Origin of the sequence: Citrobacter meridianamericanus (assembly GCF_041320245.1) — a bacterium.
Classification (GTDB): Bacteria; Pseudomonadota; Gammaproteobacteria; order Enterobacterales; family Enterobacteriaceae; genus Citrobacter; species Citrobacter meridianamericanus.
Genome location: NZ_CP101037.1, coordinates 169,113 through 226,783 on the forward strand (window position 1 = coordinate 169,113; position 57,671 = coordinate 226,783).

Genomic DNA, 57,671 nt, shown 5'->3' on the forward strand with positions numbered 1-57,671 from the left:
CACCTCGGCCAGCTCCTCGCGCTGTGGCGCTCCTTGGTAGCCGGCATCGGCTGAGACAAATTGCTCCTCTCCATGAAGCAGATTACCCAGCTGATTGAGGTCATGCTCGTTGGCCGCGGTGGTGACTAGGCTGTGGGTCAGGCCACTCTTGGCATCGACACCAATGTGGGCCTTCATGCCAAAGTGCCACTGATTGCCTTTCTTGGTCTGATGCATCTCCGGATCGCGTTGCTGCTCTTTGTTCTTGGTCGAGCTGGGTGCCTCAATGATGGTGGCATCGACCAAGGTGCCTTGAGTCATCATGACGCCTGCTTCGGCCAGCCAGCGATTGATGGTCTTGAACAATTGGCGGGCCAGTTGATGCTGCTCCAGCAGGTGGCGGAAATTCATGATGGTGGTGCGGTCCGGCAGGGCGCTATCCAGGGATAATCGGGCAAACAGGCGCATGGAGGCGATTTCGTACAGGGCATCTTCCATGGCACCGTCGCTCAGGTTGTACCAATGCTGCATGCAGTGAATACGCAGCATGGTCTCCAGCGGATAGGGCCGTCGGCCATTGCCCGCCTTGGGATAAAACGGCTCGATGACAGCGGTCATATTCTGCCATGGCAGAATCTGCTCCATGCGGGAGAGGAAAATCTCTTTTCGGGTCTGACGGCGCTTAGTGCTGAATTCACTATCGGCGAAGGTGAGTTGATGGCTCATGATGTCCCTCTGGGATGCGCTCCGGATGAATATGATGATCTCATATCAGGAACTTGTTCGCACCTTCCCTAATAACTTGGTGGCAAAAAGTTGTGGTTTTTGATTAACTAAAATTGATGTTCTCAATACTGCTCAAGAATTCTTTCTTTACACCCGGAGTAAAAGGTATACGTTCAATGTATTTATAAAGCGTCGCAAAGGTTTTGGTTTCAATGTTTCGTGAAATAACATCATCAATCGGGTCTTCGAACATATTAATAAAAACATCAATATGCTGCTCTCCGCTTTCTGAAGCTAAAGAGAGAATACAGACCACTTCAATGTAGCGGTTATCCTGCTCTGCAATGAACAACCAGTGCCCTTCGTTAAAGGCTGGTGCAGCACTGAAGCGTTTTACAACAATTTCTGAAAGAGCATATCCTGCCTGATCCAACAGATTAATAAAGTTGAGTTGAGTTGAAACCACGTCTAACGCTTTCATAAAACCTCCTTTTCATCTGTACTTATTATACTGTTACCCATCCCCCCAGCTAATAACCTCCCAGCAAACTTTCAAAAAAAATACCACCTTTAATTAGAATTGAACACATCCTTTTTAAATAACAAAAAGGATTATGAAACCCACAATGTTTGTGATGTGCCACCAAGGAAAAGTAACTTTTATGTGCTCATAAATCTTATTTCGTATTCACTTTCCTTTGTCTTTCGGTCGTAGATTATCAGGGGAAGCATAAGAAGAATATGTGAGGTTTAAGCAAATGCGGTGATCGGGCATTATAATTTGGTGAGGCTATTATAAGTGGATAAAGATAGTCGTAGGTATAGGATCAGGTTAAATTGCATTTTCCCGGTTGCCTTCCCTGGCCTACCGGTTTCAGCTCAGATACTAAGACCAGCGGTAATACTTAAAATATTCCTCATTTGCAGCTATAAACTCCCTCAAACCGTTCATTAATCCCTTCTCAAACGCTGTCACGATAAACCGGTAACCGTCCAGTGTTTCAATGTAGTAAATACCGCCTGGTGTAATTCCAACATGCAACACCTCGGCTGTCATCATAAACTGGCCTTCCGGAAAATCATGCGAAAGGTAAATGAAACCAGTAGTGGCCGATGCGGGTGTGGCATTCACTAAGACCCCGTTAAACTGCTGCCCGTGCCTCGCCGGTACAAGCTCACTTCCCCTGGTTGACTTATCAAGCAGCCTCTTAACATCTTTTTCTTCTTTTAACGAGGTATAGACCCGCACATCACTGTCATCACCTGGGCGAGAGCCGGTGCCAACATGAGCAAGACGACGGTAAGCACTGCGCATATTAACGTGGCAGGATGCCCCTGCTCTACCCTGAAGCCTTACGCCAAAGTCTTCGCAAAGTAACAAAATCTGACGTAGCTGGTTTTCATGCACGGACGCTGAGAGTGAAAGATTGAAACAGGAAAAGGTCAGTTCTAAAACCTTTTCGCGTTTGTCATTGAAATGAGCTTCCAGCCTGATGACTGGCTTTTCCGACATTGCAAAAGCTTTGTCCGTTACTCTGTACCGGCATTCATCTCCGAAACATTCTTTAACAACGCTGGCTATGACCGTGTCGTGTTCTCCATCTTCCGGAGCTGGCACAAAGATTTCAAATTGTGCCGGTGTATCCGGCTCAAGCAGAACGGGATAGAGACGCGGAGAATTAAGCAAAGCGCATTCAGAATTAATGAGCTTAACCCAGGCGCTTTTGTCGTCCGGATCCTTAAGCTGCTGTCCAAGGTTATCGCAAAAGTCAACTATCTGACGGGTATGCTCATCCGTGACTGCACAGATCAGGTTAAGACCATGCGTGGCCATACGCAGTTCCCGGGTTCGGGACTGGGAATTGATCGACCAGGGGTTAAGTGAAAGCGAAATAGGGCTTATGGAAGGGACGACCGTCTCATTCTGCAAATCTGTAAGCTGGCAGTTCGCAGTAGGCTTCGGGGAAAGGGTACTAAATATGTAACTTGCCTGTTGTTTAGTACTGGCCTGGATATAAAACATCGCGTCCATGCTTGTATCCCGGGATGAAATTGAAAATAGCTTCATTTTTAACCTTAATGGATGAGCGATTTATAGTCATGTGCAGACAAATGAACATTATGTGCGCCATCATTCCATTCAAAGAATAATCGATACTTAGAGTTTACTCGAATGGAGGAATAACGGTTTGACGTCATTCTTAAGCGTTCATAACGCAAGCTGTTGGATAATAACTCCCGCTCACTCTGGACATTATCCAGCGTTTCAAGTCGACACAGAATCGCGTTAATAATTTCAGAAGGAATACCTGCCGTTGTTTTTCCATTACGGAAGAACTTTTCAAGCCGTCTGTCTTTAAATGAATGGATCATAGTTCCTCCGTAATAATTGACCTTAAAATTAAATTAAAAGGGCTTTGAATTAATGAATACCTAAAATGCGGGCGGCAACTGCCAGCTGCTTATCACTTAACTGACGCTGGTGGGTTAAAGAAGACTTAAGGCTTTCCAGAAAATTATTACTACTGGATTGTTGGGTGATTGCATCAACCATTTTTTGATGAGACCTGCACCATGCTGTGAACGCAGAACTGTGGGCGCTTTCAGTCCTTAAACGCTCGTCTTGCAGGGATGCTGACACTTTGCGGGCAGCTTGCGCATTAATGCGGTACAGCGCATTCAGCGTGTAAGCAGTACGGGTCGTTTCGAGGCTGTAACCCGTGGCTTTACAAGCCATACAGCGACTTCTATAAAAATGCTTACGCTCTCCCCGCCCATTGCATTTATCGCAAACAATACGAAAAGTATATTCCGCAGTACCTTTTACAGAATCAACACAGCGGATTTTTGCGCTGGAGATTTCAATTCCACTGCGATCATAATATTTGGTCATAATGTGATTCCTCCGGTTAGTTCTGGAGTAATCATGACAGAATGAATCTACTGGCTAATAACCTGAGAGTAAATATTTTAAAAAAACATTGAGAGAGGGGCTGCAAATTTATACACGAAGGATTCAAATATAATTTGTTTAAAAAATTAAGAGCATTCTGAAGTAAAATTGCATCAAAAAGCATTCATGGATAAATCATGTACTGGTGCCAGCGATTTAAACGAGGACATTGTTCCGGTGTAATTACACAGTTTAGCATCATAGATTATAACCAAAAGGAAGGAGTCCTTCCCGTCTCGGGAATATTACTTTCCCGTTTGCAGTTTAAGAGACACTTAATGAGAAAGTAATAATTAAGTCATGCTCAACTCTACATTTTACATTGAGGATGGCGTAACAGGGTACGGCATACTACCGTACCCTTGTGTAGGGTTTATGTTTGAGGGAATTCTATAGTAAATGTGGCCGTGCCAGATTGACCACTTACAGCGGGAGTAACGGGATATGTGCGCTCTTCACCATTACCAAGATCCAGTGACAGCGATTTAGTTTCACCAGGCTGGACCGTAACTCCGGCAACCGTAACGCCGAACTGGGCGTTTTTCTGAACAGTCAGGGTTCCGTTTAACTGTCCGGTAATGATAGAACCGTCCTGACGACGCAACACACTGGTTCGGATGATGGCCAGCGGCGTGTTGTCCGTTGCTTTCAGTGCTACGGCTGTGGCCAGCGTCTTGAGATTATCCAGCATAATCAGGTTAGCTGGCTGGTAGGTAAAATTAAGCGTTTTAGTGGTCCGGTTACCTGATTCGTCAATAGCCAGAGCCTCCAGATGATACATCTGTCCCGATTCGTCAGTATTGGGGAAGATTCTGGGGTATTCAGGAATAAAGACATCCTTGGATAGCGGCGTGAATGCAAGGGTGACCTTTTCAGAGTTAGGTCCACCAGCGAGCTGAAGCGATATCAGGGAAGCATCCCCAGAGGCATCAGTAACGCTTATGCGTAGGTTCTCAAGCCCTTTAACCAGTTTTCCTTCTGCGTCTGCGCCATTAAAGCTGAACGCAATAACCGGAAGCGTTGAGTCAATTTTCAGCGGTGCATTAAGCGTTTTGGTTCCTGTGTTTCCAACAAGATCCGTGGCAGACACGCTAACAACCGTATAATCCCCGTCCGGTAGACCAGCGTATGAGAAAGTGGCGTTTTTGGTTTTATAATCGCTTTCACTGACAGTCACAGGCTTCAGGGTGAAAGTTTCCCCCCGGGCATTTTTAAGGGTGGCTTCGAAAACTTTGGTATCCCAGTAGCTGATGTTCCAGGCGTTGACGCGATCATTATCGGTGGCCGTCATAGTGATTGTCTTGGAGGCCTTGTTTACCTGAGCGACATTAACCACCGGTGGGTTGTTATCCCAGATAACCGTAAAATTACCAGCAAGCGCATCGAATATGCTGTCACCATCTTTTCCCGAGTAAAGATGCAGATACTCAAATCCTTTGTCACTGGTGTAGTTGAAGTTAACCGTCATCTCGCATGAACTTTGTCCGACAGGAATAGTGCAGAACCAGGCTGCATTTTTTACCGTTCTGAACTTTTGCACGTATGGTCGGGGTTCTGCGGTTACCTTTATGCGGCTAATGGTGGCGGTTTTAACGCTGATTGAGGCCTGAGTTAACCACTCACTGGTATCACTCCGGTACATCTCTTTAGCCACTATCTTCGGGGCTATTTCCATCGCCGGGGCTGGAGTGAAGTTGAGGGAGTTATGATGAATTCGTCTTACTCCTCCCGCCAGAGTCTGAAATTCATGATAAGTATCCCCCACATTTGGATATATGTATTTGAAAGTATAGATATTATAAGTGCTATCGGACGTCTGGAAATTCGAGTCCGCCCAGCCATATTTGGAACCGTTAACAGCAGTAAAGTCACTTTTCTTCCTTAATACCCGTACGGAAATAGGGTTCTGGAAGACGGTCATGCCAGACTGATAGGAGACCCATGATCCGGTAGTGGCGTCCTGCACCTGGATGATATCGTCAGGCTTAACCCGATCAATTACGCTTCGGCGGCTTAGTTCGCTCCTGTTTCCCGCTTTGTCATAAAGGTAGATCCCCACTTTATATTCAGAGCGGTTTTCCGGTGCCAGGGCATTGCTGCTTGCGTCGGCGACTTGAACGGTTACGCTACCTTCCACTGTATTAATTTCCGCTGGCTTTTTACGCTCCACTCCAGCGGCATCGGTTATGAAATATTCAGCATTAGCAAGCCCGGAACCTTTATCACTCAGTCCATTAAAGACCAGTGCCTGGACGCTGGCGTACTGCATACCGGCTGGTACTGAAGTGAAGATCGCTTCGCTGCCAAAGTTCCACCCATTTCTCGTATAACTTATGGTACCCGTTGCCGGAGGCGTTCGGTCAATTGCAAGCGGGTAATCCTGCCGGGAGACCTCCTTCCCTTGCAAGTCGGTAATCACCTCTCTGAGGGTGAAGCTATCTTCTCCCATCGCTGGTACGGTCAGAGTCTTGCCGTAATAATCAAAGCCTGTCGAAGATGTGGTACGGTCATCAACGGTAACCAGGCTGCTTTTCGTGCTCCAGATGAGGCTCCCGTCACTTTTCAGCAGACTGAGCGTAATATAACGGTCCAGACCGGAAATAACGGCAACGTCAAAGCTCGTTACCGGATTAATCCATACGGATGCAGGCGATACGGTCTTTTTAACGTTCAGGGTATCTTTAAAGCTGAATTCTGCGATTTCAGCGGAAGCTCCTGCGCTGAAACCTGCAAATGCAATAAGCAGGGCTAGTTTGATTTTCATGGGTTGTCTCCTGATCAGGTTCCCCATGATACTTTTTCAGTGTTCGTGATCTTTTCGGGAAAATAGCTATTTTTGATGTTTTTCTTTTCTGCCCGGCGGGACTTTTTTGTTTACGTGAATGCAACAAAACCAGAAAAGTTACTTTTTGATAGGGTAAAATTAGGTTTCCCTAATTTCCAGAAGCAAGCGAAAGCAGAACTAGCTTAATAGCCATTAAGAACGCCATACCTATTGATAAATAACGCTCCTTACATTTAATGATTTGAGCATTTAAAAATGAATTAGCGAAAGAATTTTGGTTTGCTTTTTATTGCATGAGTAAAACAGTATTAATAATCCGGAGCCATTAGAACGTACTCTAAAGACTCCGGTATACAGATATCTTGCCAGTAAAAATGGCCTTACTCCTCATCATCCCCCAGCGCTTTTTTGATGGCGCGGCGGCGGGCTGCATCACCTACACGATATCCGACTGAATATACGTCATTCAACCGGCGCAGAATAAGATTTATTTCCTCATCCTGAATGTAGGCAGGTAAACACAGAACCACGTCGCCATCTTCATCATAGACTCGAACAACTTCCTTCTGCCCATCTCGCTCGCGAATAATCTGGACATGCTGAACCCTGGTGTATTCTGGGTTTACGCTCATTTTAAGTATCTCTCTGTAATTGTTGTTACCAGTTAGCTATAAGCCGGATAATTCTGGTATTCAGTGTTCTGCACAGCAATCGCCTGCTCGTGGATCATTGACACTGCCAGGCGGGCTTTAACTCGCTTGCTGGTGAGAAAACGCTTCACTTCTTTAAGTTCGCTGCCAGCCGACAGCATATTGAAGACATGCTGTTTGAGACTGTTGTTATTTTTGGCCACTTGTTTCTCCATCATCTTTGTACATGGTTATTTCAGGCTGGCCTGCCAGATCACACACGTTATCCATATGCTTTTGGACCCAGTCTGTTAGACCCAGACCTTCGGCCTTTGCCTGATTGACGTAACGCAGTTTACGTTCAGGGGTAACCCGCATCTGTAGTTGTGCCGTCGCTGGAACCGCCTCTTTCAGGGCGTTAAGGCCCCTCTGATCACGGGCCTGAATTGATGGTTTACCGCTAGGCATCTGATGTATCGCTCTCCCGGCGAGCGGTGGACAGCTCTATTTCTTTTGCGATAGCTTTATCTATGGCATCCAGCTGCATGGCAAACTTGATTTCAAGCGAACAGCGTAATGCCTTCAGGGCGCGTTCTTTGGTGCTGTATTGTGGTATGCCGTTCTGGCTACCATTCATGCCTCGCATGCGGCGGGAGGTTGCATCGACAACCTCTCCCTCTTCCCGTGTGCCGTGAACCGTAGTTCCGCTCCATGTCGGATAAACAGTGCCAGTGGCGGTGTTGAAGCTCCAGCCGTTTTGGTATTCCCCCGAGACCTCTGGTACGGGCATATCGCGTTCAACGCCATAGTCAGACCAGCGTAAAGCGCGGTTTATTCTGGCCTGTGCCACCAGCTCATCATACGCGGCTTGTTCTTTTTTATTCATCGCCATTTAGGGCAATCTCCTTAGAGGGGAATTAGGTGTTATATCGGTACGTAAGTGCTTTTCAGGCCTAATCTCTGACAAGGCCTGATGTGCCAGACTGCCGTTGCATTCACCGTTTTATGGCGGTTGACAGAGCCTCATTAAGAGCCGCAATTAGCTCAGGCGAAGTCGGCTCCAGATTTTTGGAAGCGTTCAGCAGCTCCTGAAGTGAAGAGATTTCCTTTGGCTCCACCTGGTTTGTTTCAGGTGCCGTTTTTTGCACTTCATCCAGTGTACGCTGTGCACCGTTATCCAGCACCAGCACCCCCCCGGCACGAATTTCTGAAATGGTGCGCAACGTATACATCAATTTATCCCAGACACGGCTACCAACCTCGAACCCGGAATCAGCTACTTTTTCTTCATTATGCTTTTGAAAAATTTCTTCTAACCAAGTGGTGAAGCGCTTTCCAAAAGTATTGGCGGCTAAAGAAGTGCAGGAATAAACCTGTTCAACCTGTTTTGTTCCATTTTTATCAGTGAATGTAATGAGACCGATTCGGCCACTGTTAACAGTGTAAAAGCGAGGTTGAAAGCCAGCTTTGAGAAGGTTTTCAATAGCTGAAAAAAAATCTTTTTTGAGCATCGGTTTCAAAATGGTTTTCCTTTTATGCCCGGTGCCGCCGGGGCGGTGGCGTTAAATATACGCCATGTAAGTAAATTAATTTATACCCATTTGATTGTCAATACAAACAAAAAAACAAACCATGTTTATTATTTTATCAACGATGCTATTTTAAAGTCCGTCTAAAATAAAAAACCAAAAAGTTAAATTTGAAGCCGTCCTTCCTAAATTCATTTCTTGCGCATATTAGCACCCTGCTTTAAGTAAATAATTTTTGAAAAAGTTGTCTGGAGGTTATTAGCTCGTGCATCTGGATTGGTAATATAAAGCCAACACAGAAAAGGAAAACAAAATGTATAAATTAGTATCTCCTCGTGAACTGACTGAGATTATTACCGGTTTACTGCTTAAACCTGAACTCCTTGGTGAGCTGGACTCACCAGAAAAGCATCGGATGTTTATGGCAGATTTAGGCCGCGTGGTGGCCGAACATTGTGGAGGTCTGGTAAACAGCGTCGTCTTGCCAGGAACAGAAGTTACAGTGTCGGATGGGTTACCGCTTAATGGCCAGCCGGTACGTTATCTCGGAATCAAAGAGAACATCCCTCACCTCCTTGTAGAGCCTGATGCTTCCTTACCTTCGCTCGCTAAAAACGTCTGGATGTATGCAGATCCTGAAGGCTGGAAAGAACATTTTGGAGCTGAGGAAGACTGCCTTACTCCTGAAATGATGCAGCTGTTCCGTAAAGGTATCCAGGCTCTTCAGAAAGAGCATGACACCCCTGAAATTAGCCTCACACTTCAGGACTGGCGCCTGGAGGAGGAAACACTGCCAGAAGAGGACAGTCAGGCCTATCAGGTCAGCGTTACCGGCCAACATAACATCCACTGTGAAGTTGTTAACAAGGAAGGTAACCCCTGTTTTGGTGTCATGTTCGAAATCGATCAGGGTGTGCCTGCCTTACACATCAACACCGGCGGGGATATGTTGCTCCACATTCATTGCGCCCATAACGGACTCGTTCTGACCCCTGATGCAAGCGGTCAGCGATTTGATAAGGCTCCCGTTGACCGCTTCTCTTATAACAGCCCATCCCTGCTGTTGTCTGCCGACTAACCAAGGCCAAATCTGAATTGTCCCGTTTAAGTAACCAACCCGCTGCCGCCAGGCGGGTAAATCCTCTTAATGGAGTTTTAATGCAAATCTCAACTGAAGTTCTGAACGTCTTATCTCGCTGCCGTGCTGAAGGGAACTTTCTTTTCCTGGCCGACCAGCTCGACCGCAGCATTTATGTTAAGACAAACAAAGTGCTCGAAGCCGCCGGTGGCAAATGGAACCGAAAAGAGCAGGCACATATTTTTACGGCGGATGCAGCTGAGCGTATCGAGCAAATCATTCTGACAGGTTCGGTTGACATCCCACGAGATCTGTTCAATTTCTTCCCTACACCTGAGAATTTAGTCACAGATATGGTTCTACGCGCTGAACCAGCTGCCGGGGAGCGTGTACTGGAGCCAGAGTTTGGTGATGGCCGCATTCTGAAAGCCTTAAAACTGGCGGCTCCGGATGCATTGATTACCGGGATCGAATTGAACGATGAGCGATTCCTTGCAGTGAAGAACGATAGTGTCCTTAGCACAGGAGTCGAGCTGGTGCATACCGACTTTCTTGGGTACCAGCCCGATGAAACTTTTGATGTTATCGTTATGAATCCACCATTCCTTAAACGCTCTGACGTTAAACATGTCATGCATGCCATCGCAATGCTCGCTAAGCGAGGTCGCTTACAGGCCATTCTGTCAGCTGGGGTATTGTTCCGGGAAGACACACTGACAAAAGCGCTCAGGGAGCGAGTCAAACAACTTGGCGGACAAATTTCGCCTCTTCCGGATGATACATTTAGGGAGTCCGGAACAAAGGTCAAAACAGCCCGCCTTGAAATTGATCTTCGCCGCTAACTGACAAGCAACCGGAAAGAAATCTTAATACGAGTAGCCGGTTAAAGTTACCTGACCGGCTTAACTGACTAAATCAATAAAGAGTGAACAGAAATGACGCATACTGCCGTTTCTCAGGCTAATAGTGCTTTGCAGCTACCCACGGTGGAGCATGTCTACGCTCTTCTGAAAGCAAATTGTAAACCTGACCGCTTTGACGGGCGTGACGGACCCGTGTGGGGCCAGGAATACTCGTGGAATCTGGCAAAAGATCGCTTACAGGATCTGGAGAAATACGGTAAGGCATATGTCTCCCGTCATGAAGACCGTATGGGGGAAGGATTTAGTTTTGGTCCTGACCTGTTAATTATTCGCTAACGCTCCTAATGCCTGATGATATGGTAAGCACAACTGGAAAAATATGTTTTCAAAGCCTATGACCACTTTCACACCAGAACGTATTGAACAAATTTTGGAATTTGCCGAGGGTAGTAACCCAAGCGAAGCAATGAGTCTCAGAGCTGACGAAGTTGCTGTACTGGCACGTATTGGAAAGGCAGTTATGTCGATTGCGCCTGTTTATCAGTGCGAGTTTTGCCACCATGACGCAACCGGGCAACTTCAGTGGCACTGGGAAGATGTGAACAAAGCTTTTTATGATAAATACGATCCAGACAGACGCGGAAGACGTCGAATCCTCTATACCGCCCCGCCGATGCCTTTAGTTTCGGCTGACCTGCTTAACATGGCTTCATCTGCTATTGAAGACTTGCTCACTAACAAAGACAGAAGTGGTGCGGGAATGTGGAATGACATTCCAGAACAGCTACGACGCGCAGCAGAACTGGTAATGGATAATAGCCGGGCCGCTGAAACAGAAGCGATGCTGATGCGTCTTTATGTAGAATGTGACACAGGTGAGCGCAGGGGCAACGGCACTCAATCTGGCGTAGCAATGCCTTCTTGGCAAACCGTTGAAGAGGCACGTGTGTTGCTAGGGGTGAAATGATGCAGTTCTCGCCAGGGCAGTTTGTAATTCACAACAAGAAGCGCCTTGCGGAACGAAGGTAGACGTACTGACTGAGGTTCACTCCCCTCTCGACTGGTGGCGTAATGCCGCCAGGTTTTGATTCATATATGCCGTCCGTTAACGCATTTATATCTGACATACCTAATTTATCCTGATTCTTTTTTACATAAAGTAAAAGCATCACTTAATGCGATATGTGGATGCCGATAGTTTCAGGCTAATGTTATAAGTTTTGCAATCGTTGCCAGTTTGGACACCACAGAAATGTCAGATGTAATTCCAAAAAGAAAGATTTCCGTCCTGAACGCACAATAAGGTTTGTCGAAAGGCAAATTATAGATTTGTAATTTCGAGCACCATATGGAGAAGTTTTTTATACTTTTACGAACATAGTGACCTTTAGGAAAAGCTTAAAATAACACCAAACCTAAAGGGGAATAAGAATGAAACATCTCGCTTTTATTACTGCTGTAGCCGGACTCGGTATGTCTGTTCAGGCCCCAGCTCAGATATATGAATCGGCCTTTAAAGACACGAACGGTATTGAGATCCACGCCCCGTCTTCTCGTCTTATGCTTAATCCGGCATCACCGGTAACTTTGACACTTATTTCAGGTCTTGATCGTTTCGTTAATGTCAAAGTCACGAAAGACACTGGAACTGTCATTCTTAATACTACGACTACACGGACGGGTGTATCAGACCGACTAACAGCTGCTGACGGTAGTGAGTTCTACGGCAAAAAAGTAACTTTGCCTGCTTTGGGTGAAGGCAAATTTGTCGTTCAGATAAACGTGTTAGATCTCAATCAGAAGCCTGTAGCGACCTATAACTATAACTGGCTAATTGATGTCACCCCTCCAGCGGCAAATGCTCTTACCGCTAATACTGGTTCTGGCTCTACCGCTGGTGACGTGTGGAAGCTTGGATTAGAGGCAACGGGGCAGTATGACTTCACCTCTTCGGGCGTAAGTGATGCAAATGGTATTGATAAGGGCCTAATATATATTTACAGGCAGGACGGTAGCCTCTACAGCACTACACAGATGCAGTATGACGTATCCGGCCAAAAGATGTACCACACTTACTCTAAGAATTCAGTTAAGGGAACCGGAATACCAGACAGCAACCTGGATGAAGACTTTACTGCAAAAGTTGTTATCTTCGATAACGCAGGTAATAGCCGAACGCTGCCAACTCAAAAATTTCGCTACGACAACACGCTGGGTGAGATGACACTGTGGGCCGTTCATGATCCAAATACGTCTTCCAGCGTCGTACCCGGGGTTTCTAATTATCCGGCTTACAAAGCCGGTATGGTCGTTAACGAAAACCCTATTCGATTAGTCTACCGGATCCCAAAATCTAACTACCGTGCTTATTCAGAAGGTGGGCTTCAGTTCATCAATCAATATTCCGCCCCCAAAGAGATAGCTGTAGACAGCACTTATGCTTATGTTGAAATGACTCTTCCCTATGGCTCAATTAATGGGGATATGGCTCGTATGGCGAACTTTGGCCAGTGGGGAGGGTATTATCCGTCATACAGCCTCGTTCTAAACCCATCTGCAAACCAAACGCCTGCATTTGCGGGTACCTGGGTAGATTTCCTCGATGACAAGGGGAACTGGGTTAAGTGGAAGGATTTTGAGAGTGTGGCTTCATCACGACTGCCAATTAAAATTTCCCGACTTCGTTTTAACGTTGAAGCCCGGCCCTTTGCACAAGAGATCGGCGGTAAGGCGACCTGCACCATTCCGGCAGGAAAAACCTCGTGTGAAGCGCCTGAGACGTTTGATATGGCCTTGGGTACCCAGGGCTACAATAGGATCCTTTACTTCGTTCGCAGCATCAGCAATCCCATTTTGCGGTCTGAGCAATGGATTATGACACGCTGGAACAATAAACAACTGCCGGTAATAAACTCGATATCATATGACGAGACTAACAAGCAGCTGGATGTACTGGCGTCACTTGAAGGCGATGGTAACTGGTTCGACTCGGTCTCATTGAGGGAATTTTATCTTTCCGATAAGAACACCGGTACCCGGATGTCACCCACAGGCGTAATCAAATCTCGTATCTCAGGTAACTACACGATTGCTTATGATTTATCCCGTCAGTCTGAAGGAAAATACAACGTTGAGGTCAACATCAGGGACTTCTTCCAGAACCAGACCAATAAAACTTTCGGAGAAATTGCTCTGGATAACACTCCTCCGACAGTGGCCATAACATTCGACGGAAAGCCGGTAAAAGACGATACGGTAGTGTACGGCCTGGAGAACCTCAGGATCGCTCTGGCAGATAATCTGACAACCCCGAGGATAACCCGTCTTCAGCTCGTAGGTGGCCCCACAGCTGATAACGTTGAGCTTACGTGGTCACCGGCAGGCAAAGATACATACATGCCTGAGTATCCGAGGCTGTTCCCAAATTTCGAACCATCTGAAAATTATTCAATTAGCGTAACAGTTGCCGATAGTCAGTCGAATACCAAAACCTATACTCAGAAGTTCAGTTATCTACCGAATAACCTTGTGCAGTTACATAATCTACGCACATTATCGGTCAGTTCGCCTCTCAAAACGACAGATGGCGTACCCCTTGCGTACCTGTCCACTAACGTTCTGCGTAAGACAAATGGAGAAATTGCTAAAGGGGTCCAGAACGCAACGCTGACTGTGCGGAAGGATGCAGCCTTCGGTATTAAATTTAACGGGGCACAGGCGGCTCCAGGTGAGTCAGTTGAGGTGCAAATAGATATGGGCCAGGGGGATAATCTTCTGTTACCCGTTTATCCTTCCGAAAATGGGAAAGTTGGCACCTCAGAATTCATGATTCAGATCGACGAGTTGAAGTAACTACCCGGAGCCGACAGTAAAACTGACGGCTTCAATTTTACTGCCCTCCTTGACTCCGATCAGCCAGTACGTCTTCAGAGATTCGCAAGGAAGAACCGAAAGAAAAGTTACTTTAATCGTACGTTTCCAGCGATGCTTTTAAAAGACAATGCACACTCGTTGATTACGACAATGGGAGTGAGTGTCGAAACCCTTGAGTAAGGATACCCGGTAAATATACAGCCCCGGGGATCCTCTTCCTTCAACCGGGGATGACAACGGTAGTGAGTCCGGCAACTCACTCCCGTTGTCACTTCTCTGACATATCGTCATACGAGCTTACTCAAGTGCATCCACAAAGATGGGATCGTTTTGAATCTAAACTGGTACTGGTTAGCCAGTCACTTGCATCTATTCCCCCGTCGATACTTAAGTGACAATTGTAGTGATCTGCAATACTGGTGTCTCAGAAACACTGACGACGGTAGAGACTCAATACCCTAACCCCTGACAACAGGAGTGAGCTTAGAGGTGTTACGCTGCTGTCACTTAATGCTTGGGAATTGCCTGACTCACAACCATTGTCATCCGGAGCTACTGATTAACGTTGAACCGCTGGACTTTAATGACAGTGGTAGTGATGGATAGGCTCATTTCCATTGTCGTCATTTTATCGGACAAGCCTCTTCGTCCTACAGGTTTAAGCTGACAATGGTAGTGATTGGATGATCTCACTACTGTTGTCACTCAGTTCTTTGAGCGGACCCTTCCCTCGGTTGGTCGGCATTAACAACGGTAGTGACTCGATTGGCTCACTGCCATTGTCATCGTGTAAATGACGTACCTTATCAGCTCAGCTGAAAGCAATGACAACGGAAGTGACTCTAATTGCTCACTGCCATTGTCGTCGTGTCTATTGAGAGCCTTATCAGTGCACCTGAAAAGCAATGACAACGGTAGTGATTCTAATGGCTCACTACCGTTGTCACCGTGTGTATTGAGAGGATGGTCCACTTAACTGGACGTCTATGACAATGGTAGTGACTTTAATAGCTCACTACCATTGTCGGCGTGTGAATTGAGAGGATGATCAGCTCAGCTGTACGGCCATGACAATAGTAATGACTTAATGAGCTCACTACCGTTGTCACCCTGTTAATTAAGAGGCTCATCTGCTCTTCTGGAAGGCTATGACAACGGAAGTGACTTGCTGGGCTCAGTGCCATTGTCGCCGTATGAATTGAGAGGATCATCCGCTCTTCTGGATGGCAATGACAACGGTAATGACTTAATAGGCTCACTACCGTTGTCATCCTGTAAGTTAAGAGGTTGATCTGCTCAACGGGACGACTATGACAACGGTAGTGACTTGCTGGGCTCACTACCATTGTCACCCTGTGAATTGAGAGGTAGATCCGCTTAACCAGACGTCCATGACAACGGTAGTGACTTTCTGGGCTCAATACCGTTGTCACCCTGTGATTTAAGAGGTTGACCCGCTCTACTGGACGGCCATGACAACGGTAGTCACTTTCTGGGCTCACTACCGTTGTCGCCACATAGAATGAGAGGAGCATCAGCTCAGCTGAACGGCAATGACTACAGTAATGAGCTGGATGAAGCATAACCATTGACATCTGGCCCAACCGGAAGCCGTATTCGCCAATCCAATCGAGATTCACAATGGCCGTGACTCGCCGCATTAAGTTCCGGTGTCCTCCCAAAGCTGAACGCACACTCGGAGGACAATGACAATGCCAGTAAGGTACACATCATTACCATTGTCACTATAGCTACCAGAGAAGCCGGGATTTGAATGTCGATGGTAGTGAGTGGGTCAACTCACTGCCATTGTCACCCCGTTACGATATTTTCCGTTGGATGTACTGGCCAATGAAGTAAAGCGTAGAAACCGGGTGTTAACAGGTGACTCAGGAGAAAGCGTTGAATTCGCAATCTCGATCTACATAGGGTGGTAGAGAACAATGACAACGGTAATGACTTTTGACTCATTACCGTTGACGTGAAAGAGCGGGCTGGGACTAACGAAAATCGAAGAAGTAATTTAGCACCCGGAGCCTGAACCGCCGGGTTAACTTTAGCTGGCGTTGCTGTTCTTTTTCTGGCTTCGAAGACTACGAATATAGCGCAGTTCTTCAGCGGTTAAATCATGGACGGTAAGAACATCATCGCCGTCTATCGGGTCAGCTGGTGGGCATAACTCACCTTCTAAAACAGAAGACCCTGAGTTCTCTTCTTCATCTTCAACCACTTCTAAAGGAGGCTGAGTATTGTTCAAATTCAGATCGGGATCCCGCTTATGAATCTGGAAGTATACTTTTCCGTCTTTCTTAATTTCGGTGTACTGGAGGTATCCTATCGATGCCAACTCTTCAAGAGCCTTTCTCACGGTAGCATTCTGACTATTTGCTCGTGTTTTGAGGTTCAGACGATTTTTCAGCCGAGTAAGGGATATCGGTATAGGATTTGGCGGTAATGACTCTATGAACGTATAGAGAGCCTGGGCGCTTTCCTTCTTGGCCAACTCCTTAATTGCCTTCAGCTGCATCAAAACCTTATGATCGTATTGATAGAGCTCGAAAATCTTAGGATCAACCTGAAGGACAACCTGATCTGATTCCGGGTCTAACAGGGCAGACTGTACCAGATGCGTTGTATAGACTTTGGACGAGTTATTACTGGTGAACGACAAGGTAACGGATGCTAACCTGCGTAAGGAGGCGTCTATACGTTTTCTGGACGCTGTAGATGAGCGATAATTTTCAGGCGTACATAGCTTGAGGAATTCAGTGAATTTTAAGCTTATCGTGTCATTGTTAATCGGATGATTGGCATAGGTTCGAATGATGCCCATCCACGTCTTAAAATCTACTGACATATCAAGACGCTCACCGACAATTGAAATATTGGTGAACCCCTCGCTCTCCATTAAAGAGAGCGTCTGTAACTCTTTCGTTGCGTCAAAGCCAACCGTTTTATATTCCCGATTTTGACGCCCCACACTCTTTGGTGATGGGACGAACAGCCCGAGCCGCATCAAAGCAATAGACTGCACCGTACGGTTGCTGTTAGGACGCAAAATGATGTCTTTACCTGATTCTTTCTCTCTAACAGAGAAAGCCCTGGTGACCAGGTCCTGCTGCTCAGTATCTTTCTCTTTAGTCATAATAAGTTATCACTGAATGTGTAAACAGATTGGTGAATAGTAAGCCCCAGCGAACTCTATGTCACTGGATGGATCATTGTGATGATCCATATCTGTGCATAAGTTCTACCTAAAAAAACGACTCCACTCATTAAAACTTGGCAAAAACTCTTTGCATACAATGACCTGCAACTCTTATCAACAACGGATCAGATCAAGTTAAAAAGATCTAATGAAAAGTCACTACTATTGTCGCTCTGATCACTACTGATGTCAAAAAACTCATTACCAACGTTATAATAATCACTACCAATGTCAAAATAATCACTACTGTTGTCACTGATCACGTCTCAGGCCTTGTGCCGTCTGGCCTGGAGGCAGCGGGGATCTCTTTTGATCTATCAGGAACACTAAGGTACTAATTATTGGAACTACCTTGTGGAAAATGGGGATAAATAAATGCTTAGTTCTTATACAGGTCTCAACTTGCCTCCCTGATAAAAACTGTCGTCAAAGCTAAATCACAGCCACAGGCATTTTCGGTGGATAAATTTTTGAGAAATAGAAGCATACATGCAGACTCGTGTCGCAAGTAATTGAAAGTAATAATTTATTTAAATAATGCGAGTCACCTTACCTTACAGTGGAAGTTTAAGTCTAACCTCACTACCATTGTCACTTAAAATCATTACCAACGTCGAAATAGTCTCTACCATTGTCTTTTAAGTCACTCCCGTTGTCACTTATGTCGCTACTGTTGTCAGTGACAATGCTCCAGCCCAGTAACCATGCGGCCTACAGCGTACCGGGATCTTCTTTGTACTCTCTGGCACCTTTGGGATCATTTATTGGATCTACATGAGGGATAAAATCTTTTGACGATTTCGTAGTGCAGTTATACCAGCGACTTAGCAAGACAAAAGCTGCAATTTAGTGACGAGTTACTAGTCTGCCCAACAAGAGCAATGCAGAGAAGATATGTGGTGAAATGACCATGGTAGTGAGTCTAATCACTACCATGGTCCGCAGTAAGCGTTACTTACGCAATGAACGTCGGACTGATTTGCAACAACATGGGCTACGGCGCATCAGAAGACGGCCGTTGTGCTTCAGCAAAACAGCCCTGCTTTATTTTAATTCTTCAATGTTAATCATGAACTCAGATCTGCCTGTAAGGCCGGATACAGCAGGGAAAATAGGAAAGCTACGGCTGTCCCCGAGCCCCAAATCCAGTTGAAGCTCTTTGCTTTCACCTGGCATCGCAGAAACACCATTTACAGTCACGCCGAATGCAGCGTCCTTACGGACAGTAAGCACTGCGTCCTGAAGCCCTGTAGCGATTGAACCATCCTTTTTACGCAGCTGGCTGGCATACAGAACAGCCAGAGGAGTATTGTCAGATGTTTTGAGAGAAGCATTGACAGCTAAGGTTTTCAGATTCTCTAGCCTGACGAGATTGTTTGGAAGGTAGTTAAATTCGACTGAGCTTTCTTTAACGTTGTTCATCTCATCTTTGGCCTGAACTGTGAGAGTGTATGTTTCGCCTTCATTAAGAGACGGAAAGATCTTGGGATAATTAGGTGCATACAGGTTGTTTCCCAGATTCACCCAAGACAATTCCACCGCATCAGAAACAGGGCCACCGCGAAGAGTCATACGGCTTAAGGATGGTTTAGTTAGAGCATCGGTGAGCTGTATACGGACGTTCTCCAGCCCATATACTGTTACGTTTTTGCTGATCGGTTTTCCTTCGTAGCTAATACTTACAGATGGTGCTGTATTATCAACGACAACAGTTTGATAAGGGAGGTTACCGGTATTGTTGAATGTATCTTGGGCATTAATTACCACGTTATAACTGCCTTCTGGTACCTCTTTCATGTTGAACTCATACGTGTAGTTCCCAGACGCCATATTTCTACCTGTTTGTTTGCCGGTTACGCTTATTTCTGCGTTGTTACGGTTTTTATCTGACAACCAAACTCGATTTACATAAACATGGTCGAAATATGAACCATCTCCAGGTTGATTCACGTAAACCTGGAGAATGTTGGTGGTTTCAATGTAATCAAATCCAGTGACGGAGGGACCCAGTGTATGCCAGGCTATATTCTCCCATATAGGGGCAAAGAAGGTTGCTTCGGTGGTTGACCTTACTTCATAGCCACTATGAAGATAGCCGGTAGTGCCATTTATAATATCCTGGGGCAAAGAGACGGTACAGGTTGTTGAGCCAGCTGGAATACTGCATGTTGCTCCGCCAGTGATTTTTTGATCATATGGCCTAGCCTGTACATTGAACCGGATATTAGTAAGTTTTATAGGCATATCAGATGCCTTGAACAGGTTCCAGTTTACGCTGTTGAACCATGTTCCATCAGCCTTTTGTCGTTCTATGGGTGAACTTCCCCAAGCCGGACTCTTTACAGAGGCAGGATCCCAGTTGAGCCAGCTGGCATACTGACCAAGATCTCCTCCAGACCATTGATATGTATTCACAGGTCTATAGTAGTTTCCATCTAAGGCACCCTGTGGCAGCTTAACTTCCACGTAGACATAGGTGGCATCTTCGGAAAGGACCTGTACTCCGCCATAGTTATTGGTAATGCTCATGCCACCATTTCGATATGGCTTCCAGTTAGTTCTTGGGATACGTATAACCAACTTGTAGGGGTTTTCCAGCACTGTAAGGCCTCGTTTAAACGGGACGTATCCCGAAGAAATGCCGGGTACAACACTGGTGCTTACACGTGAGTCATGAACTGCAAATGGCGTAAATTCTCCCATTTGATCGTCATATAAAAACCGCTGGGGAGGAATGTTAAGCGTATTTCCTGCCAGGTCCGTAACGATGAAATTGAAGGTGAATTCTTCATCAAGATCACTTGAGGGCATGCCAGCCTGGGTGTTCATATCTTTAATCCACGGATAGAACGCACGTTTATTGGCTGTGTCATAACTCAGGTTATTGTCGGAGACCACAGAACCATTACTTCGTTTAATGACAAGACGGATCTTGGCAATTCCACTAGCATCCTCAATACCGTCTGCAAATATAGAAAACTGGCCACTACCGCCTCGGCCCAACTCCCAAAGTGGCCCAGAAAGTACCATGTCGTAACCTGCGTTTTGACTCGGATAAATACTCTTATAGCGTGGAGGAGTTGTATCAACGATGAAATGATAAGTAGATGTGCTCACTACAGTCTGGCGAATATCCAGAGTTTCATTGACTACAGTAAAGGTCCCTTCTCCGAGCGCCGGTAGAACCATATCCTTTCCATAGTATTCTGTTCCATCGGCAGCAACGATACGATCTGCAACGCTCGTTTTGGTCGAGACGGAGGAATACATAACCTTTTTATCGCTGTCTCGTGTGACCGTCACTCGCTCGTACCGATCAAGACCCGATATCAAGTTCAGAGTCAAAACACCAGCGGGATTAAGATATGTTTGTGTTGCAGGCTTAATATTCCGAACAGCCTTATTGGTATCTGTAAATGAGTAGCTAAATACCTGAGCATGTGCCGAAGATACAGTAGCAAGGGCAGTTGCAACCATGCAGCCAATTAGAGTTTTACGCATATGATGCTCCGGGAATAGGTTATAGCCTTATTCTACGGATTCAGCCTACAAGGTCCGGTCGGATAAAGTGATAATTTGCCTGTTAAAAGAGACATCAAGTGAGAAAGCAACCAACGTACAGAATGCAAAATGGCGGCAGTGCATCTGGATGACGCAAAAGTAACTTTTTGTACCCACTTTTTTGGATTTTAGCCTTCAAAATGAGTATTCAACCAATCATAAAAGTAACTTTTGATAGACGCTGCTCCTTTATGTTTGCCAATTGTGCTGATATGTTTTTAAATTCAAGGAAGCGAGATTTTAAAAGCATCTGTTGAGTCAAATTTATGTAAAATAACAGGGTAACCATCACTTCTAGGTTGAGGAAACCCAATGTTATACATGCTCTTATGCTGTTTTCTGATGCTCAACAGTACATTCGTTATGTTCAGAGCAATGTCTGCAATAAGTAAAGGATCCGCTAAAGAAAACCGGTCTGAAATATCGCTGATAGTCCTAGCAACACTTGGAATTGCATCACCATTCATTGTCGCAATGATTACTATTAATGAAAGTATGACATCTAAAACAGTAACAGATTTTTCTTTGGGTGCTCAGTGGTCCGGAATGGTTTCAGCGGTAGCGCTAATGGGGTTATATGCTCGACGCGTTTGGAAAGAGAAGAAGTCCTTATTTACTGGCGCTTTCCTGGCCTCTTCCTTAATGGCCTTTATTTTTACTGACAGCCTTGTTTTCGTATCCCAGAAGGACACCGGCGTTCTGGCTACTTTCGTACTCGATAAAAACGCTGGAGATATTGATTGTAGTCGCCCGGCTATGATTGTCCATTACAGTAAAGGTGTTCCAACGGACTGGCGTTGCCCAACCAGTATCATGTTGATGGCGTATTCTTCATATCCTTTTTTACCTTGGCCTGAGTATAGCCATGGTACCAGCCAGTCTCTTACGGTTGTTATTGATACATTTATGGAAAACGCTGTTAATCTCAGTCAAAAATAATAAATAAACCTCTCTAGTGAGAGGTTTTATAAACCTGAGCCACCAATCTAATTAACTCTATATTTTTGTTTTAGCTTTTTTAAAGGTAGACTTACCGAATAAAACAGCAATTATAGAGCAAAGGCCTGGCGTTAGGACAAAAGCTAATAATGCACTGCCAAAACTTGTCATTTCAGGCACCACGAACCAGCTGATAGGCCACGTCAGGGCAGGTAAATTTAGCGGATCATAAAGCGCATGTAGAGCGCTTAACACACAGTAAAGTGCTAAAAAGCAAACTAGATAAACAACGATCCACATTTTAATTTGCTCAGCAATTTCAAATTTAGGACTGCCCATGCTTTACCTCAGTGGCTGAATATTGATGGTTAATATCTTTAATCACCCGTAAGCACTTAGTGCATACCTTAGTTCGATTTGTCTGCTTGTCCAGAGTGTATTTAACTTCAAGTTGACCTCCAGCATTAAGCAAAGTGAGCATCTCATCTTCTAACACGCTTCGGTAAATGGTCTTGTCCGAGAGTGTGCCCGGTAACGAGTACTCAACATAATTGTTTGAAACTCTTACCGATTTAGGGATTTTACCACTGAGCTGGATTTCATTCGTTGAAGGCATTACAGTTACTTTAATCACAGTTGCCGGTGACCAGAAATCCTGATAACGCACTTTATGAATTTTATCAGCTCTAAGGCCTAACCACACATTTCCGGCGATAAGAACAATAAGCAATCCATAAACTGATCGTCGAATGTTACGCCTTTTAATCACAATGTCCCCCATCCCTCAAATATCATTCTAAATAACTGCACCAGGATATCATGAGCGTAATTAAAAGAATTCTTCATAACCGGGGTTTTCAGTTGAGTTTGCGGACTCTTTACTTTGCGGTTTCTCGCCCTCTATTTGAGTATCCCTGACAGGTTTGGATTTACCCATGCTCCTCTGAAAGGTATCCATAACAAACTCAATATCTTCTTCTGGCAGGCTGGTGGGTTGGTTGCTCATAGGACTTCCTCTTGTTGAATACGTTCGGCGTACAGGATGCGAACCGAAACGGTCGTGTTTTCAAACTCGTTCTCAAAAACGTCCATCCATTCCGTCCGGAATTCTTCCCCCAGAAGGTTATCGAGCCCCTGAAGAGATAATGGAAGAACGGCTGCTAGAGATCCCCCGGCTGCGAGATGAGATGCAGCTGCCTGGAGATGCAGCCTGGCCCGGTTATCGGCAAAAGGTGGGTTCATCACGACATAATCAAACTTCTTCTGTTGATTAGACTTAGACCATGTGAGGAAGTCAGCTTCTGTCGTATCGTATCCCTTAGCCCGGGAGATAAGGCAATTCAAAGTATCAAGCTCGATGCCAGTAACGATCACACCGGCAGGGAATGATTTAAGCAAATCCGCATGGCCAATATTAGGCTCCAGGAGGGTATCCCCTTCCCCTGCACCGAGCAGGGAATATACATATTCGCTGATTCGGCAAGATGAAGGGTAAAACTGATGCGATACAATATCAGGCATCTCCCCTATCTGGCCGATGTAACGAATAACCTCACACGGATCATAGGAAAATGTCACATCGTATTTTGTTACTGTTGCCCCTAAGAACCGAAGGGTGTCAGCGGCAACACTCGAAGATTTGCGTTCGGCGAGAGACCCTAAAGATGTCCAGCAACTCCATTTATTGTCCCCGTCATTTTTAAACATTAGTTCAGAAAGCTGCATCCGGGTATCAAAGTCGATGCACTGCTTAAGTACAGGGAATGCCTCCAAAGATTTCTTGCTATGAGCCATGCGGTCGGCAGGTAATGCCAGCGGTACGATAGCTGATAAAATATTGTTAAGCCGCTCGGCGATATCAGGGTGGACGTCAATATGCATTGATCCATTTTTGTAAACCCTGAAACGAATACTGTTGCCATCGATGCAGATCCATTTTCTGAACCCCTCATGTTCGACCAACGCCTCAACCAATGATTTGGTGTTATGGATCGCCTTCACCTGTTCGCCACGGAAGAATGCGCATATAACGCGGAGCTCGCTCAGTGGTGAAATGCCAGACTCTTTAAAATCCACCCTTAATTTCTGCCAGGGGTATTTAGACGGCTCGCAAACTCCGGTAGTGATCATGCGGGTGGAGAACCCAAAAGCTTTGTTTGTCTTATGACTGCGGCTCAGAGACTGGAAGACGTCGTAAACCCTTTCTTTAATAAATTGATTGCGGTCATTAAGCAAAGCAACGACTGTGCCTACTACAGCGTCAGCTGTGAAATCAGGGATCACCTGAGGCGGCATAATATAGCGGTCGGCCGTAAACTGCTTATCCCATTCGTTACGTTTGGCATCCGACATGATAGGCAAAACATCAGTGAGTGCCATAACGCGTTTCCAGTATTCAGATCTCAGAGCGTTTTCCGCGAACAAGGCATCCGCTTCAGAGATACTGTGGTTGTAGCCTGAGAGATAAGAATAAAGTTTCTGGTGATTGTGGGTTTTGAACTGGACAGCCATGTGTTTCAACAAGCAGAGTTCATCATTATAGGACTCAACAAGATCCGCGATAATGCCGAGCTCTTTGCGCATATCTGGAAGAAATGTTTCAGAAGAGCTAACCACCAGGCTATGAGAGGTTGTTAAAGCCAGTACGCTGTGACCTGCATTATCGGGTTTAGCTTCAGAATCAAGAGATGACATTTTACCGGTCCTTTAGAAAAAACTTTTACCAGGATAGCAACGTCGCTCTGTAACCTAATAGGTTCAGTGACACGAAAAAGTTTTTTATGTCTCTGAATAAAACTTAAAGATGTCAACTCATAGAAAGAAGCAAAAAAAAAGCCCCGCATAAACGGGGCAAGAACGATACATGGAGGTTTAAAAAAGGCGGGCAAAAAGCCTGAATCCTTAATGACTCTGACAAAACCAACACTTTGCCAAAAGTAAATTATTCTGCGTCCGGCTGTGGGTCAGTATCCTGATCGGTCTCTTCCCCTGCCTTCTTAGCATTTTTTTTACGTGGGTATTTTGGCTTCTCACCATTAAGTTTTGCCTGACGATTCTCCGCACGGCGAAGCTGCTTGTTCTCTGATTCTGTGATCTCTTTTGAAAGATTTCTCAGCATCTCCAGAGTACTGCGGTTCAACGTAATGTTGATTTCTTCGTCAGCACTTGAATCTGTCATCTCCGGCAATTCAATATCCCCCAGTTTCTGTAATAAGCTGGTGGTGATGAGTTTGACGCCTTCTACGGCTTTTGTGGCAATAACCGGCGGAATCCGTGCTGGCTTGAAGTCTGAAGGTCTGACTCGTACCTGACCATGTTGGGTTTTTTTCACCGTGATGCCATTCGCATCGGCCTGCTCAAGTTCCGCGATCATCTTCTTGATACGTGAAATTGCTTCTGTTTCACCGAGCTCATCGATCAGTGAAAGCACGTTAACATACGAAATAGCGTCAGCATGAATCCATTTCTTGATAACAACAGAACAGGTTGTCAGGCGGATAAGAGAACTGATGGTCGTCGGGCTTTTATTTTCACGTTGAGCAATTCGTTCGAGTGACCAGCCAGCAAGAGAATGTAGGCGACGATAGGACTCGCCAAGCGCAACAGGAGAAAGCGCAAGACCACGGTTACCATCAATGGTCGCGAGCTCACAGCCAATTTCATCTTCTTTAATCTCAACGCAAAGGATTGTGATGTCATGATCTTCATCACATGCCATCATTGCGGCTTTTAAACGGCAGTGCCCCTGGCGAACAAAAGGTACCCCATCAATGACACGTACTCGGATAGGGTCTACATAGTCACCTCGAATGTAGGCATTCTTGATGTTGTAGATGTGTTCTTCAACCTCAGGGAGCTTATAGTAATCGTCACCCATTCCCATTTCGCGGGAGTTGAAGCCTGGCGTGACCTGAATTACTGAAGGGTGGATAGCCCATGCTTTCTGGTCACTTACTTCAGTACAAAGTTCAGGGTTTGCATCACGGAACTGTTTAAGCCCAGTGACGTAACGACCTGTGCCAGTAACTACTGAAAAGGCAACATGGGCCGTTTTAAAGACCTTGTCATTAGCTTGCTGTGTAGGTTCTGTCAGTAAAACACTCATAGGGGCTCCGTTACATTTTTCTGCTTACTTTCTGCGTAGCGGGGATACTACCGAAAAAAAAATCCATAATTTTTCGCAAAAAAGGTACTTTTTGAGCCTATTCTGATTTTTCACAAAAAAAGAGGGCTCCCCATTTCTTGTGATGGCATCAAAATCGCTTCATAAACAAAGACATAAATCCAAAACATAAAGTTCAGGTATCAGTGAGGAAAAATCTTATAAATCCGCAATGCTGAAAGTCAAAACTGTGCGTCTTAAACAACTTTTTTTTGCTCCCTAAGTTATTAGTTAAAGCCCGTGGTTAGGTACGATACCAGCACCTAAATTTCTCTCTCAGGTATAGACACTTTGACTCGACATCTCAGACACATGCCGATAATCAAATGGGCTGGTGGAAAAACGAAACTGATGCCTTTCATCAGCCATCACTACCCACACGATCATAGTTGCCGGTGGGTAGAACCCTTTATAGGCGGTGGTGCCGTTTTTCTGAACATGTTTGCACAAAATGCATTGCTTGCAGATAGCAATCCAGACTTGATCAACCTATACAGGACTATTCAAAGACAGAAAACTAACTTTATAAATCAGGTCCAAAACCTAGCGGATAAAACCTTTGTCGAAAAGGACTACTATGAGATGAGGGACCGTTTCAACAAAACCTGTATTTCTGGTCAACCGCTTCAAAGAGCGGCTTTGTTTTACTCCCTGAATCGCCTGGGCTATAACGGTATGTGCCGCTATAACTCAGAAAGAATCTATTCAGTGCCCTGGGGGAAACATACAGAACTGAAGCTTGACTTCAATAAAATAGACTACCTTTCATTTCGTCTTTCAGGTATTGAACTGATCACCGCTGGTTTTGAGGAGACTCTGGCCGCAACCGGCGAAGGAGATCAGATTTATTGTGATCCGCCATATGACAAAACAAGCAAAACTAGTTTTGTCAGTTACGATGGTAAACCGTTCAGCCAAAGCGACCACGTGCTGTTAGCAAATATGCTCGTTGACGCTCACAGAAAAGGCGCTGCTGTTGCGATATCAAATAGCCTGACACCATTCACTTTGGGCCTCTATGAAGAGCGTGGATTCGTCATACACAGACTCAGCGCTTACCGATCCGTAGGAAGTAAGCCAAATACACGGAAAACGGAAACAGAAATACTGGCCGTGCTGAAATAGAGTTAATTCTAATCAACGGGGCTAATCCATTCCTGAAAAGTTAATACCTCAGGGTGAGTTCGTTGAACATAAGGTATAAACTGAAGCTCTTCTATTCTCCGGTCGCCCCTCTTTCCTTCGCAAATAAATGAAATGAGTCCTTGCTGAGAAAGCCCAGTAAGGACGCTCATAAGTCTTATATTTAGAGTTTTAAGCTGTAAGTCGTTATTAATGTCCTCCACTTTATGAGAGCTCTGGCCTGAACGTTTAAGATACTCGTAAACCATGAAATTCGAATTTCGTCGTTTTAACAATTTTTCGGTTATGCATTCCTGAATGAAACCGCCAAGAGCATCTAAAAGCGGACTGAGAACTACCGGGAAAGTTAATGTGTAACTTTGAGAAGTTTTAGACAAAGTAAATGAATTTAGAAAGCTAAAGTTAAGTCTCTTTTTTGAATATGGAGCGTAAGCGACAAGAGTAGTTGACATAACAGTAAGTAAAGCTTCAAGATGTTCCACTGTTATTAATGTGGTTTTATCTGTATTTCTTAGATTATGGAAATCAATAAACGCTACTCTTGAACGGCTAAGCCAATCTTGTACTTTAATGTCGATAGAAAATTGCGATATATGATTTGAACATTCATTTTGGTTGATAGGGCATGCAGACGAAAGATGGTTATGGATTATCATGCATAGCACAAAAAAAGGAAATCGGCAGGCTGTGGGGCATTGAAAACCGGTTAAAGAAAGCTTAGACGTTTCATATGCGCTTACCGGAAAAGTAACTTTTCTTAACGTTGGCTTTGACGATGTTCTTGCATTTTTACAAATGAAACCGAGACCCAGATCATTGTGCATTTTAAAGTCCATCTCCATCATCACCTTTTAGCCTTAACTGTATGGTATTGGTATACAAAAAATTAAAAATTATAATTAATAAGATTATCATTTTTTTACTATTGAAAAGGTTGTGATAGAGGGGAATTTAAATGTAAAAGATTTATACTCGCAGATCTTTATGAGGGATAAAACCCATTGCGTAAGCAACAATATTACGTGAGTGAGTCCTAACGACAGTTTAAGTCTTGGCTCTATATTTAAGCAGTAAAACATTTAACTGTCTTGGAGTTTACTTAACTTAAAAACTGTTATTGCAGCATAATTTTTCGAATCAAAATCATAGAATTTTCTGACTTTTCCAGTCAAATGATAACGTTCACCCAATAAAATGTGATCCTGTTTATCGGCCGTTAAAGCGATCCCGTCATTTCTAACTTTACCAGTAAATGTAAAAAAATAACTCCCTTTACTTTTTGCGTACGCGGCCCTGACTTCAGTAAATGTTAGTTCAATGCTTATGACCTGGCCGATATTGTAGCTATGTTTTAAAATTTCTTGTTCATTTTCCGGAGTTTCAGACAACATCACATCAAAGGTTGTAAAGAAACAATCCAGCTGGCGTTCTGTCAAAAAACGGTTATTGTCTAGTTGCGCCAATATACTATTAGAAAACTTAGTGTTAGCCTTTTTTGCTTTCTCAATAAGTACGTGGTTTCTGGATTTCCATGCTTCGAGTGTTGGGTTAACACGCAGTTCCGGAATGTTATCGAGAAAGGTAATTGGCTCTAGTACCACTAATTTTTCAATAATGGGTCCAACTGTTTGCACCCCATGACACTTTTCACATACATCAGCCCCTTTGTGGCCTGTGCCCGCACATTCGTTACATTCTCTTTCGATAGGTGCATAATAATTTCCATCTCCGTTAAGGGATACATTCACTGAGGCTGGTACCATATGACCATCAAGAGTAAAGAAAAGAGATTTCATTTTCGAAACACCTCCAAACGTGCCTCTACGATTGCTACAGCTTCTTTCACAGTTTTTTCATAGTGGTCATGCCCTTCAGGAAATTGGTCAAAACGTTTACCGTGTTCTAACTCTTCCATGTTGCGTTTAAGGACTTCATGAGTTAGAAGCAAATCATTATAATTATCGATAAGAGTCAGCTTTATAGGTTTAATCACTCAACTAATCCTCGGTTTTTTATTCCTTAAGGAGATCTCGAATTTCCAGAAGCTCTTCTAATTTTGGTTTAGAAAGAATGATTGCTGTATTTTCGTCGTTAAGTAAAGACAATAAAATATTTAGCTTTTCATCATTCAAGATTATTTGAACACCATCATCAGAAAATATTACATTTTTACTATCAACATTTTTGAACAAGTGTGCACTATCTCTACCAAATTTTAGTTCTGTTTGAGTATTCGTTATAGATTCCGTATGTGTACTTTCCACAAGCTCAAGAAATTCAGATTTTAGCCGTTCTGTTTTCTTATGCGAGAGGCGCTTAATACCCAAAGTCTTACGTGTGACTGCCGAATTTTTCTTTTCTGGTCCGCCTTTATTTAAGGTGTCTGGTCCTGCTCCAGCTGCATTGTGTTCAGGTATGCCTACAATTTTGCTCGTTGTAGTCTCAATATTCTTAACGCCAGGTAAGAAACCTTCTATATGTTTTAAAACCATTTTGTGATCGTTGGAATATTTTAACATTATTTCAATGGCGAGCGTTTTTTTGATTAGATTTAGGCTAATCAAACGTTGAAGCTCTAATGGCATATCAAGGATTTTTAGCATATTACGAATTGCGGTAGTTGATCGTTGATATCGCATTGCTAGTTCTTCAACCGAATACCCGAGACTAACAGCATGAGCTAATGCATGAGCTTGCCCAACCGGATTTAGCCCATTGCTTCTGTTACCATCGAGGTTCTCAAGGTATTCTTCAATTTCGTTTTTATAATCGATTAAGATAACAGATAATTTTGGAATATTAGCACCTTCAGAAATTGCTAATTTTAAGCCATGAAAACGAGTATGACCTTGACGAACTAAATATTTACCTTTTCTTTTTACGACCTTGATCATATCAACCTGCCTTCCTTCCTTAAAGGCTTGTTTGATTGACACAATCATCGATTTGACAGGTTCTTGTTCGTAACACAAATCTCCGATTACCGCCTCTCGGGGATTAAATCCCTTTTCAATTTCAACTAGATTAGTATCCACTTCAATGACTGTATGTTTGCTGTTGTTCATATCTTCCTCCTGTTTACTACATGATACATGAACCTCAAATTTGCCAAATAGGGCTGATACATCTAAAAGGTAAACTCAAAAAATTTGCTTAATAAAATTAAAATAAAAACTGTCTTGAATAAAACAATGATAGTAAACCCACTTTCATTTCCGTTTGCGATCTGTAGATATTGATAAAGGAGCGCTATTCCTTGTTTTATATGGACTTATCATTGTTTTCAACAGGTTAGATCAATTCTTTAGATCACTAAAGATCAATAGAGTTCAAGTAAAGATCACGGCATCTTTAACTCATTGATTATAGTAACTTTATGAAAGGATCCGGCATTCGGATGCATGCGAAAAGCATTTGAATGAATAAGGAAGGCATTTACTGGAATGCTTATGGCATTTAGGTAAATGCGTAAAAAGCATTTGCAAGAATATGTTATAAACAGTTTGCCAAATGAAAATCTTATCACCGACGAGTTAAGTTAATGATTAAAAACAACGAGTTAATCCATCCTTTTGACGTAACCAGTAATGAATCAGGTAAGACTTATCAACTGACGCCTAACTCGTCCAAGTCGGTTCAGCCCGTGGCCCTGCTGAGATTGAGTGTATTTACCCCTGTCGGCACAAAAGAAAACCGCGACCGAAACTTTGAAGTTGATGCCTCTGATGAGCTTTCGTGTATGGAAATTGCAAGATCGGAGGGTTATGACGACATCAAGATAACTGGTGTCAAACTATCTATGTCTACCGACTTTAAGTGCTGGCTCGGGATCATCATGGCTTTCAGTAAATATGGTTTTACTTCCGAGAAGATTAGCCTGACTTTTAACGAGTTTGCGAAGATGTGTGGTATCAGTTCAACAAACATCAACAAACGAACTCGTGCGCGCTTTAAAGAGTCATTAATGAACCTTGCATCGGTAGTGCTTGCCTTCTCAGACTCTCGTAGTGGTCGGTTCACAGTAACGCATCTGGTGCAGAAGGCTATGATTGATCCAAAAAGCGATACTGTTGAGCTGGTTGGGGATCCTTCTATGTGGGAACTGTATCGTTACGACCATAAGACATTGTTAAGCCTTCAGGTTCTATACATTTTGGCTAAAAAAGAAGCTGCGCAATCTCTCTATATTTATTTTGAAGCAATGCCAGCTGGTACGTTGTTCGTTAATATGAAACGGTTGAGGGAAAGGTTGCTTCTTACAACCCCTATTCGTACGCAAAACCAGATAATTCGTAAAGCAATGCGGGAACTTGAATCTATCGGATATCTCGATTATCAAGAAGTTAAGAAAGGTCGCGACATACAATTTCAGATCTTCAAAAGAAGCCCTAAGCTGGCCCTTGCCAAACAAGGTTGAAAGCTATCTGGTATGCACTGGTTATAACCTGCTGAAAAATAAGTTATTTATCAGTGCTATGCTTAGTGCTTCTTTTACTACTGGTCTTACATCTCGGCTTAATGTGCAAAAAAGTAACTTTTCAAACGAACTCCTGACTATTCATCTGTATGCCTTTCTGACTCAAGCGTACATGCTAGCCCATTCATTAAATGCCGTTGAGCAAGATGGTTTCGTGCGCACTCTATTCACGTGAATGCCTTTTGTGGATTACGCCTCTTACATTCATACAAATGCTTTTGATGTCGGTATCCCAAAAATTCATTCATTGAAATGCTTTTGTTTGCCACTGTATCCCGAGCATAGCTATGCAGTGGTATAAAAAGGCATTTTGGTGAATGGCATTAGGTCGAATGACACACAGTTCAGCTTTGTTAAGAGCGAGAATGGTCCAAGACATCTATGACATTGGGCATCAGAAGGACTATGTGCTTGATATGAGATCAAAAAAATATCAGAAGCATCACAACTCCAATGGCATTCAAAGAAATGCCTTTGTTTTGTTAGTACACCAAACAACCCAAAATTCATGCAGTTATATCAAAGACTCATTCGCAAAAGGACTCAGCCAGAAAGCATTTGCTTAAATAGCATTGGCCAAAAGCATTCGAATGAATGATGTTCGTATGGACAAGACAAAGTCCCACTCACGCCCAGAGGTGTAAAAGGCATTTAGATGAATGACGCACCGGCCCGAGGATTGTATGTAGTTTCTCCAACTGATAGTTGCCGAACCAGGGAGCACAGTGATATGCGGCCTTCTCAGAATCAAGAGATAGATAATAAGGGAACAAAAAAGATTAGATATGAAGCTTAGTTACCTGCCCGATATCTAGTTAGAGCTTTTCAAACCATCAAAAGTGACTTTTATGCTTGAGGAGTCTCATCAGCTTCAGGATTGAGCTTAACGTAATCTTACCCCCTCCCCTCTTTCAAACTTTTACTAAGCGTTCACTGGTACCTTTCAAAGATTATGCTTTAGGCCCTTTGCTTAAAAATTCACCAATCGCTAAACGTTAAAAAAAGGGGGTTTATGCGAACGGAAGGATCGGAATAAAAAAGTATTATTCATTCGCGTTTACGTGAACTCAAATCTACACGGAGTAATTATGGAACTTTCTTTAAATATTGGCCTTAGTGAAAAGAAATCTAACACGGCTGCACTTTTTAAAACAAAAAGCGCAAAAGTGATTTTGTTTGTTCTGCTGACCGTGCTTTTTTGCGGTCTGGCATATGCGGGTTCAGATGATGGGGCACTGGGAGATATTTGGTCATACATGAGTGAAAGTATGACTGGAGCTCCGGGCAAAATTCTGGCAGCCGCGATGTTGATCTCAAGCGTATATTTCTCTGTCCTTAAGCCTAACCCGGGCCTGGCACTGGTTTCATTATTCATGATGCTGGTAATGGCCAACGGCGAGAAAATTATCAGCACCTTTATGGATGCTGGCGTACCGCTGTAATTTATTGTTAATCATGCATGAGGGGGTTCATCCCCCTCTCTGGATTTTTAATGAGTAAGCAGAACGACGTTCCTCAGCATACCTATAGATTCCCTTTCAGGATCAACATGCCTCTACTGATTTTGTTTTGGGATGCCAAAAAATTAGGGCTTGCATTCATTCTGGTTGCATTTGGGAATATCTTCGAATGCTTCGGGTTTTCTGTTGTAGCAGCGGTTGTGTATTGGATTGCGTATAACAAAGCAGCTGAGTCAGGAATAAGAGGATTGCTAAAACACAAACTCTGGTGGCTCGGTTTTTTGCCAGGTAAAGCAGTTTTTAGTAGCCGTTATTTCAACGATCCATTTATCAGAGATTTGTATTCTTGATGGAGCTATGAATGAAAATGCTAAGTGGCATTAACATCCCTTTTTTCAAAAAATCTAAAAAGGATGAAAACGGTGATCTTGAACAGTCATACGTAAAGAAAGATGAAAGTGCTAAGGGACGTTTTTTGGACATTAAAAAACGATTTAGCCCACAAGCTGAAGCGTCAGGTGCTGGAATTACATACAGCGCCCTGATTAATCGTGATACAAAACTTATCCGCATTAATACTGTTTCAATAGCCGTCATTGGGTTATTGGTTGCAAAGATTCTTTTTTTCACTGACCCAGTGACGATTGTTACCCCTCCAAACATGAATGAAGAGATCACGGTTGTTGGTAACAAAGCATCGGAATCTTATAAAACACAATGGGCTCTCTTTTTTAGTACCCTTTTAGGGAATATTAATCCAACTAATATTTCCTTTGTGACGGCCTATGTCCTCGATGCCCTTTCACCTGAACTACAGGCTAAAACGAGTGAGTCTTTACAGGAGCAGATAAATATCATGCAGGCTCGTGGTGTTGAGCAGACCTTTAAGCCTAATGATATTTACTTTGATCCAAAAAATGACATGGTCTATGTCTGGGGTACCAAAACGACTCGACTTGTAAATGTTCCGGACAAAACTGAATCATCGAAATGGACTTATGAATGGGTTCTCGGGATGAAAAATGGTCGCCCAAGAATTGCATATGTAAATCAATATTCCGGAACACCGAATATTAAAAAAATTACGATAAACGGCAAAGAGCAACTGGCAACGCTGGATAATCCGCCACCGTCTACAGGTAACAAGTGATGATTAAAAAAAAGGGCTTAGGCTTCAACGCAATTACAGCATTGATCATGCTCACGACTTCGAACTGCGTAATCGCTGAAGAATACCAATTGCCAGCAACAATTAATAACCCGGTTGTAATGCCAGTTGGTGCTGACGGATTTCAGAATGGAGCTGCAAAAGCCATTATTCCGGGTCAAGCTGGTTCTGAACAGTCAGGTGCACAAACAAACCTTAGTGAAGCCGGTAATGCGCAGGGACAAAAACCTACAACTGATCTCCCTACCGTGCAACTTTCCCCAGCCAGCAATGCTTCGCCTGCGGTAAGCGCTATTACTGGAGCATTATCAAATAATCCTAGTCTCCCCGGATTTGACGCACAGACCCGATCTGGTGCAATTGATAGCTATGGGAGACCAACAGGTACCTCTTCCCAGCAGAATGCAACCAATGCGACCGCCACGTCAAAAGCCGATGAACTTTATGTCGAAGCTCGTAACCGATATAAAGAAGTTCAGCGTGTAAATGTGCCGCCTGGTGGGAATGTGGTACTGCCAGTTTCACGAGGACTTCAAAACAGAATATCGACCAGCTTCAAGAATGCTTCTGTCAGTACTTCTACCCCTGCTGAAGAGGCAAGCATATTTGTTAATGGTGGCGATGTCTTTATTTCAACTAATACCGATAAACCAATCGGGATTATGTTGTCTGAAGATCAGGTACCTGAATCGACCTATAACCTGACCCTGGTACCGCTTGATGTTCCCGGTGCGATGATTTCAGTTACTACATCTTTAAGCCCATCTATGCAAGCCAAACGTGAAACCTCATTGGATAAGCAAAACTATGAGGAAATGTTGGCCCGCTCCCAGTCAGAAGAACTGGCTCCAACGGATCCAAAACAAGACGATCATAAACAAAGAATCATTGATTTATTGACTCCTGTGGCTCTTGGTGAGGTCCCTTCAGGATTCAGTTTACAACAGGACCGACTTTCTCGTATTCCTGCGCCAGAGCAGTCACCATGTAACTTTAATATGTATGCAAAGCTCGGTCAGAGACTGGTTGGCTCACGTGAACTTATTGATGTAATTCTTGTGAAAAACGATAAACCATACGGTCAAATCGTTGCTGATCAGCAGTGTATGGCAGAAGGCGTTATTGCAAGTGCTTTATTTGATAAAGCATACCTGCAACCGGGAGAAGAAACAGAGCTTTACATAGTCCGGGATAAATTGTTCAAGGAACGCGAGGCCCGGGTTACAACCAGACCAAGTCTAATCAGAAAATAATATGGGAAAAGTTACTTTGCCTGCTCTGCTTGGGGCCACCGTGATTGGTTTTGTCGTATTTGCTTTAACCAGCTTTTACTACAGGTCAGAATATATACCAAAAAGGAGTGTATTAATCGTTCCGGACGCACCCATTAGTATCGAAGATGGCAGTAACGCTTTTCCCGTTCAGACAGTAATAATGAACGATCCAACTCTTATTGATAAATTTGTAGGAGAGGGCAATATTAATGAGGAGAATGCTTTTGACTATCACAAAAGTAACGTTTTGGAACCTAATTACAAACATGAAATATCTAGAACGAGCCAGATAGATAAAGCTGAAATGAATCATCCATCTGTTCGTGAAAACTGGGCCAGAGCAGGTGAACCCTATATCGTTCCTCAGATGTCTGACAGCGAACGAAATCTAAAAATTAAACGATTCCAGAAACCTACAAGTGGAGCTAATCATGGACATTAAAAAGGCCTGGGAAAATAAGACCGTCAGACTTTCTGTTATTGGCGCTCTGCTGGTAGTGATTGTTTATATTATTAGCCAGTCTATTTTTTCCACACCAGTTAAGAAAGAAAAGAAAACACAGAAAAAAGACATGCAGACCAATTTGTTGTTAGATGATTCGCAAATGAACAAATTGAGTAATGAAGAAAGCCAGAAAGTATATAAAGAAATGGTTAAGCAAAACCGACTTGACCAAAATGCGGCGAAAGAGGACCGCGAAAAAGCAGAAAAAGCCCAACAGGAAACTAAAGCCCAAGTTGCAAGTTTAACTTCTCAACTTCAGCAGCTGTCTCAGCAAATTAATGATATGCAGACAAATCGAAACGGCAATCGTAACTTGGATGCTGGTAGTTCGCGTAAAACGATTAATGAGCAGGCACCGGCAGCTCCTTATCAGCTTAATGCTAATGCGCCGATTAATGGCGTAAACCCTAATTACGCTTCTATCACACCTACGCGTAATAGCCCAATGAGAACAATCACACAAAGTTCCATTAAGACTAATGGTACCGATGGTGTCATTCAGGTTATGCCCGTGTCTGAAAACAGAATCAAGGAAGGCAGAGAGGTCATTGCAGGAGATAAAGCGCCAACTCGGACTGTACGAGGTGATGGTACTGCGCCAGTTGATAGCAAAGCGCGGCATGCTGCCCGAAAAGATGAAATGTTTCTTCCGGCAACATCTATTATCACTGGTGTTCTGATTACCGGGCTTGAAGCGCCTACAAGCCTTTCTTCCAAATCAGAACCAATGCCAGTAACGATGCGTATTAAAAAAGATGTCATCATGCCCAATAATTTCACCATGGATTTGCGTGACTGTAACCTTCTGGGTTCAGCTGTTGGTGATCTGGCGTCACAGCGTGCTTACATACGTGCCACTTCTATCTCTTGTGTTAATTCAAAAGGGAAAGCTTTTGACGTAAAACTGGAAGCATATGCTGTAAGTGAAAATGACGGAAAAAATGGGATCCGAGGCACGCTTATCAGCCGAAATGGTAACGCAATTGCAGGAGCTGCATTTGCCGGTGGACTTTCTTCACTTGCCGGTAGCTTAAGTCCCAGTAAGGTATCTTCACTTAACATCGACCCTAATTCACAGGCTCAGTATCAGTCCCCTAATTTTGGTGCACTTGGGGCATTAGCCGGGGCTGGTGCAGCTCAAGGTGGTCTTAATCGACTCGTCGATTACTACACCGCAATTGCAGAACAACAGTGGCCAATCGTAGAAATTAGCCCTGGCCGAGCTATTACATTTGTCGTTCAGACCGGAACTACAATTCCAACGAATCTGACCAGTCGCTGAGGTTTAAATGGATAGTTTAGAAAAAAAAGAATCGCCTGAATCAGCTGGACCTGAAATCACTAAAAAAATGGTGCGAGAAAGGACAACAAAAAAAATTACTTTCGAAATTGATATTGAAAAAATATTGAAGTATTTATTTTTCTTCGCCTTTGCCGTATTGGTCATTATTTATGGTTATAAAGGCTTTATGAATGTTTACGATTACTTCAATAAACAATCCCAGCCTTCGTACAAGATTGCAGTGCTTGACATGCCTGAATTACGTAAGGAATTTTTCAAGCATCACGGAGGCCGTACTGCTGACAATGATAGATCTCAATTCGAAGAATATTTCAGAACATTAATGAAGATCTACCGTGACCGTGGCTATTTAATTATTGATGCAACGCTTGCCGTTACTGTACCGGATAGTGTTGAAATCGTCACTTATATGGAACTTGAAGATAGCTCTGAAGCGGTACAATCAAGTTCTTATAATGCAAAGAAGTAGAGGGCACCCAATAGTGAAAAAGTTACTTTTCCCTTTAATGGCGGCTTTCGCCATTATGGCGAATACGGTCACTTATGCTTCAGAGCAGGTCCTAACTAATAGTGATGCTGCTGCGTTAATGGCAAAGGCAAAGGAAGGTGGCGTTTCACCCAGTCAGATCTCGGGTGTGTTATCAAAAATGAAAGGATATAAACCTAAGGATGCCATATACATTCCTTCTGGTGGGCTATACCTCTTTCAGGACGAACGTTCGCAGCTAATGGCAGTAACGACCGATGGCCGATACTCCCTTACTGGGGGAAGCCTTGTTGATGTAATTAAACGTAAACCTGTTCTGACTGTAGAAGAAATCAGGAATTCCTATTTTATTAGTCTTGATGAGGCCCCCTTCCCTCTGGAAACTGTAGCGTCCATTCCTCTGGGAAATTCAAAGCTTAAAAGACAAGCAGCCATTTTCATAACACTTGATTGTGACGGTTGCATGGAACTTGTTAAGAAATTCTATGCAGATCGGGACAAGTATCGGATAGATATTGTTTTAGTTCCCTCACCCGGTGAGCCAAAAGAAGAGCTTAGAAGGCTCTGGTGTAGTAAAGAAAAAGGAAAAATAAACAACCTCGATATTCTTCGTTGGCTAATGGGAAGCAAATCCGACATTGAAAAAAGATTGCTCTCTCAAAAAGAAGCAGAAGAATGTCCGGCGGAACCTTTGGTAGCGTCATTGATGCTCGCAGGAATTTATAAATTGCAGGGTGTACCTTCAGTTGTCAGACAGGATGGTTTGGCTGGTAATGGCATTCCAAAAGATTTCGACTACTGGTTGAACCAAAGCGTTGAACCTCTCTTAAAAAATCCATTTGAGACAAATTAAGGCTAGTTTATGAACATCAAAAGATTGGTACTCAGTGCTCTGGTTGTAGGTACATCCTCATATCTTACGGGGTGCTCCATCGGTAGTTCCGAATCCGAATGTCCAGGCATTGAAAAGGGCGTTATCTGTAAAGGTCCTCGCGAAGTTATGGAGTTAACTAATAATCGAGATGATCTGTCTGCACTGGCGGGGGAAGAGTCGGAATCGGGAAAGGAGAAATCGGCTGTCAATGACAGCCGTTATCCAACTGAAATTAGCCCTCCAGGGGAAGTCAAATATCCACAGTCTACTACCCTTAAAAATCAGCCTGTGGCTTATTCAAAAACCGAAATTAAGCCAGTTGGTCAGTTACCTGTCATGTACGATAAAACTTTAAAAATGGGTGCCCCTACTTCATCCATTGGACCACGGCCTATTTCTGGTGTACCGGTTAATTCAAACGTAAGGATGACTAGCAGTTATAGCACTGCCTCTTCAACTGGTAACCCTTTCGTTCATCCGGCTGCGGAAGTCGTTAAACAAACAAGCTATCCGGTTTCTGCTGGAAATGCCCCACGCTACGTTGCACCTAATTCTGATATCAGCCCTGGTAAGGATATGTACTCTCTTTACAATGGCCAGCCCGTTAACCCGACTCTCAACCCTGGGCAGATCCAGCAATACCGTTCGCAAGGTTATAAACAAGCTGTAGTGGCTCCTGAACCACTTGCTGTTCTGCAACAGGGGAAAGTAATGAGAATTACTTTTGCACCTTATACCGATGATAACGATGCGCTTAATCTTCCCGGCTACGTTTATGTCAACGTAAAACCGCAAACATGGATTGCTGGCAAGAATTCGACCTCAAACCCAGCTCGCATAGTTCCTTTAGAAGTACAGGATGCGGCCCGGGAAAATATGCAGCAGCAACAAAAAGCAACTAAAGCTGTCTCTTCGAACGGCATTGTTAGACAACTGTAAGGTCAAATATGGAAGCTATCAATAATTACAATAGCGGTTTAAATCGCCATCAATTAGGTGGGTTTATCCCTGTTTACGATCAATTAGCAGGGACTCACTATTTTTTGATTGATGGCAACAGATTAGGGTTTATGTTTATCTGTAATCCATCCCCTGGAGTTTTTGATAATCAGCAAGATGTTCTTGCTGAAATGTTCAAAATGGATTTCCCTACAGATACTGTCTGTCAAATATCTCTGACTGCATTGCCAGACCTGACTTTACAGCTTAGTGCTTGGTCAGCTGTGCGAGGTGGGCGTATGACTGGGAACGATAAGCTTAAAGCAGATCTGCTTAATGGTTATCAGTTGGACTACTACGACAGAAGTATGCATAAGCCTTTAAAACCTGATCATGATAACCTTATGTTGAGGGATTTTCAGGTATGGATCTCGCTATCGATTCCTTTACAGTCTGCCCTTCCTACCGAGCTGGAACATTCGCGTATCGATTCACTTTACTCTGAACTTGTAAGTAAGTTAATTACGATTGGATTGCATCCGTTTAAGGTCGATGCAGAAAACTGGCTCTATTGTATAGATAAGGTCGTAAACCCCGGAAAGAACTCCCGGTGGGCTGAAGGTTTCATAGACGTTAACACTATGAAAAGGCTTAATGAACAAGTTAACGTTCCCGGCCGTAAGTATACAGTCACAGAAAATCATTTCTCATCAGTCACACAAAGTGACGACGAATCTGAGCATCGTTACTTCAAACAACTTTCCGTTGTAAAGTTTCCTGAATACGTCAATTTCGGTTGTATGTATGAGTTAGTAGTTAACTGGATGCATGGACGTAAGACAATTTTCAGCCCATTTATGATCACTCAGACTGTTCAGTTTGCCGATCCGCTCAAGTTGTCAAAAGAAAACGTCCGCTACAAAGCAATCACTAATAAACAGGCAAGTATACCTTCAGTTGTCACATTCTGCCCTCGCCTGCGGGATATGGATAATGACTACATGGCCGTAACTCGCGAGCTTGAGGATGGCGCAAAGCTTTTAAGAGGGTATCTTACTTTCACTGTTATGGGTAGTAATGCCAATTCTGTGCAGACAGCAGCTAACGATCTCAAATCCTTTTACCTCGAAAGCCGGGTCAAAGTAGCAGATGATTCCTTTATCGTTTTCCCGTCATTTATGTCATGTCTGCCAATGTGCAATGACCCAAAGACAATTTTCGACCTTGACCGTTCCGAAGTAGTGAGCAACACCGGAGCGGCTCATATGACACCGATCTTTGGGCCCTGGAAAGGTAATACAGATAGACCAGTACTGAGTTTAGTTTCTCGTGAAGGTCAACTCATGGGACTTGATATTTTCAAGACTTCTGCAAGCTATAACATGGTTATTGGTGCAACGTCAGGTGCAGGGAAGTCATTCTGGACAGCATATCTAATCAATAACTATCTTGGAGCTGGACCGCGATCTAATAACCTCGTTCATTATCGCTCAACATTTAAGCATTTTTTAGAAAACGAATACCCAGATGATGATCCTGACGGTGCTCAAGTATTTGTTGTGGACGTGGGCCGTTCTTACCAGGGGATTGCGGAACAATATACAAACAGTCAATTTATTGATTTCGGTAAAACCCCTGACTTCACCCTAAATCCCTTTGCCTTCCTAACTGACATCACTGTTAACGACGATGTATTTAACGAAGCACCTGAATTTACCGGTGAATCAACTTCAAACGATGCAGAAAAAGACAAAGTTGCTCAGACCATAATGGTTTTGAATCAGCTAAAAATTATGGCTTCAGAGAAAGGCCTTATCGATGATTATCAACAATCAGTGATGCTTCAGCTTATTGCAGAAGAGTACCAAGAATCCAGAAAATCAGGTCGGACCGGTTCAATAACCGGCTTTGCTCTGCGTTGCAAGAAGCATGAAGACAAACGTATAAAGGATATTGGGGAGCAACTCGGAGCATGGTGCGAAGGTGGAATTTATGGGCACCGGTTTACCGATACGTTGCCTCCAATCAACTTCGACAGCAGATTTATTGTTTTGGAACTGGAGGAGCTAAAAGGCACCCCCCACCTTCAGACAGTTGTATTAATGTCTATCATTCAGGCTGCTCAGCATGCAATGTTCATCAAAAAAGATGGGCGTCGTCGCTTGTTCATCCTTGATGAAGCATGGGAGTACATTCGTCCTGATAATTCATCAGGTGCCGGAAATCAATCAAACCAATTCTTCTCTTCCTTCCTCGAAGCGGCATGGCGTAGGTTCAGGAAAACAAACTGCGCTGGCATCTGTATCACACAGTCGTTTGAAGATTATTTTACTTCTTCTGTTGGCCGGGCCCTGACTGCTAACTCGCCTTGGAAGATAATCATGAAACAAGAAAAAGAAAGCATTGAAGCAATGAAGGCTAATAAATATTTTTCTACTTCAGATGCAGAATATGAACGTATGAAAAATATTCGTACAGTCAAAAAGGTGTTTTCAGAGATGTTAGTCAGGTTCGAAAACTTCCAAGAGATCTGTCGGTTATACGTAGACCGGAAAATGGAGCTTTGTTTTACTACGGATAGTGCTGACAGGAGTAAATTATGGGAAATTCAAAGCCGCGAGAATTGTAGCTATGGCGAGGCAATAGAAATTCTCTATGCTCAAGAAGTAGCAGCGGGTTTGGCCGCGTAGAGTAAATATCTTCAAGCAAAAATAATTAAACCAGATGTCTCATAAGAATCTGGTTTTTTATTGTATGCCTTAAGTAAACAAATGAGGTTGTGACTTAATGAGTTCATCACTGTGCTGCAAATTTTGGTTTTATAATTAATGTGGTGTAAAAACAGTGACATAAATACAAATCGCAGTTAGGTTGTGTACGCATTAAGTAAACAAAATTTATAACTTCAATACTGACATTATAAGATGAAAATCACGTAAATTACATTTTTGTTTACCAAAGGTAATCAAAGTAGCGCGGCATTATTAGTGAAAACAGATCACTGGTGTCATTTTGCATACAAAACTTAATATCCTTTAATCATTCTTCTAAAAGTTTATTATTAACGGTTTGGTTTCTGAAAATTTATCCAATTTGCTCACCGAAGACTTTTAACTTATTTAACCCCCTTTATCGCCAAACTGTGATTTTCTAATGTTAGTCTACAGTTCTAGGGCCCTTGCTCCCATGATGCGAATCCTGCCACCTAATAAAGATTAACGCCTCATTCCTGTATGCCGGTCTTACGACGCCAGTGCACGGACTATTTTTGGTCATCACAAGGACAGGCGGGAGATTTAATCAGGGCGTGGTGTTGCTGAGCAGCAGCTGCGGCACTGTAAGCCGAAGGCGGAATTAACTCCTTTATCACCATCTGGGGACGTCATTATGGGTAGCCCTTTTAACTTACTCAGGACCATTAAGCTAAAATTCCGGATAGCGATTGACGTAAGATTTAGGCTAAGCAGGTAAAGTGATCCCCGCTCCCGGGGTGACAACTTTATACAAAAGGCCGAGCGGAAGATTGTCCTTAGGGAATATTTCTTTAACACAGCACGGGCACTTACTCACGCTGCCGGATTTAACCCCCTTAATCGCCAAACTGGGGTTCTGTCCTCATGCTGGCCTTCAGTTCTGGGCGGGGTTGCTATCACTTGCTCCCTAATGCGAGATGTACCTGCTGATACAGATTAACGTCATATTCCTGCGTGCCGGTCTGCCGACACCAGTGCACGGGCTTTTTTCGGTCATCACATTACCGGGCAGGAGATTTTATCAGGACGTGGTGTGACTGAGCAGCAGCTGGGGCACTGTCATCCGCTTGCAGATTTAACCCCCTTAATCGCCAAACTGGCGTTCAGTCCTGATAGTGTCCTTCCGTCCTGGGCAGGGTTGCTAACACTGGCTCCCTTAATACGAAATGCGCCTGCTGATAAAGATTAAAGTCACATCACTGCATACCGGTTTGCCGACTCCGGTGCATGGCCTTTTCCGATAATCACAAGGACGGACGGGTGATTATATCTGTGCATAGTATGTCTGAGCAGCATCAGAAGGCACTGTCAGCCACTGGCAGATTTAACCCCCTTAATCGCCAAACTGGCGTTCAGTCCTGATAGTGTCCTTCCGTCCTGGGCAGGGTTGCTAACACTTGCTCCCTTAATACGAAATGCGCCTGCTGATAAAGATTAAAGTCACATCACTGCATACCGGTCTGCCGACTCCGGTGCATGGCCTTTTCCGATAATCACAAGGACGGACGGGTGATTATATCTGTGCATAGTATGTCTGAGCAGCATCAGAAGGCACTGTCAGCCGCTGGCAGATTTAACCCCCTTAATCGCCAAACTGGGATCAGTCCTGATAGTGTCCTTCCGTCCTGGAGAGGGTTGCTAACACTTGTTCCCATGATACGAAATGCGCCAGCTGATACAGATTAACGTCTCATTGCCCATGCCGGTCTGCCGACACCGGTGCATGGCCTTTTCCGATATTCGCAAGCACAGATGCTTGATTTTTTCAGGGTGTAATATACCTGAGCAGCATCTGAAGGCACTTTCAGTCGCTGTCAGATTTAACACCCTTAATCGCCAATCTGGGATTTTATGATGTTAACCTCCAGTTCAAGACCCTTGCTCCCATGATGCGAACCTTGCCACCTGATAAAGATTTACGCCTCATTCCTGTATGCAGGTCTTACGACTCTAGTGCACGGACAATTTTCGGTCATAACAAGACCTGGCGGAAGATTTAATCAGGCGTGGTGTGACTGAGCAGAAGCTGGGGCAATGTCAGCCGCTGGCAGAAAAAACCCTTATTCGCCATCTCAAACCGTCATTATGGGTAGTCCTTTTAACTTTCTCAGGACCATTAAGCTTAAACTCCGTTTAGAGAATGACGTAAGATTTAGGCTAAGCAGGTTAAGTGATCCCTCTCCCGGGTTGAACACTATATTCATCGTACGAGCGGAAGATTGTCCTTCGGGAAATATTTCTTAAACACCGCTCGGGATCTTATTGCCACTGGCGGATTTAACCCCCTTAATCGCCATACTGGGGTTCTGTCCTGATGCTGGCCTTCAGTTCTGGGCTTGGGTTGCTATCGCTTGCTCCCATAATGCGAAATGTGCCTCCTGATACAGATTAACGTCATATTCCTGCGTGCCGGTCTGCCGACACCAGTGCACGGGCTTTTTTCGGTCATCACATTTCCGGGCAGGAGATTCTATCAGGGCGTGGTGTGACTGAGCAGCAACTGGGGCACTGTCAGCAGCTTGCAGATTTAACACCCTTAATCGCCAAACTGGGATTCTGTTCTGATGTTGACCTTCCGTTCTGGGCGGGCTTTGGTTTACTAACACTTACTTCCATAATACGAAATGTGCTTGATGATGCAGATTAAATTCACATTACTGCATACCGGTCTGCCGACACCGGTGCATGGGCGATTTCCGACGATCTCAAGAACATATGGGAGATTATATCAGGGAGAGTAGTATGCCTGAGCAGCATCTGAAGGCACTGTCAGCCGCTGTGAGATTTAACCCCCTTAATCGCCAAACTGGGGTTCTGTCCTCATGCTGGCCTTCAGTTCCGGGCTGGGTTGCTATCACTTGCTCACATAATGCGAAATGTACCTGCTGATACAGATTAACGTCATATTCCTATATGCCAGTCTGCCGACATCAGTGCTTGGGCTATTTTCGGTCAAAACAAGACCTGGCGAGAGATTTAATCAAGCGTGGTGTGACTGAGCAGCAGCTGGGGGCACTGTCATCCGCTTGCAAATTTAACCCCCTTAATCGCCAAACTTGGGTTCAGTCCTGATGTTGGCATTCCGTTCTGGGCGGCGTTGCTATCACTTGCTCCCATTATGCGAAAAGTGCCTGCTGATACAGATTAACGTCATATTCATGCATGCCGGTCTGCCGACACCAGTGCACGGGTTTTTTCGGTCATTACAATACCGGGCAGGGGATTAAATCAGGGCGTGGTGTGACTGAGCAGCAGCTGGGACACTGTCAGCCGCTGGCAGATTTAACCCCCTTAATCTCCACACTGGGGTTGCCTCCTTAAGTTGGGTTTCATTTCGGGGTGAGGTTGCTAACTCTGCTCCCATAATTCGTAGTGTGCCTCCTCAAGAGATTAACACCTCATATCTTTAGACTGGACTGACGACAACGGTTCACAGTTAGGAAACGTATATCAGCACACCGGTGAGATAGATTTTAGGGTCTAAGCAAGAAATAGGGTAGGCGTGAAGATTCATTAATGGAGCTCTTAACTTCAAAGCGTAGAGAAGGAGACAAGAATCGTGGTTTAAACAGGTTGTGCATTAGGTATGGACTAGAGAGTCTGAGCTCACATCTGCAAGTTAAGCTCACAAAAAATCATAAAAAAGTAAACAAACATTAGCTTAAGATTGAAACTAAGGATAAAATTGTACGCATAACAAGGAAATGGACGCATTATACGTAAAGTTTACATATATGCGTAAAAGTCGGTTTTCAGTGCAAAAAGGTCATAACCATGAATTTACTTGAAAAGATCGCCCTCGTTGGTCAGCGCATGAAAAGCGAGCAGATTTCTCTAAAGGAATCTCTGATGGCTTCATCAAGAGTATCTGTTTCTGATGATAGTGTTGATGGTGTTGATAGACTGATCTATAACCACTGTTTGAATAAAAAAAATCTCTCTGATTTTTTTGGGAAGTCACGAGTAACGTTCAATAAAATACTTTCGGACTTAGAAGAAAAAGAACTTGTTGGTGCACCTATTTATCAAAACAAAAATCATCTTTACACCCGCTGGGATGTTCAAAAAATAATGGATGCCCTGGGTTATCCCAAGTACCGCGATCATTACTTTAGCAGAGCTATTGTTACTCAGAATCATAAAGGCGGTACAGGGAAAAGCACTACATCTGTAGCTTTAGCAGTAGCAGCTGCTTTAGATCTACAACTCAATGCACGTGTATTAATGATCGAATGGGACCCACAAGGTTCGATTGGAAGCAGCATGATTCAAAGTGTCTCAGAAGATGATGTCTTCCTTACAGCAATTGATGCAATCCTTGGAATTTATGAAGAAAATTCTGAGTATAAAAAATATTTAGATTCAGGATTCTCTGAAGAAGAAATCATCACTAATATGCCTTTTTCAACGCATCTGCCAAACTTGGACGTAATAACGGCTTTTCCGACAGATGCTCGTTTTAAAGATAAATACTGGCAATGTTCTAGAGAAGAACGTACGTCTTTGTTACTACGTTTCAAGGAAGTTATCTTACCGGTACTGAAGCAGAACTATGATTTGATTATTATAGACACTCCACCTGAAGATTCACCTTTGATCTGGGCTGCTGACGAAGCGGCCGATGGGATTCTTGTCGCAGTGTCACCACGTGAATATGATTACGCCTCTACTACAGACTTCATGCTTACAATAAGTGAAAGGTTTAAACAATCACCAAGTAAGGGCGACAATTTAAAATGGTTCAAAGTTCTTGCTGTCAATGTAGATGACAAAAGTCCATATGAAAGAATAGTTTTGGATAAATTAATCAGAACTGTTCAGGACCTTTTGATGTCCGCTAACATAAAAAATTCTGAAGCATTTAAGGCAGCTGCTTCCAAAGGGCGTACAGTGCTTGATATCAAAAAATCAGAGGAACTTTGTTCCGCAAAGCAGCTTGATGTCGCAGAAGAATCTGTATTACAGGTATATCAGCAATTTATAAATGAAATAAAAAGTTTTTCAGCTAAGCAAGGAGTTAACGCATGAGCGATGAGCAACATATCGGGAATGATAAATCTCGATATTTAAACGCACCAAAGCGGACAGAAGTCGGTCACCGTTCAGGTCTTGCGGGTTTGAAAACAGCACCTCGCATAAAAAAGTTATTCACTCTTCATAAGGGCCGGAGACTTGAAGCGGAACATGTGATTGTTCCAGCCCAGAGAGTGGAGAAGGAGACCTTAGTCCATCCAGCGAACCCACGAAATCAAGAAGCCCTTACAGATTATTCTGTTAGAGATATTCTTAAGCAGATTGAAGAAAGAGGGGTCGATACCGAAGGGATCGCTGTAAAAAGAGATGGGGTTTATTTATTAATAGAAGGAAGTCGCAGACGTTTCTGCTGTATAAAGGCAGAAAAGGATCTCCCCCTGTGGGTTCTTCCGGATGAACTAACCGAAGATGATATAAATTCAATTATATCCGCAGCACAAACATCTCGAAAATTTTCATATAGAGAAGTTGGGTTTCAATTTATCAAAAAAATGGAAGAAAAAGGATTTTCTACTAATGAAGAACTCGCAGCATATCTTGGGATTAGTCATGTATCGGTAGCCAAAAGAATCCAGGCGGCCCGTATTGACGAAACATTGATCTCTTTATTCCCGGATTATGAAGGAATCCCGAACTCCTATTATAGTCGCTTGTCTCGTTTACAGAAATATGTGCAAAAAAATCTATTTCCTTTAGATGAAGTAATAGATAATGTTAAAGAGGAAACAAAAGATTTAGACATTGGAGATCTCCAGGTTGCTCAAAAAGTTGTAATGGAAAAAATCACACAATCTGTGGAAAGTGTTTGTGAAAAAACTTATTCCACAAAATGGGAAACAAGTGATCTTATTACTTTTGATAACAAAGATAAGTATGCAAGAATCAGTAAAAACAATACTGGTAGAAAAATTCGCTTTGAATTCAATAGGATAAATGCGGGTTTTATTAAGGAACTAGAGGAGTTCATAAAAGAAAAATTAAAAGTATCAGAATAAATATTGAACTGCATCTTTATGATGCAGTTCATATGATTTATATTTTTAATTTCTTGTTATATTAATATGGGGTGTGCGCAGGTTCAGACATATAAGGTCTTAGTTCTATATGAACAGAAGCGCCATTCCCATCATTTACTACGTTTAAAGGTGCTTTTCCCGGCAATGACATAGTTGCAACGTCAGGTCCAGAAACAGCAAAATTATTTTCTGCTGAAGGCATTACTGTAAAAATCTTTATAGCAACATTTTCATGTCTAAATAATGAAATCCCAAAAGTAGAACCAGCTTCGGTATTGCTCACGTCCACAACCACAGGGGTTTTTCCTAGATATTCATTAGTTAGTATGTTTTTTACTAATGCCCCTTCCGGGACAGTATAGATACGGTATGGATATGCTAAAGCCGTGTGACAAAAACATATTAAAATAACAATTAATGTTTGTTTCATAGATTATCCTCATTCAAAAATAAAAGATATAACTCTTGAAAATCGTGGTTAGTAATTAGGTCCGCTTTTCCGGGAAAATCGTAACTAACAGAAAATAAAAGCGAAAGCGAATCTTTTCCTTTTGCTTTGGGAGAGATTCTGCTAAAAGCACGGTTAATAAACATAAGTTGATCTTCATTGTTGAAGCAAAGTCCAAGCATTCCAACCGTAGGAACTACGAATGTGCTTACGCTGCCTGGGGGCAAAAGTTGCTTACTACGGGCATTGTAAGCACAACGACTACCACCTAGCGTTAGGCCTGAAAGCTCAATAAAACTTCTGGTTCCATTCTTGGCGACAAGCCAAACATCAGTTCCTGAACTTTCGACACGTAAAGTAACTTTTCCGTCAGTAAAGGCCTCACTTTTATTGTATAGAATAGGGTCAAAACCAACTGTCGGGAGTTCTTCGATTTTACTTTCTACTGACTGACAACCAGTCAGTAATGCAAACAATAAAAGTGTGATAACTTTAATCATCCCGCTTCCTTAGATTGTTTTTGGCGCTCGTTATAAAAGATAATGATTCACCGGGGTAGAGAATTGTTTCTTTCGTCCAATAACCATAACCACCGAGGATATTTTTTCTTTTCTCAATATAAACGGGTTCAGAAAATACTAAATGTTGATATTTAGGAAGAGATAAGATTTCATATTTTCCTTGTCCAACTAAGAGGTAATTCTTCTCTTTAGGATTGATGGTTACTGGATTACCAACACTTTGAGGTATGTTAAGTTTTTTTATATTTAGGTCAGAATAGTCAGGAACGGACACTTGATCATTAGACGTATTTCCGGGAAGAGTAAACCCTTTACCCTGATCCGGTCCAAAGATGGCAATTATATCTTTGTTGTTTCTTGTGATCGAAACGATAGCCTGAAGGGGCGTATTAGCAAGGTCATTTATAAACGATATAGTTAGACTTGATTTTGGCTCGACCCAAACAATGCTTTTTCCGGATGTGCCTTCGCTTAATGCAATTTTTTCATTTAGTAAGATTTTATTTTTGGCAATGATATTATACTCAAGTTTTGGTATCACAATAAAAAGTGATTCTTTATTTGAAACATTCATGATTTCTAAGAAATTGGTTTTGGTCATGCTGGTCTTTAGAACAGGCCTATATTTACCATTTATAAACCACCTTCCGTTTATAAGCTCCGCTTTAGCAGATATAAGTGAATCACTTTTCTGTGCGGCAGAAGAAAAAGCATCTTTTCTATGCTCTTTCTCTTGATGTGGTGCAGCTGCTGCGTGAAGATGCAAAAGTAATGTTGAAATTGAGATAATCTTCCAATTTATCTTCATCTTGTTACCTCAATGTTGTTTTCAATCGAATCGAGTTCTAAAGGATAGGTTTTAAGTGAATAAAACTTGTTTGTTGTTTGTATTAGCTGATGACACAATAAAACTGGATTGTTCTTCATGATTATTTCTACTAATGTAAGTGCTGGTGAGTCAGTTTGCGGTATACCCGGAGCAACTATTACCTGGTCTTCTAATTTTGACATATAGAGTGATCCAGTATTTATATGCAAACAATTACCGATCAGTACTGGAAGATTGTTTTGAGTACGACCATGGGCTTTTCGAATGCTGTTTACAGGATTCCTACCTAGGACCATAAGGTTGACGTCATTTATCATCATTGGTATTACGGCATGGTCCATACCGAATAGAAACTGGCTCTGAAAAATATTCACATTGGCATAGTTGAATGCTTGAAGCGCATTATAAGTATCAGTGAATGATGTGCGGATAGGGGCGTAATCAGAAGGGCAAACCCCAATTTTTATATCGCCTTTTAGTAAAATCTGCATCATCGTACCAAGCTGGGTATTAAGAAGTTTTTTTACCTCTTCCTCTAAATAGTAACGATTCACAGCTTTATGCCACTTTCCGCCCATTACACACCATCTCTCATTGAGGTATGTGCTGGGGTAAAATGTTCTCCGGTCTTTGTTTAATGGTAACAATTTTTTTAACATTTCTTCTCCGGCTCCGGCAGCTGAGAAATGCCTCACAAAACGTCCATCGAAAAAGCCACTGTTTATCGCCTTCATCAATTCTATGGGTTCCGGCCCATAGTCAAACAAATTTCCAGTAGAGAAAATTACTATCTCTTCTTCTGGCTTTGTAACTGATTGGATCAAGTTGCACAGCGCAGAGTAATGTCCATGAGGATCTGCCAGAAAGAAAATCCTTCCGGAGAAGTTTGTAAGGTCTATAGTTTGGACGTGCTCAGCTGCCATAAATTCCTCTACGTATGTTTACATCGATGATACGGTATTTCGAACTATGATTTTTTTACAAAAAGGCGTCATTTTGGATTCTAAGCCTAAGGACCTTTGTTACTTACAGGTAAAGGCCCCAGTCCTGGCTCTCAAACAGTTCATACTTAGGATGCAAAGTAACTTTCTGATTATAATTGGCTCCTTTATAAACATGGTTAATACATGAATACAGGAAATTTAACGGTAAGGTATTTAAAATGGAAGGATGCTGAAATAACATAGACTTACGTATTTTTTTAATAGTGTTAATGTTGATAATAGGTCACCATTAATGTATAAAGTTAATATCTAATATGGTCCTATTAATAAAAGAGAGTTTTTATGGCTGAACTATTAAAATCTGAAAGTCCTGTTTCACCATCAGTGCAGGATATCACTGAAGCTTTAAAAATCGTTGTCGATGATGGAAGTAAAGCTGCAAAACTGGTTTGTCTTAATGAAAGAAACGAATTAGTTCCCTTGCTTACACAAAATAGTTTTGTTCCAGATTTCCGTGTTCGCCATGAGGGTCTCAATCCTTTTAACTATCTTATTGATGGGCTGGAAAGGTTTTCGCATCACAGCGAATCTAGTAACTCACTGGAATCGACTGATGTATCTCACCAATACGATGAAATTAGCCGGTTAAATGTTCACCATGCACTTCATGCTTCTGGTTTAGTTCCTCAGGATGTTCACCTCTTTGTTACTTTACCACTTAGCCAGTTCTATACTGCTTTAGGGGAAACGAATATTGAAAATATTCAGAGAAAAAAAGATAATCTGATGAAACCAGTAGAGCGTTATCTTGACGGTAAACGCTATTCTTTTAACGTTTTGTCTGTGACTGTTTTCCCTGAATCTTTACCAGCTGTGACCCGGGCAGATGAAATTGAGGATATTGCTTCATTTGAATCAAGTTTGGTAATTGATCTTGGTGGTACTACTCTTGATGTTGCAAGTATTACTGGGCAATTAGAACAGATTTCGAAAGTAAAAGGTTTTGACCGTATTGGTTGTTCTATTGTTTACGATGAGATCAGCAGGTATCTTGAATCTGAGAAACTGAATACGAGTAATGCTTACATTCATCATCTTGTTGATAATCGTCATGATAAATCAGCTTTGAAGGTTGCAGAGGACAAGCGTGACGGTGTTTTTGATGCGGTAAACTCTGCGGTACAGAAGTTGCAAAGTAAAGTAATCAGAGCGGTTACACAAGTCGAAGAGAGGCCTCATAATGTTTTCCTTGTTGGGGGAGGTTCATATCTCATCGAAACAGCTATTCGTAAACATTTTGAAACGGCTAAAGTTATCATGGTAGACAATCCGCAGTTCGCATTATCTTTGGCAATTGCTGATACTATTTATTCAGAATAATGAGCTAGAACATGGCTAAATACCCTATCTCAAATAAGGCAGATAACGACCGGATTCAGATCCGGTCTTTCTGGATATCCGAAAGAAAAGCACCCTATGTTTATAGTTTCTTGAAAAAAACAGAACTTTGTCATAGGGGTGACCAACTGGATTTAATTAGGTCGGCTATTAGTACCGGGTTGGTATTAAATAATTTATTTCCTGACTTGGCAAATTTTATAAATGGTTTAAACGAAAGATTAACACTTGCAGATCTTAATAGGTTTCTGAATGATGGAAATACTATAGATACTGAACCTAAGCCTCCTATTAATGTATTGCTAGAGAATGTCTTAGATCAAAAGTTTAAGGAGTATTTAACACCTCTACAATTAGATAATTCAAAGCAGGATTCTGTTTCTGTAAAAGAAACCTTCCTTGTACAAAAGGAACATGCCTGCTTTGGTGTGAAGATTGAAAATGAGGGAAGCGATACCTCTATACCATCTGAAAGCCCACTTTCTTCAGGTGCATCCAAAATTTCAAAAGAAAAGTCCATTTCCTCTGTGGTGCCAGTGCTAGAAAAAGTATCGGATGAAAATCAAACCGCCTCCATAAGCATAAAATCTAAAGCTAAGGCAAACAAGCGACTAGCGACTTTGGCAAGATAGGGCTTTGTTGAATAAATCAGATTTCGGGTAAGTCTCCCCCGTAGCGGGTTGTGTTTTCAGGCAATACGCACGCTTTCAGGCATACCTGCTTTCGTCATTTTGTTCAGCGCTCGTACCAGGGCCATAGCCTCCGCAACCTGACCATCGTAGTCACGCAGCGTCAGTGAACCCCCGAACAGCTGTTTTACCCGGTACATCGCCGTTTCCGCTATCGAGCGACGATTGTAATCTGTTGTCCATTTCCACCGCGCATTACTCCCGGTCATTCGCTGATTAGCCACTGCACGGTTACGGTCTGCATATTCACCGGGCCAGTAACCCGCACCTTTTCGGGGAGGGATAAGCGCGCTGATTTTCTTACGCCGCAGTTCATCGTGACATAGCCGGGTATCGTAAGCGCCATCGGCGGCGGCTGACCTGATTTTCCGGTGGGTTTGCCGGATTAACCCGGGGAAGGCCTCTGAGTCCGTAACGTTGTTCAGCGACAGGTCTGCACAGATGATTTCATGTGTGTTGCTGTCAACTGCCAGATGCAACTTTCGCCATATACGACGGCGTTCCTGGCCATGCTTTTTGACTTTCCACTCGCCTTCACCGAAGACCTTCAGCCCGGTGGAATCAATTACCAGGTGTGCGATTTCACCCCGGGTGGGCGTTTTGAAACTGACATTAACCGACTTTGCCCGCCTGCTGACACAGCTGTAATCCGGGCAGCGTAGCGGAACGTTCATCAGAGAAAAAATGGAATCAATAAAGCCCTGCGCAGCGCGCAGGGTCAGCCTGAATACGCGTTTAATGACCAGCACAGTCGTGATGGCAAGGTCAGAATAGCGCTGAGGTCTGCCTCGTGAAGAAGGTGTTGCTGACTCATACCAGGCCTGAATAGCTTCATCATCCAGCCAGAAAGTTATGGAGCCACGGTTGATGAGGGCTTTATTGTAGGTGGGCCAGTTGGTGATTTTGAACTTTTGCTTTGCCACGGAACGGTCTGCGTTGTCGGGAAGATGCGTGATCTGATCCTTCAACTCAGCAAAAGTTCGATTTATTCAACAAAGCCGCAAGATAGGTGAGAGACAGTACAATCGACTTCTGAGTTCAACTTGTCTTACCAGGAAAGCCAGCATACTTGCTGGCCTTTTTTTTGTTATAATAAACTCAGGCTTCAGCTGAATCTGTAAAATTACTGTTAATGAAACGGTATTTTAGGTTAATTTGGATGCTGTTACAGGAAGTGCGGATTTTTCCTAAATTTGTAAAAAACCTAAGAATTATCTTAATAAATCTGGTACTTAATTATTATTTTACGTAAAAAGTCTTTGTGGTTTAATGGTTATGTAAGGATTTTTTGATACCCTTATACCCGATGGACCTAAGGTCACTGACAACGATGTTCATGTAGAATCTTCGTTTCTGTAATCCCTTTTGTCCTTGTCCCAAATGATTGATTATTATAATAAAGGCTGATCGAATGCTATCTCGCAACTCACTAATACATGGTTTACGCCGAGACCAGTTAATCGGAGTTCTGACTATTTCAGAGTTTCCGGTAGTTATGGTAGAAAGCCACTTCATTCAGTCTGAGGTTATGGGAATAAAACCCGTAATTTTTAATATTGATGAGCTTCTTGTTTCTATATCCCCAATTTCCTCTCTTAAGTTCGATTGGGAGTGGGCCCCAGTTGATACAATACTCATTGAAGTTATCATTCCACCTGTAGAGTCAGACCTTGTAAGTGCAGAAAATGACTTCCTCCGTGATTCTGGTATTGGCCATATCCAGTGCGAGCCTGGCGGAGCATCAATACGACGTACAGTTACCTTCGTTGGTGGAATAACCGCTGATAACTTACTGTATCAGTTGAGGCTTATGTGCGTAAGCGCGTTAAAACTTTTAGGAGAGGAACTGGGGGATGAAGTCTAAGATTAGATATGTTTTATCTGGTTTTGTTGTGTTATGTGCATTTGCTGGAGTTTATAAAATCCTAAACAATGTTCCGGTTAAACCTGACCTTTTGGACTTCACTGGAAACACATTTAAAAAGACATCACTCTTCCTGCCATGTGATAAAAGCTCGCCTTCTTTAAACATTAAAATTGCTGATAACGAGAAAATCGTGATCAACGGCATCGCTTCAAAAGTAACTTTTGTTGAAAAGGCTGACCCCGTCAAAAGCCCTGGTTTTTGTGATGATCTTGATCTAAACAATTCTCGCCTTGTACATACGGCATCTTACAGCCTGGTGATTTCTGAAACCAAAACAGGATTTACACTATCAAATTTCAAGCATCTTGCCGATGATGAATCATTAGGCGGTATGTGGTTTTATCAAAAGTGACTTTTTATATGGCAACTTCAGACTTCGCTCTTAAAAACCATAATGTTAAAGCATTTGGTCAGGATGCAGCCCTTGTCATTGAGATGAACAATGAAGATGTTAGCTCATCAAAACCTTCACCTTTTTCAAATGAGATTGATAATTATTATCTTACATTGCACGTCGCTCCAAGGAACGCAAAAAAAGATTATGACTGGGGCTCAAACCGTTCTGTACTTCTAAAATTGTCGACGAATGAAGTTATGCAGATGGCATCTGTATTTCTTAGAATCATGCATACTTTAAAGATTGATAAGAGGAAAACCTCACATCATGGCCACGTCGTATACAAAAATATAAGCGTTACCCCAAACGAGAGGGGCGGTTTGTTGTTATCCGCAGGGATAGTTCCAGTCGATAAAGATGGCTTAAAACCCTTCATGCACATGGTCCCCGTCTCACAAATGGATTGCGTTAAAATTGGCCTCTACATACTTGGATATCTTGCTCAAAAAACGCCCTGGGTAAGCTCCGAGTCTATAATTACCGCGCTTCGCTTATCTGAAGCCAAGAATTCAAAATAGCGCATTAACATACGGAATATACGGAAAAATACAGGTTTTTTTAAATGTTATACGAACGGATATTTCTGTTTTTCATCGTAAAGTGAGTTTAATTTTGCTCAGAAAAACAGGTATTCGTCATGAGAAAATCAGGTTTAGGTTTAGCCCTGTTGTTTTCTTTAATTGCTCCGATTAAAGCGGTCTATGCTGAAGCGATTATGATTTCAGGAAAGCTACAGGCTGATTTGCCAGCCGTATCCTTTGACCCGGGGCCGGGCGACTTTGTTGCATACGTTAATTCTAACACTATCACTGCCTCAGGTGCAGGCACAGCCTGTAATGTAACGGTTGATGATCGAGCGACTTCCTCTGTTGATAACCTCGTTTGTTTTTTCGAGTGGTTACCCAATACCTTGGGATTAACTTCTAACGGCTTCACTCTTTCAGGCGTTCCCAACACCACCGGTGATTTAAAACTACCTTACAAGATTTCTTACTTCTCTGGTTCTGAACGGAAAAAAGTTGAAATAGTAAAAGGTGAATATTCAATCAAAAGTGTGGCACCGGTAAAACCAACTATCACCGGTCTTAAATCATCCCTGAACGGATTAGTCTATGACGGCTTTTCTTTCAAATCGTATTTAAAGGATGAAGCGATCAAAGATATCGCTGTTTCTGTTGAACCCCGCAATTATATTCAATACATCTCAATAGGTTCAGGCTCCGCCTGTGAAGTACCTATTGGCGGAACTTCCTGTACCATTGAAGTTGGAAGCATTAAGGCCAGTGATACAGATGAACTTTTGGGTTCACGTGATATCACAATTACAGCAAACTCTAAGAATAATTATTTCGCACCTCCTGAATCCAAAAAGCTTGTTGTTAACTGGGATTATCGGCCTCCTGTAGTAGACCATACACTTTGGAATTTTACCGATGAGGCTAAAACAATCAAAGTAGGTGGCCAGGACATCTATACCGGAGCCAAAACCGTTGCTGTGGCCGTTAAGGTACCCCAGCAAGAAACAGAAGGTGAATGGTGGCTCCCAACAGCTATGTCGCTCACTATGACTCCGGATGGCGTGTTTAAGCCGACGACTAAAGTGACTTTAGATGATGGCACTGAGATTGATTTCAAACAGTCCTGGGCAACCCCTTTACGTAGAACTTTACAGCCGGTAAGTGGACCTCAAAAAGTCGGTGATGAGTACCTCTATATCTTTGACTTAACGGATCTTATAAACGGGTCCTACGCAGCGACTTTTACAGTAGAAAATACGAGCAAAAACTCTTCTACGTACAC

Annotated in this window: 53 protein-coding genes (2 of these 53 cut by a window edge); 27 read left to right on the forward strand and 26 right to left on the reverse strand. The window is 43.1% G+C overall.

Annotation, left to right across the window (positions count from 1 at the left end; translation table 11 throughout):
- From NMD08_RS26825 to NMD08_RS26870, 10 genes are all read right to left on the reverse strand, one after another.
- Nucleotides 1–705: the 5' portion of an IS5-like element ISKpn26 family transposase gene (locus tag NMD08_RS26825; protein WP_000019448.1), read on the reverse strand. It extends 276 nt beyond the left edge of the window; the window shows 705 of its 981 coding nt (coding positions 1–705); its start codon is at nt 703–705; its stop codon lies beyond the left edge, outside the window.
- A 103-nt stretch (nt 706–808) separates the two neighbouring features.
- Nucleotides 809–1,186 (reverse strand): hypothetical protein, encoded by a 378-nt coding sequence (locus tag NMD08_RS26830; protein WP_000645320.1) that lies wholly within the window; start codon nt 1,184–1,186, stop codon nt 809–811.
- A gap of 405 nt (nt 1,187–1,591) precedes the next feature.
- Nucleotides 1,592–2,737, reverse strand: a complete 1,146-nt coding sequence (locus tag NMD08_RS26835; RefSeq protein WP_000339750.1) for a hypothetical protein — start codon at nt 2,735–2,737, stop codon at nt 1,592–1,594.
- Nucleotides 2,738–2,781: 44 nt separating this feature from the next.
- Complete coding sequence (locus NMD08_RS26840; protein WP_000581857.1) at nt 2,782–3,078, reverse strand: type II toxin-antitoxin system RelE/ParE family toxin; 297 nt, start codon at nt 3,076–3,078, stop codon at nt 2,782–2,784.
- Nucleotides 3,079–3,127: 49 nt separating this feature from the next.
- Nucleotides 3,128–3,598, reverse strand: a complete 471-nt coding sequence (locus tag NMD08_RS26845; RefSeq protein ID WP_000170639.1) for a hypothetical protein — start codon at nt 3,596–3,598, stop codon at nt 3,128–3,130.
- A 433-nt stretch (nt 3,599–4,031) separates the two neighbouring features.
- On the reverse strand, nt 4,032–6,422 hold the full coding sequence (locus NMD08_RS26850) for an Ig-like domain-containing protein (RefSeq protein WP_000694552.1): 2,391 nt from the start codon (nt 6,420–6,422) through the stop codon (nt 4,032–4,034).
- A 401-nt stretch (nt 6,423–6,823) separates the two neighbouring features.
- The gene (locus NMD08_RS26855) at nt 6,824–7,075 is read right to left on the reverse strand and encodes a hypothetical protein (protein WP_000115760.1); all 252 of its coding nucleotides are present in this window, start codon (nt 7,073–7,075) and stop codon (nt 6,824–6,826) included.
- 32 nt (nt 7,076–7,107) lie between these two features.
- On the reverse strand, nt 7,108–7,296 hold the full coding sequence (locus NMD08_RS26860; RefSeq protein ID WP_001107529.1) for a hypothetical protein: 189 nt from the start codon (nt 7,294–7,296) through the stop codon (nt 7,108–7,110).
- 236 nt (nt 7,297–7,532) lie between these two features.
- Nucleotides 7,533–7,964 carry a hypothetical protein gene (locus NMD08_RS26865; protein ID WP_001251242.1) on the reverse strand — a complete coding sequence of 144 codons (432 nt, stop codon included), beginning with the start codon at nt 7,962–7,964 and terminating at the stop codon, nt 7,533–7,535.
- Nucleotides 7,965–8,067: 103 nt separating this feature from the next.
- Nucleotides 8,068–8,583, reverse strand: coding sequence for a hypothetical protein (locus NMD08_RS26870; RefSeq protein WP_012695482.1), 516 nt, complete (start codon nt 8,581–8,583; stop codon nt 8,068–8,070).
- 331 nt (nt 8,584–8,914) lie between these two features.
- Between NMD08_RS26870 and NMD08_RS26875 the strand changes: the two genes are divergently transcribed.
- The 5 genes from NMD08_RS26875 to NMD08_RS26895 all read left to right on the forward strand — a co-directional run bounded on the left by NMD08_RS26875 (nt 8,915) and on the right by NMD08_RS26895 (nt 14,394).
- Nucleotides 8,915–9,679: a hypothetical protein gene (locus tag NMD08_RS26875; protein WP_000277498.1), complete on the forward strand. Its 765-nt coding sequence runs from the start codon at nt 8,915–8,917 to the stop codon at nt 9,677–9,679.
- Between the two features lie 80 nt (nt 9,680–9,759).
- A complete protein-coding gene (locus NMD08_RS26880) occupies nt 9,760–10,521 on the forward strand; it encodes a methyltransferase (protein WP_001447802.1) in 762 nt (253 codons plus the stop codon).
- Between the two features lie 93 nt (nt 10,522–10,614).
- A complete protein-coding gene (locus tag NMD08_RS26885; RefSeq protein ID WP_000149862.1) occupies nt 10,615–10,878 on the forward strand; it encodes a hypothetical protein in 264 nt (87 codons plus the stop codon).
- 43 nt (nt 10,879–10,921) lie between these two features.
- The gene (locus tag NMD08_RS26890; RefSeq protein ID WP_000491820.1) at nt 10,922–11,509 is read left to right on the forward strand and encodes a hypothetical protein; all 588 of its coding nucleotides are present in this window, start codon (nt 10,922–10,924) and stop codon (nt 11,507–11,509) included.
- Nucleotides 11,510–11,973: 464 nt separating this feature from the next.
- Entirely contained in the window at nt 11,974–14,394 is a 2,421-nt protein-coding gene (locus NMD08_RS26895; protein WP_000681217.1) for an Ig-like domain-containing protein, read from the forward strand.
- A 2,077-nt stretch (nt 14,395–16,471) separates the two neighbouring features.
- Here the strand turns inward: NMD08_RS26895 and repHI2 are convergent.
- Both repHI2 and NMD08_RS26905 read right to left on the reverse strand, forming a co-directional pair.
- On the reverse strand, nt 16,472–17,560 hold the full coding sequence (gene repHI2 / locus NMD08_RS26900; protein WP_000159528.1) for an IncHI-type plasmid replication initiator protein RepHI2: 1,089 nt from the start codon (nt 17,558–17,560) through the stop codon (nt 16,472–16,474).
- 1,107 nt (nt 17,561–18,667) lie between these two features.
- Entirely contained in the window at nt 18,668–21,124 is a 2,457-nt protein-coding gene (locus NMD08_RS26905; protein ID WP_001232713.1) for an Ig-like domain-containing protein, read from the reverse strand.
- 372 nt (nt 21,125–21,496) lie between these two features.
- Between NMD08_RS26905 and NMD08_RS26910 the strand changes: the two genes are divergently transcribed.
- Nucleotides 21,497–22,123: a hypothetical protein gene (locus NMD08_RS26910; RefSeq protein WP_000966518.1), complete on the forward strand. Its 627-nt coding sequence runs from the start codon at nt 21,497–21,499 to the stop codon at nt 22,121–22,123.
- Between the two features lie 57 nt (nt 22,124–22,180).
- Here the strand turns inward: NMD08_RS26910 and NMD08_RS26915 are convergent, their stop codons facing one another.
- The 5 genes from NMD08_RS26915 to NMD08_RS26935 form a co-directional block, all read right to left on the reverse strand.
- The gene (locus tag NMD08_RS26915) at nt 22,181–22,462 is read right to left on the reverse strand and encodes a hypothetical protein (RefSeq protein ID WP_000535423.1); all 282 of its coding nucleotides are present in this window, start codon (nt 22,460–22,462) and stop codon (nt 22,181–22,183) included.
- On the reverse strand, nt 22,449–22,892 hold the full coding sequence (locus NMD08_RS26920; RefSeq protein ID WP_001805248.1) for a hypothetical protein: 444 nt from the start codon (nt 22,890–22,892) through the stop codon (nt 22,449–22,451). The genes NMD08_RS26915 and NMD08_RS26920 overlap by 14 nt, the downstream gene beginning before the upstream one ends.
- Before the next feature lie 60 nt (nt 22,893–22,952).
- The gene (locus NMD08_RS26925; RefSeq protein ID WP_000070862.1) at nt 22,953–23,129 is read right to left on the reverse strand and encodes a hypothetical protein; all 177 of its coding nucleotides are present in this window, start codon (nt 23,127–23,129) and stop codon (nt 22,953–22,955) included.
- Nucleotides 23,126–24,817, reverse strand: coding sequence for a DUF4942 domain-containing protein (locus NMD08_RS26930; RefSeq protein ID WP_000096325.1), 1,692 nt, complete (start codon nt 24,815–24,817; stop codon nt 23,126–23,128). The genes NMD08_RS26925 and NMD08_RS26930 overlap by 4 nt, the downstream gene beginning before the upstream one ends.
- A gap of 247 nt (nt 24,818–25,064) precedes the next feature.
- On the reverse strand, nt 25,065–26,228 hold the full coding sequence (locus NMD08_RS26935) for a hypothetical protein (RefSeq protein ID WP_000114860.1): 1,164 nt from the start codon (nt 26,226–26,228) through the stop codon (nt 25,065–25,067).
- A 408-nt stretch (nt 26,229–26,636) separates the two neighbouring features.
- Here NMD08_RS26935 and NMD08_RS26940 point away from each other — a divergent pair, with 408 nt between their 5' ends.
- Nucleotides 26,637–27,410, forward strand: coding sequence for a Dam family site-specific DNA-(adenine-N6)-methyltransferase (locus tag NMD08_RS26940; protein ID WP_012477424.1), 774 nt, complete (start codon nt 26,637–26,639; stop codon nt 27,408–27,410).
- 8 nt (nt 27,411–27,418) lie between these two features.
- Here NMD08_RS26940 and NMD08_RS26945 read toward each other — a convergent pair whose 3' ends face one another.
- From NMD08_RS26945 to NMD08_RS26960, 4 genes are all read right to left on the reverse strand, one after another.
- Nucleotides 27,419–28,252, reverse strand: coding sequence for a hypothetical protein (locus tag NMD08_RS26945; RefSeq protein ID WP_001805246.1), 834 nt, complete (start codon nt 28,250–28,252; stop codon nt 27,419–27,421).
- A 255-nt stretch (nt 28,253–28,507) separates the two neighbouring features.
- The gene (locus NMD08_RS26950) at nt 28,508–29,224 is read right to left on the reverse strand and encodes a zinc finger-like domain-containing protein (protein ID WP_000838219.1); all 717 of its coding nucleotides are present in this window, start codon (nt 29,222–29,224) and stop codon (nt 28,508–28,510) included.
- Nucleotides 29,221–29,421: a hypothetical protein gene (locus NMD08_RS26955; RefSeq protein WP_000594930.1), complete on the reverse strand. Its 201-nt coding sequence runs from the start codon at nt 29,419–29,421 to the stop codon at nt 29,221–29,223. The genes NMD08_RS26950 and NMD08_RS26955 overlap by 4 nt, the downstream gene beginning before the upstream one ends.
- 19 nt (nt 29,422–29,440) lie before the next feature.
- The gene (locus NMD08_RS26960; protein WP_001065778.1) at nt 29,441–30,493 is read right to left on the reverse strand and encodes a hypothetical protein; all 1,053 of its coding nucleotides are present in this window, start codon (nt 30,491–30,493) and stop codon (nt 29,441–29,443) included.
- Nucleotides 30,494–30,969: 476 nt separating this feature from the next.
- On the opposite strand from NMD08_RS26960, the gene NMD08_RS26965 reads away from it, so the two are divergent.
- The 14 genes from NMD08_RS26965 (at nt 30,970) to NMD08_RS27030 (ending at nt 48,697) form a co-directional block, all read left to right on the forward strand.
- A complete protein-coding gene (locus NMD08_RS26965) occupies nt 30,970–31,845 on the forward strand; it encodes a RepB family plasmid replication initiator protein (RefSeq protein WP_000594611.1) in 876 nt (291 codons plus the stop codon).
- Between the two features lie 1,148 nt (nt 31,846–32,993).
- Entirely contained in the window at nt 32,994–33,347 is a 354-nt protein-coding gene (locus NMD08_RS26970) for a hypothetical protein (protein ID WP_000423602.1), read from the forward strand.
- 17 nt (nt 33,348–33,364) lie between these two features.
- Nucleotides 33,365–33,715, forward strand: a complete 351-nt coding sequence (locus NMD08_RS26975) for a type IV conjugative transfer system protein TraL (RefSeq protein ID WP_001447770.1) — start codon at nt 33,365–33,367, stop codon at nt 33,713–33,715.
- Between the two features lie 11 nt (nt 33,716–33,726).
- On the forward strand, nt 33,727–34,515 hold the full coding sequence (locus NMD08_RS26980; protein ID WP_000783153.1) for a TraE/TraK family type IV conjugative transfer system protein: 789 nt from the start codon (nt 33,727–33,729) through the stop codon (nt 34,513–34,515).
- On the forward strand, nt 34,515–35,786 hold the full coding sequence (locus NMD08_RS26985) for a type-F conjugative transfer system secretin TraK (protein ID WP_000592092.1): 1,272 nt from the start codon (nt 34,515–34,517) through the stop codon (nt 35,784–35,786). The genes NMD08_RS26980 and NMD08_RS26985 overlap by 1 nt, the downstream gene beginning before the upstream one ends.
- A 1-nt stretch (nt 35,787) precedes the next feature.
- Nucleotides 35,788–36,249, forward strand: coding sequence for a plasmid transfer protein HtdO (gene htdO / locus NMD08_RS26990; RefSeq protein ID WP_000521242.1), 462 nt, complete (start codon nt 35,788–35,790; stop codon nt 36,247–36,249).
- On the forward strand, nt 36,239–37,594 hold the full coding sequence (gene trhB / locus NMD08_RS26995) for an IncHI-type conjugal transfer protein TrhB (protein ID WP_000351841.1): 1,356 nt from the start codon (nt 36,239–36,241) through the stop codon (nt 37,592–37,594). The genes htdO and trhB overlap by 11 nt, the downstream gene beginning before the upstream one ends.
- Before the next feature lie 7 nt (nt 37,595–37,601).
- A complete protein-coding gene (locus NMD08_RS27000; RefSeq protein WP_000377632.1) occupies nt 37,602–38,084 on the forward strand; it encodes a hypothetical protein in 483 nt (160 codons plus the stop codon).
- A 118-nt stretch (nt 38,085–38,202) separates the two neighbouring features.
- Entirely contained in the window at nt 38,203–38,955 is a 753-nt protein-coding gene (gene htdT / locus NMD08_RS27005; RefSeq protein ID WP_182911723.1) for a protein-disulfide isomerase HtdT, read from the forward strand.
- 9 nt (nt 38,956–38,964) lie between these two features.
- Nucleotides 38,965–39,915 (forward strand): IncHI-type conjugal transfer lipoprotein TrhV, encoded by a 951-nt coding sequence (gene trhV, locus NMD08_RS27010; protein WP_001022588.1) that lies wholly within the window; start codon nt 38,965–38,967, stop codon nt 39,913–39,915.
- An 8-nt stretch (nt 39,916–39,923) separates the two neighbouring features.
- The gene (locus tag NMD08_RS27015; RefSeq protein ID WP_000387412.1) at nt 39,924–42,605 is read left to right on the forward strand and encodes a TraC family protein; all 2,682 of its coding nucleotides are present in this window, start codon (nt 39,924–39,926) and stop codon (nt 42,603–42,605) included.
- Nucleotides 42,606–45,153: 2,548 nt separating this feature from the next.
- Nucleotides 45,154–45,315, forward strand: coding sequence for a hypothetical protein (locus NMD08_RS27020; RefSeq protein WP_001371949.1), 162 nt, complete (start codon nt 45,154–45,156; stop codon nt 45,313–45,315).
- A 1,127-nt stretch (nt 45,316–46,442) separates the two neighbouring features.
- Entirely contained in the window at nt 46,443–47,696 is a 1,254-nt protein-coding gene (locus NMD08_RS27025) for a ParA family protein (RefSeq protein WP_001050364.1), read from the forward strand.
- On the forward strand, nt 47,693–48,697 hold the full coding sequence (locus NMD08_RS27030) for a ParB family protein (RefSeq protein ID WP_001278838.1): 1,005 nt from the start codon (nt 47,693–47,695) through the stop codon (nt 48,695–48,697). The genes NMD08_RS27025 and NMD08_RS27030 overlap by 4 nt, the downstream gene beginning before the upstream one ends.
- Before the next feature lie 61 nt (nt 48,698–48,758).
- On the opposite strand, the gene NMD08_RS27035 is transcribed toward NMD08_RS27030, so the two are convergent.
- From NMD08_RS27035 to NMD08_RS27050, 4 genes are read right to left on the reverse strand one after another with little or no spacing between them, the layout of a single operon-like run.
- Complete coding sequence (locus NMD08_RS27035) at nt 48,759–49,148, reverse strand: hypothetical protein (RefSeq protein WP_000815011.1); 390 nt, start codon at nt 49,146–49,148, stop codon at nt 48,759–48,761.
- On the reverse strand, nt 49,145–49,666 hold the full coding sequence (locus tag NMD08_RS27040; protein WP_000598517.1) for a hypothetical protein: 522 nt from the start codon (nt 49,664–49,666) through the stop codon (nt 49,145–49,147). The genes NMD08_RS27035 and NMD08_RS27040 overlap by 4 nt, the downstream gene beginning before the upstream one ends.
- Nucleotides 49,659–50,495, reverse strand: a complete 837-nt coding sequence (locus NMD08_RS27045) for a hypothetical protein (protein ID WP_000700976.1) — start codon at nt 50,493–50,495, stop codon at nt 49,659–49,661. The genes NMD08_RS27040 and NMD08_RS27045 overlap by 8 nt, the downstream gene beginning before the upstream one ends.
- A complete protein-coding gene (locus NMD08_RS27050) occupies nt 50,492–51,439 on the reverse strand; it encodes a metallophosphoesterase (RefSeq protein WP_000718595.1) in 948 nt (315 codons plus the stop codon). The genes NMD08_RS27045 and NMD08_RS27050 overlap by 4 nt, the downstream gene beginning before the upstream one ends.
- 363 nt (nt 51,440–51,802) lie before the next feature.
- On the opposite strand from NMD08_RS27050, the gene parM reads away from it, so the two are divergent.
- Nucleotides 51,803–52,840 carry a plasmid segregation protein ParM domain-containing protein gene (gene parM / locus NMD08_RS27055; RefSeq protein ID WP_000818954.1) on the forward strand — a complete coding sequence of 346 codons (1,038 nt, stop codon included), beginning with the start codon at nt 51,803–51,805 and terminating at the stop codon, nt 52,838–52,840.
- Between the two features lie 11 nt (nt 52,841–52,851).
- Nucleotides 52,852–53,490, forward strand: a complete 639-nt coding sequence (locus NMD08_RS27060; RefSeq protein ID WP_012695436.1) for a hypothetical protein — start codon at nt 52,852–52,854, stop codon at nt 53,488–53,490.
- Between the two features lie 56 nt (nt 53,491–53,546).
- Here the strand turns inward: NMD08_RS27060 and NMD08_RS27065 are convergent, their stop codons facing one another.
- Nucleotides 53,547–54,515, reverse strand: a complete 969-nt coding sequence (locus NMD08_RS27065; RefSeq protein WP_072201439.1) for an IS5-like element IS903B family transposase — start codon at nt 54,513–54,515, stop codon at nt 53,547–53,549.
- Nucleotides 54,516–54,958: 443 nt separating this feature from the next.
- Between NMD08_RS27065 and hdtA the strand changes: the two genes are divergently transcribed.
- From hdtA to rsp, 4 genes are all read left to right on the forward strand, one after another.
- On the forward strand, nt 54,959–55,411 hold the full coding sequence (hdtA, locus tag NMD08_RS27070) for a H transfer determinant A (protein WP_000952689.1): 453 nt from the start codon (nt 54,959–54,961) through the stop codon (nt 55,409–55,411).
- Nucleotides 55,401–55,826, forward strand: a complete 426-nt coding sequence (locus NMD08_RS27075; protein WP_000836981.1) for a hypothetical protein — start codon at nt 55,401–55,403, stop codon at nt 55,824–55,826. Before hdtA ends, NMD08_RS27075 begins: the two co-directional genes overlap by 11 nt.
- 8 nt (nt 55,827–55,834) lie before the next feature.
- Nucleotides 55,835–56,389 (forward strand): plasmid transfer protein, encoded by a 555-nt coding sequence (locus NMD08_RS27080; protein WP_000235773.1) that lies wholly within the window; start codon nt 55,835–55,837, stop codon nt 56,387–56,389.
- A 119-nt stretch (nt 56,390–56,508) separates the two neighbouring features.
- Nucleotides 56,509–57,671 carry the start of an IncHI-type conjugal transfer protein RSP gene (gene rsp / locus NMD08_RS27085; RefSeq protein ID WP_001232109.1) on the forward strand. The gene runs 3,142 nt beyond the window's last position, so 1,163 of the gene's 4,305 nt are visible here — the first part of the coding sequence; the start codon lies at nt 56,509–56,511; its stop codon lies off the right edge, out of view.

Excerpts from the sequence above, each read along its gene's own strand:
- NMD08_RS26830 (WP_000645320.1), bottom strand. The coding sequence starts at position 1,186 with ATGAAAGCGTTAGACGTGGTTTCAACTCAACTCAACTTTATTAATCTG.
- NMD08_RS26835 (WP_000339750.1), bottom strand. The coding sequence starts at position 2,737 with ATGGACGCGATGTTTTATATCCAGGCCAGTACTAAACAACAGGCAAGT.
- NMD08_RS26840 (WP_000581857.1), bottom strand. The coding sequence starts at position 3,078 with ATGATCCATTCATTTAAAGACAGACGGCTTGAAAAGTTCTTCCGTAAT.
- NMD08_RS26845 (WP_000170639.1), bottom strand. The coding sequence starts at position 3,598 with ATGACCAAATATTATGATCGCAGTGGAATTGAAATCTCCAGCGCAAAA.
- NMD08_RS26850 (WP_000694552.1), bottom strand. The coding sequence starts at position 6,422 with ATGAAAATCAAACTAGCCCTGCTTATTGCATTTGCAGGTTTCAGCGCA.
- NMD08_RS26855 (WP_000115760.1), bottom strand. The coding sequence starts at position 7,075 with ATGAGCGTAAACCCAGAATACACCAGGGTTCAGCATGTCCAGATTATT.
- NMD08_RS26865 (WP_001251242.1), bottom strand. The coding sequence starts at position 7,964 with ATGGCGATGAATAAAAAAGAACAAGCCGCGTATGATGAGCTGGTGGCA.
- NMD08_RS26870 (WP_012695482.1), bottom strand. The coding sequence starts at position 8,583 with ATGCTCAAAAAAGATTTTTTTTCAGCTATTGAAAACCTTCTCAAAGCT.
- NMD08_RS26875 (WP_000277498.1), top strand. The coding sequence starts at position 8,915 with ATGTATAAATTAGTATCTCCTCGTGAACTGACTGAGATTATTACCGGT.
- NMD08_RS26880 (WP_001447802.1), top strand. The coding sequence starts at position 9,760 with ATGCAAATCTCAACTGAAGTTCTGAACGTCTTATCTCGCTGCCGTGCT.
- NMD08_RS26885 (WP_000149862.1), top strand. The coding sequence starts at position 10,615 with ATGACGCATACTGCCGTTTCTCAGGCTAATAGTGCTTTGCAGCTACCC.
- NMD08_RS26890 (WP_000491820.1), top strand. The coding sequence starts at position 10,922 with ATGTTTTCAAAGCCTATGACCACTTTCACACCAGAACGTATTGAACAA.
- NMD08_RS26895 (WP_000681217.1), top strand. The coding sequence starts at position 11,974 with ATGAAACATCTCGCTTTTATTACTGCTGTAGCCGGACTCGGTATGTCT.
- repHI2 (WP_000159528.1), bottom strand. The coding sequence starts at position 17,560 with ATGACTAAAGAGAAAGATACTGAGCAGCAGGACCTGGTCACCAGGGCT.
- NMD08_RS26905 (WP_001232713.1), bottom strand. The coding sequence starts at position 21,124 with ATGCGTAAAACTCTAATTGGCTGCATGGTTGCAACTGCCCTTGCTACT.
- NMD08_RS26910 (WP_000966518.1), top strand. The coding sequence starts at position 21,497 with ATGTTATACATGCTCTTATGCTGTTTTCTGATGCTCAACAGTACATTC.
- NMD08_RS26915 (WP_000535423.1), bottom strand. The coding sequence starts at position 22,462 with ATGGGCAGTCCTAAATTTGAAATTGCTGAGCAAATTAAAATGTGGATC.
- NMD08_RS26925 (WP_000070862.1), bottom strand. The coding sequence starts at position 23,129 with ATGAGCAACCAACCCACCAGCCTGCCAGAAGAAGATATTGAGTTTGTT.
- NMD08_RS26930 (WP_000096325.1), bottom strand. The coding sequence starts at position 24,817 with ATGTCATCTCTTGATTCTGAAGCTAAACCCGATAATGCAGGTCACAGC.
- NMD08_RS26935 (WP_000114860.1), bottom strand. The coding sequence starts at position 26,228 with ATGAGTGTTTTACTGACAGAACCTACACAGCAAGCTAATGACAAGGTC.
- NMD08_RS26940 (WP_012477424.1), top strand. The coding sequence starts at position 26,637 with ATGCCTTTCATCAGCCATCACTACCCACACGATCATAGTTGCCGGTGG.
- NMD08_RS26945 (WP_001805246.1), bottom strand. The coding sequence starts at position 28,252 with ATGCACAATGATCTGGGTCTCGGTTTCATTTGTAAAAATGCAAGAACA.
- NMD08_RS26950 (WP_000838219.1), bottom strand. The coding sequence starts at position 29,224 with ATGAAATCTCTTTTCTTTACTCTTGATGGTCATATGGTACCAGCCTCA.
- NMD08_RS26960 (WP_001065778.1), bottom strand. The coding sequence starts at position 30,493 with ATGAACAACAGCAAACATACAGTCATTGAAGTGGATACTAATCTAGTT.
- NMD08_RS26965 (WP_000594611.1), top strand. The coding sequence starts at position 30,970 with ATGATTAAAAACAACGAGTTAATCCATCCTTTTGACGTAACCAGTAAT.
- NMD08_RS26970 (WP_000423602.1), top strand. The coding sequence starts at position 32,994 with ATGGAACTTTCTTTAAATATTGGCCTTAGTGAAAAGAAATCTAACACG.
- NMD08_RS26975 (WP_001447770.1), top strand. The coding sequence starts at position 33,365 with ATGAGGGGGTTCATCCCCCTCTCTGGATTTTTAATGAGTAAGCAGAAC.
- NMD08_RS26980 (WP_000783153.1), top strand. The coding sequence starts at position 33,727 with ATGAAAATGCTAAGTGGCATTAACATCCCTTTTTTCAAAAAATCTAAA.
- NMD08_RS26985 (WP_000592092.1), top strand. The coding sequence starts at position 34,515 with ATGATTAAAAAAAAGGGCTTAGGCTTCAACGCAATTACAGCATTGATC.
- htdO (WP_000521242.1), top strand. The coding sequence starts at position 35,788 with ATGGGAAAAGTTACTTTGCCTGCTCTGCTTGGGGCCACCGTGATTGGT.
- trhB (WP_000351841.1), top strand. The coding sequence starts at position 36,239 with ATGGACATTAAAAAGGCCTGGGAAAATAAGACCGTCAGACTTTCTGTT.
- NMD08_RS27000 (WP_000377632.1), top strand. The coding sequence starts at position 37,602 with ATGGATAGTTTAGAAAAAAAAGAATCGCCTGAATCAGCTGGACCTGAA.
- htdT (WP_182911723.1), top strand. The coding sequence starts at position 38,203 with ATGGCAAAGGCAAAGGAAGGTGGCGTTTCACCCAGTCAGATCTCGGGT.
- trhV (WP_001022588.1), top strand. The coding sequence starts at position 38,965 with ATGAACATCAAAAGATTGGTACTCAGTGCTCTGGTTGTAGGTACATCC.
- NMD08_RS27015 (WP_000387412.1), top strand. The coding sequence starts at position 39,924 with ATGGAAGCTATCAATAATTACAATAGCGGTTTAAATCGCCATCAATTA.
- NMD08_RS27025 (WP_001050364.1), top strand. The coding sequence starts at position 46,443 with ATGAATTTACTTGAAAAGATCGCCCTCGTTGGTCAGCGCATGAAAAGC.
- NMD08_RS27030 (WP_001278838.1), top strand. The coding sequence starts at position 47,693 with ATGAGCGATGAGCAACATATCGGGAATGATAAATCTCGATATTTAAAC.
- NMD08_RS27035 (WP_000815011.1), bottom strand. The coding sequence starts at position 49,148 with ATGAAACAAACATTAATTGTTATTTTAATATGTTTTTGTCACACGGCT.
- NMD08_RS27040 (WP_000598517.1), bottom strand. The coding sequence starts at position 49,666 with ATGATTAAAGTTATCACACTTTTATTGTTTGCATTACTGACTGGTTGT.
- NMD08_RS27045 (WP_000700976.1), bottom strand. The coding sequence starts at position 50,495 with ATGAAGATAAATTGGAAGATTATCTCAATTTCAACATTACTTTTGCAT.
- NMD08_RS27050 (WP_000718595.1), bottom strand. The coding sequence starts at position 51,439 with ATGGCAGCTGAGCACGTCCAAACTATAGACCTTACAAACTTCTCCGGA.
- parM (WP_000818954.1), top strand. The coding sequence starts at position 51,803 with ATGGCTGAACTATTAAAATCTGAAAGTCCTGTTTCACCATCAGTGCAG.
- NMD08_RS27060 (WP_012695436.1), top strand. The coding sequence starts at position 52,852 with ATGGCTAAATACCCTATCTCAAATAAGGCAGATAACGACCGGATTCAG.
- hdtA (WP_000952689.1), top strand. The coding sequence starts at position 54,959 with ATGCTATCTCGCAACTCACTAATACATGGTTTACGCCGAGACCAGTTA.
- NMD08_RS27075 (WP_000836981.1), top strand. The coding sequence starts at position 55,401 with ATGAAGTCTAAGATTAGATATGTTTTATCTGGTTTTGTTGTGTTATGT.
- NMD08_RS27080 (WP_000235773.1), top strand. The coding sequence starts at position 55,835 with ATGGCAACTTCAGACTTCGCTCTTAAAAACCATAATGTTAAAGCATTT.